The sequence below is a fragment of the Longimycelium tulufanense genome (genome assembly GCF_014645795.1).
GTDB lineage: Bacteria > Actinomycetota > Actinomycetes > Mycobacteriales > Pseudonocardiaceae > Longimycelium > Longimycelium tulufanense.
In genome coordinates, this window is record NZ_BMMK01000022.1 from 33,262 (window position 1) to 90,087 (window position 56,826).

Here is a 56,826-nt window from a genome sequence, read left to right on the forward strand (position 1 = left end):
ACCGCAGGAGGCGGGTTCAATGTTCTCGTTTCGCTTATCGCTGGATGAACTCGAATTTCGAGGCAAGCTCGAGTGTTGGGTCCCTCACCGGAGCCGTTGGGTCTTCAAGAACAGTTGGATCACACCGCTGGCGAACCCTGCACTCGACTTCGCTGTGGTCGCTGACTCCACCCGCGTCTGCGCCATCGCCCGCGAACGGGTTTTAGATCGAGCACCGCTTGATCCAAGGTTCCTGATCTTCACCCACCCCGCTGTACTCGACGCACTCTTGGCCGAGCTGGAGACGTGGCCAGGCGACTACACCGTCATCGAGATGCAAGACCAAAGCGCGCGAGTTCGTGCCGGCCGCTTCGGTACTGCCCCGCTCTACCTGGCACCGGCCGGGAAAATCCTTGAAGGTTCATGGAACCTTCCCGATCTCAGGCACCTTCTCAGCGCTGATCGGCTTCGCGACCGTGTAACCGTCCGGGCTCTCACCCGCCAACATCGCTACTCGACGGATACGCTCTTTCGCGACGTCTACCGCCTCACCGAGCGGGCGACAGCGTCAGCAACTCCTGAACGATTCTCCATCGAGTACCCGAAGCCTGCTGCCCATGTCATGCAGCCCCGCAAGCTGAGACAGGGCGTCGACCCGATCAAAGAGTTCGACCATCTCCTCACAGAGAAGGTAAGCCGGTATCGATGCGAACCGACCGAGATTGGTGTCGAACTGTCCGGCGGAGTTGACTCCGCCAACGTGGCGTTGTCCGTGGCAAGGCTCTTCCCACAGCAGGTGCGAAGCTACGGGCTGATCATGCCTGGTGATGTGGGTGAGCAGCAGCGGAGCCGCCGAGACCGGTTCGTTCAGACAATTGGAACGCTGGACACAACCGTTACGGCGAGCCATCACCCGCCCTTCTCGCCGGCTGGAGTGCGGGCGCGTGGCATCCCCCATGATCCTGCTGGCGCCTACTATCGGGAAGCGTTCGACGTTCTCCGCGAAGCGGCCTCAGCCCATCACGTTCGTCTCCTCTTCACCGGGCACGGTGGCGACGAACTCATGGCACTTTCACCAGACGTGCCAGCGGCGCTAGCGGCAACGCAGGCTGACGTGCCGTGGCTCACCCAGCAGGCCAAGGAAGCGCTGGAAGAAGTCGACGTCAACCTGGCCCCGGTGCCACCAGTCCCGCTCCCAGCCCTGATGGCATTCATCGTCCGCAACCCGCCATACCTGCAGGCCGGAATCTGGCCGGTGGCCCCCCTCGCCGACCCCACCACCAGCAGATTCGCCGAACAGCTCCCCGTCGTGTGGCGGCGCAACAAGGCACTGTTGAGGGAACGCCTCCGACGGGCAGGGAGCACCGAGAGCGACGTGGCCCCGTCCCGGCCGGAGCACTTCCACGACCTCCTTCAACTCGGTCTCCGTCGCTGCGGGCTACCACTACTTCGGACCATGCTTGATGATTCCGTTCTCGTCGACTGCGGTTACGTCGACCCGGATGCTCTTACCTCGGCGTTCCGACAGGCGCAGGGAGCCAAGGAGGTTCCGTCGCTGCTCTGCGACACACTCGTCCTCGAAACCGGGCTACGCAGCCTCTTGGAGGGCCATCAGTGACAGGCTTGGCATCGTCCAACATCGCCTACCGCGATCCTGAGCTGTACGACCGAATGCGCACGGACGACCACGCGGTGGTCGATCGATGCGTGGAGCTCATCGACCAGCATGGTCCGCCCGGAGCCCGCACCCTTGTGGACTTCGGCTGCGGCACGGGGCGCGACCTCGACCAGGTGAGCCGCCGCTTCGACGGGACAGGTGTGGATCTGAACCCCGCGATGGTCAACCACGCCCACGAACGCCGCCCCCACCTCGACGTGCGGCTCGGCGACATGCGGAACTTCCGCCTCGGCCACACCGTCGACGTGCTGCTCTGTCTGGGGAACTCAATGGCGTACCTGCACAGCCTGAACGACCTGCAGGCCGCCGTGAGCACCTTCGCCGCGCACGCCCACCCAGGGACACTGCTGGTCATCGAAACGCTGATCAGTGCGGTGCCCGCAAGCCCACCACGCACGTCCGATGTCGAGCACGGCGGCATCCGGGCGGAGGTCACCGTCAGTACAGAGTGGAACCTCCGCAAACAGATCTCGACGACGCATCGGACCTGGAGGTTCACCGACGGCCGTTGCGAGAGCGACCACCTTTGCCGCCGGGTGATCTTCCCTCGGGAGATGGACCTCCTCCTCGGCGGAAGGGGCTTCGAGATCCTCTCGATGTCGAACCCGCGTGATGACCAGGAGCTTCGCGGGCCGGGAGCGCTCGTCGCAGCGCGCTACACCGCACTCACTACGTCCACGTGAACCTCCGGACATGGCATCGACTGATCGTTGATACAAGACGAGGGCAGTCAACAGAACTGCCCCCACGCCGCCACCCGCCGCTGTCTACGCCGCCGGCGCCCGCTGCGGCTGCCCCTCGTGCGCCAGCGGGGGCTGGTACGCCGAGAGCCCGGCCTGCCGGTTCTGGCGTGCCCACTGCGGGGCCTGCTCCGGCGCCCGCACCTTCATCGAGTTCACCGACCACGGCCGTCGCGCCCGGGAGTGCCTGCTGTGCCGGGATGCCTGGCACGAGGCGGTGCGTTTCTTCCGCGACGCGCTGCGTGACCCGACCGTGGTCGCCCGCCGACTGCGGGAGGAGGCGGCGCGTCGTCGGCGTGAACACGACGGCTTCACCGGTGCCGCAGCCGGCGTGACCGTCGACGAGGATCACCGGTGACCGTCGGGCGCACCGCGCCGCATCACCGGGTCGCGCTCTCCCTGGTGGCTCAGGCCGTGGTGCTAGACGGTCGCCTCTCAAGCACCGCCCACCGTGGACCCACCCGTGTCACCGTCCGCGTCCGTGGCGGGAACGGGGCGTGGGCCCGAGCGGTGCGGCGGAGACGGCGTGCCCGCCTCGCCCTGGTGGCGTGACGTTCCGGCGGTGTTCTCCGGGGGCGTCGGACTCGGGCCGCCCGTCCCGGCCGGCCCCCTCGGGGGCGTCGCCGTGGCCGTGCGCGGAGGCGGAGCACTGCCGCGCTGGCCGGTCGGCGGCACGGGAGTGAGGGCCTCGCCCGGAGCCTGGCGGCCGACGGCGATCAGCCGCCGCGCCTCCCGCTGGCTGACCTCCAGCAGGTCGGCCACCTGCTCCACCGTGCGACCTGCCTCGTGAATAGCCAGGGCGGCGCGGGCCCGGGCGACCCGCGCCCCGCTGACCTTCTGCTCGGCGGCCTCCCGCAGCCGACTCACCTTGGTCTCGTGCTCGCGGACTTTCTCCTGCAGCCGCTGTTCGACGGCCTCGATCTGCTCCCCGGCCGCGATGAACGCGCCGAGTGCCTGTTCGACGCGCTGCTCCCGCTGGCGCTGTTCGGCCAGTTGCCGGGCGTTGCGCTCCCGCGCCCGCTCCAGCTGCCGGACCACCTTGGGAGCCCGGCGCCTCCGCCGACCCGTGTGCGAGGTTGTCGTCGGCGTGGCCGCACCGTCCTGGTCCTGACCGATCCCCATCGCATGATCCCCCATGACGCCACGCTAACCCGGGCAGCACCACAAGGGGGTCGCTTTCGCGGGCGGAAACCCCGCCGCGGCACACCACGACACCCGAGACCTCTCGGTGCCCTGGGGCGTTGCCCCGACACGCGGCAGGAGGAGGGGCCGCGGAGATGGCAAAGGCGTGCCCCGCCGAAGCCGGACACGCCCGGTGTGCCATGCGCAGCAAGCCCCGAAGGGCTCACCACCCTCACGGGCGGCTCCGCCAAGAACTGCGCGACACGCGCGCCAGGGATCTGCAGGCACCAAGCAAGCCGGAACCCGACGCAGGGGCCAGTGTAACGGCGATCGACTCCGTGGGACAGTCACCCCGCGATGCCGCGCGCCCCGGGTGGCCGGGCTAGCCCGCCAGGGCGCCGGGACCGGCCGGTAACGGCGAACACGACCGGACAGCGCGGCGTGACGACCGCACAGTGCGAACCCCCTCATGCCCCCAGGGTCTTCTGCCGCGGCCGCCCCGCACCAGGCACTGCCCACACTCTTCCCCGCACGCTCCGAAGATTCACTCCCTTGGTCTCACCGTCGCGGCACAATTATCGACGCACAGGGAGGAGAAAGGGTGGCAATCACCTTATTCGACAATTGCGCGGACGGGGAATGTCACCTCTGTGCGGGGTGAAAAAGGCGTGGTGTCCAGCAGGTGCCCAATCTGACGCCCGGGACTCCAAAGGGGGGCGGCGCATTGTGTCCGGGCCGCCCCTCCAGATCCAAGGAACCTGGCCCCAATCCGCCCAGGTGAACTGCGGCCGGCGGTTCCCGCCCGACGCTTTCTGTTCCGCGCCCCGCAGTCCACCCGGCCGGAACAGGCCAGAACCCTTGGATCTGGAGCCTCTGCGGCCCTTGCAGGGGTCATTAAGGGGCAGGGGGCGAGCCCCTGCCCCCAGTCGGCGCGCCGCCCCCCTTCTCCGCCCCTCAGCGGAGGGTCACCGCAACCTGACGGGAGGGTGACGAAATGACCCAAACAATCGACTAGTAAATTCGGGTGACAGCCCCTCTGGAAGTTGTGTAAATTCCGGCCGACAGGCTATGATAAGAGCATCAGAAACACCGGGAACGCCAAGCCCGGGATCTGCAAAACCAACAGTGGAGACTTTTCTTATGTCGCATTCTGTGGCGATTTCTGACGAGATCACCGAACTGGCTGCCCTGGTCAAGGCTGGGGACCTGGCCGCCGCCCGCCGCCGCGCCCGTACCCTGCTGGACACCGTCAACCCCGAGACGCTGGCCATCCTGGCCCGCTGCGTGGCCACCCTGGAGCGTTACCCCTTCCCGTCCGCCCTGCCCCGCCTGCGCCAAGCATGGCGCGACCACCCCAACCACCGCGACCTGATCGCCGCGTGCGTGCCCGACACCGACCCCGGTGTCTACCGCCCCGACATCCAGCCCGCCCGCCCGAACCGCTACGGCCGCCACAACTACCGCGCCCCGCGCGACCACCGCACCTGGACCGACCCCACTCGCCGCCGCGCCCGCCGGATCCAGCGCGAGGAACCCCGCACCGCCACCGAGTATTTCGACTCCCGGGCGGGCGTGGACGACGCCCCGGCACGCGCCGAGCGCCCCATCGGTTACGCCCTGGACTACGACAAGGCCGCTGTCCCGGACGTGCGCGGGCTGCCGTGCGTGGCCTGTTGGCTGGAACGCTCCCGTGCCGACGTGCACGCCCGTCGCGCCCGTGCCGGCCACGGTGACGACGGACTGTGCCACGACTGTCGGGAGCGTGGCCGCCCCGGCATCCCCGAACTGCCACCCGGTCACACCCTGGCCGACGCGGTCGCCGCCCGGTGCGCCCACATCGCCGCCCACACCGGCAACGCCGCCCACGCGATCCTGCGCCGGGAATGGCAGCGCGCCGGCCACCGGGCCCACCGCGACCTCATCGCCGCATGGGTGCAGGCCCACCCCCTGCCTGCCACCACCCAGGACGACACCCCGACCGAGCCCGCCCCGTCGGCCGCCCCCGCCGGGTGCGTGACCTGTGGCGACCTCCGGCAGGTACGCGACGGCCTGTGTGTGGACTGCCGCAAGCTAGACGACGGCCCCACCGATGACGCCGCCGCACCACCACGCGCTGCGTAGCGGCCACCCCGCCACCAAGGCCCCCGGTTCATTCTGAACTGGGGGCCCTTTTTCGTGCCCGCCACCGATTCCCCACGCTTTGCCCGACTGCCCGGCAGTCCCTGACAGCCGATCCCCGGCGCCCCCGCCGCCCGCCGCGCTGACGAGTCGACCGGAGCGGGACAGGACCAGGGCAAAGGCTTACCAGGAGTGGACGGGTGGCGTGCCGTGGTGCTGGTACCACCGCCGTCCGCAGTAGACGACCCAGCCCACGCGCCGCAGATCCTCCAGGCGACGCCGGGCGACACGGGGCGGAATCCCCGCCCGGTGCGCGATCTCCTCAGTGGTCAGGCCATCTATCCAGGGGCCCGGTCGTAGGCCGGTGCCTACCCCGGCGATCCACCGCACCAACCGCCCCAGCATGGGCTGCCCCTTCCCGCTTTTCGCATCCTCCCGAACCCCCGCTGACCTCGCCATACCGGTCGAGCCTCCCACGCTCCCCCGCCAAAGCGCATCACACCTCTGGCACTATCAGTGTGCGGACGGTCGTGCGCGGCCAGGCTGGGGGTGATGGCCGGTGATGACGCTGCATGTGTTGCACGCCGGTGACGGCTACACCTACCTCACCCGGCAAGTGGCGTCCGGCGATGTGAAGCGCAACGCCAAGGACCCGTTGATTGCCTACTACCACTCCACCGGTGCCCCACCGGGGCAGTGGGTAGGCTCGGGGTGCGCTGATCTGGACGTCTCCGGCGAGGTGTCCGAGGCACAGATGCAGGCCCTGTTTGGTGAAGGGTTGCACCCCGATGCGGACAACATGATCGCCGCGGCGGTGGCTGCGGGCACCGATATCGCTGACGCGATCAACGCGGTCCGGCTTGGGCGCCGCTTCGTCATCTACGACAAGCACATTCCGCTGGTGCGACAGCTGGCCGACGCTTACACACGATTCGCCCAGGCGCATCAGCGGCGCCCGACGATCGAGGAACGACGCACGATCAAGGAGCAAACGGCTTACAGCCTGCTCATGACCGTGGACCCGCAGCGAAACTGGACCAAGAGTGAGATCCGCGCCTACATCACCAACGTGTTGGGCAGGGCCCGCCAGCCCGTCGCGGGTTTCGACTGTGTGTTCACACCGGTGAAGTCGGTCAGCGTGCTGTGGGCACTCGGCGGACACCAAGTCCGCCAAGCCGTGGAGGCCGCACACGAGGCAGCCTGGCGTGATGCCCTGGCCTACGGTGAGAAGGAAGGCGCCTTCACCCGCGTCGGCGCCGGCGGGGTGGCCCAGGTGGAGACGTCCGGCTTCGTGGCAACGGCGTTTACGCACCGGGATAGCCGCGCCGGTGATCCGAACTTGCACACGCACGTGGCCATTTCGAATCGGGTGCTGGCCGCGGACGGGAAGTGGCGCACGTTGGACTCCCGCCAGATGCATCGCATCGCGGTGAGCATGAGCGAGCGGTACAACGCGCGCCTGGAAGACATCGTGACCCGACAGCTTGGGGCGCGGTGGACCGAGCGGAGCAAGGGGCCGTCGAAGCAGCCCGTCCGGGAAATCGCGGGCATCCCCGAGGAACTGATTCTGGGCTTCTCGCAGCGGCGCACGCAAATCGAAGCCGGGTATGAGCAGTTGGTCACCGAGTATGTGCGCCGACACGGCTACACCCCGCCGCGCACGGTGCAGCTCAAGCTTGCCCAGCAAGCATGTGTGGAGGAACGCCCCGCCAAGGGAAGGCACTACACCCTCGCCGAGCAGGTTGACCGGTGGCTTTCACGGGCGGGCGAGTTGCTGCCCGGGGTCGAGATCGGTGCGATGATCCGGGCGGTCTTAGGGCGGGCGCCGAGCGGCCCAAGCGCCAACCAGGTCAACGTCCACCAGGTCGCCGCGAAGGTCGTCGACGCGGTGTCGGAGCACCGGTCCACGTGGGCGGTCTACCACGTGCGCGCCGAGGCGGAGCGACAAGTACGCGGCGTACAGGTGGCCTCATCGGACGAGCGGGACCAGCTGGTCGAGGCGATCGTGACCCGAGCGTTGCAGGCGGAGTCGATCCGCCTCGACGTCGACCTCGAGGACGTTCCCACCCTGTTGCAGCGGTCCACAGGTGAATCGCTCTATCGGCGTCGTGGCGCCGACCGCTACACCTCACACGCGCTGCTGGACGCCGAACAGCGGCTGCTCACCGACTCCCAGCGCCGACGCGGCCCTGCGGTCCCGGCGGCCAGCATCGACGCCGCGATCGCTCGACTGGAGCGCCAGGAGCGGAAAGCCACGAAGACCCTCAACCCCGGTCAGCGGCACCTCGTGCACCACTTCGTCGGTTCCGGTCGCGCCCTCGCGGTCGGGATCGGACCACCCGGCACCGGTAAGAGCACCGCCATGCGGGCGGTGCGTGCCGCGTGGGAATCCACCGGCGGCCGGGTGATCGGACTGGCCCCCTCCGCTGCGGCCGCCTCCGTGCTCGGTGACGAGCTGGGTGTGCCCGCCGACACCCTGCACAGCCTTGGTGTGGCATGGCGGTCCGGGCACGACGTCGATGTGCAGGCCGGCGACATGCTGCTGGTGGATGAGGCGGGCATGGCCGGTACCCGCATGCTCGACCAGGTGCGCGCTCTTGCCGAAGAACGCGGTGCGGTGATGCGGCTGGTCGGTGACCATCGGCAGCTCACCGCGGTGGAGGCCGGTGGTGCCCTGCGGCTGATTCATCACGAGACCGGCGGGGTTGAGCTGACCGAGGTGCGCCGGTTCACCGACCCCACCGAAGCAGAGACGCTGTTGAAATTCCGGGTCGGGGACCCGACGGCGGTGCGGTGGTACGCCGCTCACGGCCGGCTGCGAGGCGGTGTCCGTGCGGCGCTGCTGGACCAGCTCTACACCGACTGGCATGCCGACCAGACAGCCGGCCGGATTTCCATCATGGTGAGTGACACCAACGACACGGTGCGCGAGCTGTCGACCCGGGCGCAGTTCGCCCGACGGGCCGAAGGTCTGGCCGAGAGCCGCGGTGTGACGCTGCATGACGGCACGACGGCGGGTGTGGGTGACCGCATCGTCACGCGTCTTAATCGGCGCCGGCTGCCGGTGCTCGGCGCGCGTGACTACGTCAAGAACGGCGATTTGTGGGAGGTGGAAAAGCGGTACCGTGACGGGCGGCTGCGGGTCCGCCACGTTCGTCACGGCGGCCGCGTCACGCTCCCGGCGGACTACGTCGCGGACTGGGTGGAACTCGGCTACGCCGCCACGATTTACCGCTCCCAGGGCCTCACCGTGGAGATCAGCCGCGCCCACCTGTCCCCCCACACCACCCGCGAGAGCGCCGTGGTCGCGCTGTCCCGTGGCACCGACGCCAACTACGGCTACCTCGAGACCGACCAGCTGTTCGGCCTGGACGAGCCCGAGACGTTGCCCGGTGACCTGTTCTACCGCTACCGCAACCACACCGCCGAGGAACAGGCCCTGGCCACGATCCTGCATCGCGACGGAAGGGAGCGCAGCGCGACCGAGGAGTTGCGCGACGCCCTTGACGCCCCGTTCCGCCTCGACACCGCGGTGGCGCAGTACGAGCACGCGTTGCAGGTGTACCGGGGTGAGCAGGATGCGGCCGCCGCGGCGAGGTGGGTGCGCGACGGGATACCCCAATGGGCCAACGACATCCTTGCTGACAAGGCGTGGCCGGCCCTGGCCGCGGTGCTGCATCAAGCCGACGGGGTCGGGGTGGACCCGCGGGACCTGCTGGCACAGCAGGCGGCGCGGGGGGAACTGGCCACTGCCCACAGCGTGGCGCAGGTGATGCATTGGCGCATCACCGAGCTGGTCGAGCTTCCGGTCGCGCCGGGCGGCGACCGACCCGAGGGGCTGCCCGGGTGGGTGCCGACCGCGCCCGAGTCCGGTGACCCGGTGCCCGATGCCAAGCATGCTGAGCTGCGGGACTGGTTGCGCACCAAGGCGGAGGTCCTCGCCCATCGCGTACGCGCGCTGGCTGATCGGGTCGCCGAGGAATTGCCTGCCTGGGCAGCGTCGCTCGGGACCGTGCCCGAGGACCCGGTGCAGCGCACCACCTGGTTACGATGTGCCGGCCAGATTGCGGCCTACCGGGAACGCTGGGGCATCCCTGAGAGCGACCCCACGCTGTTGGGCCCCACCGAGGTGCGCGGCCCGCAGGCCCCCGCCCGCCAGTGGGTGGAGCGTTTCCTCACCGCGGCCGGCCTCACGTTCCACGATCCGACCATTCAGCGGGCTCGCGGTCTCCAGGACCGGCTCGCGGCGTTGTCGCAGCGCGCCGCCCCGGCCTCCGGGCCCGAGCGCCCCGGGAATGGCACGGAAAACCAGCCGGAAACCGTCCACGATGTCGTGGAGGGGCCCTATAACGAGGAGCGCAACATCGGTCATGACCTAGGGCCGGAGCCATAGGAGGAAAGCGCAGCGATGAGCGAGCAACCCTGGTGGTTACCGAGTCAGGAGGGGGTCGATCCCGCCATAGGCGAGGACGACTTTGACTTCCACCGCGACGTGTTGGGGGACGCTCTCGTGGTGGGCGGCGTCGCCTACAACCCCATCGATTGGAAGCTCGAAGACGGCGACGTGGTGCGCCGCTCACCCGAGGAACGGGCGGTTCTTCTCGAGGTCGACGCGCGGGAACTCGCTGAGGAGGACTCTCACCGGCAGTACGCGTTCGAGATCGAGCATGAGGGGCCCGACGCGGATGCCCCGTTCTGAGCCGCTTCCCGCCGTGCTGGTGGGTCTCGTCGCTGTGCTGTGCGCTGGGTGCGACGACCCCACCGGCGGCACGGAGTTGGTCGCACCGACCACCACACAGCCCCGCTTCTCCCGCTCCCTGGATGTCCCGGCTCCTCACACAACGCCAGTGCGTCCGACGCCGCAGGCCCCGGTGACCGAGCCGGTGGAGACCGCGCGACGCTGGCTCCTGGCCTACCGCACCCGTGACTGGACCGATCCCGGTCCTGCGGTCTGGATCGACCGGACCCGTCCCTACGTAACCGGGGCCTTCGCCGCCGAGAACGAACAGGCTCGAGGGGGCACCCGGGGCGCGCACTGGGAGGAGTTTGTCCGCCGCCGCTGCCGCACCAGGGTGGAGAAAGCCACGGGTGTCATCCCTCCCGAAGCACCCCGTGGGGACACCGGGGTCTACGTCCAGGTGTCCGGCATCATCACCACCACCTGTACCGCGGGCGAACCCCACCCCGACGAACCCACCTCTGCCACGGTGTCCGTCCTCCGCGGACCTGACGGCCGATGGCGTGTCAACCAGCGCATCCACTAAAGCACCGGAGTGGGGCTGCCGGTGATGTCAGACGCCGGGCCGTAGGGCCCCGATGAACTCGGTGGCGTAATTGCTGTCGGGTGCCCAGACATTGTCCCGCACGTGCACGACGCCTCCGGAGCGGGGAGCTTCGACGATCCGGTTGTCTCCCAGATAGATGCCGACGTGGTGCACGTTGCCGGGAGTACCCAGCATGACCAGGTCGCCGGGCTGGATGTCTGCGATGGTGGTAATCGCCGGCTGCAGCGCGTCCCACATGGCCTGCGTGGTGCGGGGCAGGGTCACCCCGATCTGGGCGTAGGCGTAGCCTGCCAGGCCGCTGCAGTCGAAGCCGACTTTGGTGTAGTCACCGTGCGCGTCGGCGACACCACGGTCCCGGATGCCCCGGGTGGGGCCGTGGGCGTTGCCGCCGCCCCAGGCATACGGCACGCCCAGCTGGGACAACGCCGCATTGATGACCGTCTCGGCCTTCGGGTTAGCCGGAAGCGAGACCCGCTGGGCACCACGGCTGCCCGTGCAGGTCACCCCGTCCACGGCGCCGACGATCTGGAACGCCCGTTGCTCATGGCGGGCATAGGCGTCGGGAAACGCCGAGACTTGCACGGCCTGCGCGGCGTGGGCCACCGACATGCCTTCCCAGTTCGGGACATCGAGCAGACCGCGGGGTGCCGAGGGTTTGTCGGAACCGCCGAAGAAGGCGGCCGCAGCGAAACGGGGGTTCATCAAGTCCTGGACACTGCCCCACCCGGCCAGGGGGCGTTGTTGGAACAGGCCCACCGAGTCGTGGTCACGGCCGACCTTGTCGTGTGGGTAAGTCAGGGATTGGCGGATCATCGCGACCTTGTCGGCGGGCACGTTCGACCCGTCGTTGGCATAGTTGTGCAGCCCGGATTCCTGCAGCGCCGCGGCGATCGCGACGACGAGGCCCTTCACGGGCACGCCCTTGCTTTTGCCGACCTGCACGATCGTGGCGGCATAGCCCAGCTGCGTCGGGGTGAGCCCCGGGACCCCGTTCGGCACGTCACCGGGTGTGCAGGCCACCCCCGCTATGCCCGCGGCGGTGGCGTGTTCCTCGGTGACGACGGCGAGGACGGCCAGCAGCAGGATGGCGCCCATGAGGGCGAGTGGACCCAGAAGCGCCAGCATCAGTTTGGCCCGCATCAGCACTCCAGGTCCCACTCCGGGGCCAGGTGGGGATCGTGCCGGTGGGCGTGCTCGTAGCCGGCCGCATATCCCCGCTGGGTCCCCTCGTACTCGGCGGCCGCGATGCGTCCGGCCGCGAGCGCCTCCACGTCCAGAGTTGAGGCCGCCGGGGGCGGTGCGGGGGTGGAGGCCAGCCGGACGGATAGCCGGCTGCTGCGGCGACGTAGTTCGTCCAGTCGCACCGTGGTCCAGGTCATGACTGCTCCTGGCCGGTGTCAACGTGGACGTGGACGAGCTGTTGTGCGGCGTGGACCGCGAGCGCGAACGTGGTGGCCCCGGCCTGCTGGGAGGCCCAGTGCTGGAACGTCTTGTCTACCTCCTCGGCGGTGTGGCTCTCGCCCACCGCACACCGCGGGGTGCCCCAGTTCGGGTCCCGCAGGCGCTCCCGAAACCGGTGGACCTGCTCGGAGAACGCCACGGGCGCCGTAGGAGGAGCCTGCGGGTCCAGCCAGGCCCGGACCCAGGCAACGCGAAACGCCTTGAGTTCCTCCACAAGGAGCGGATGCACAGGCCAGCAGGCCGGGATCAGTCCGGCCAACCGGTAGGTGCGCACGAACCAGGCGACCCACGCGGCCAGCCGCGTCCAGCGCTGCGCGATTGCGGCGTGTGCCTGGGCCAGGCTCTCGGCGTCGCTGGCCTGGTATTCCTCGAACCGGTACAGGCGTGGGTGCTCCTGTGTCGCCTGGGTACGCTGGAGTGCTTTCTCGACTTTCTCCAGTCGGCCGGCCAGCGCTTCCAGCGCTGTCGTGCACTGATTCAGCGTGTCCAGCGCGGCATCCACGCGCTCGTCAAGCGACGCCGGTTCGCTCGGTGATGCCGAGCTCATTGCCACGGTCTCCTCCCCCAGATCTCGTTTATCGCACCTGTCTGCTCTCGCTGAGCGCGGTGAAGAACTCCCGTTCCGACGCTGCGGACTGGCCGGCATCCCCACGCTGGTAGTAGGGCGTCATCTTGGTCAGGACCGGGCGCAGTCCCCCTGCGGCCACGACCAGGGCGTGCTGCGGGCGCAGGGCCCGCACTTCCGCTGGTGTCAGCGCTGGCCGGGTGCGGATGCTGCGCTGTTCGGTCATGCCCCCCGCACCACGGGTCAAGGAGAGGACCTCTTCGTCGTAGTCACCGGCGTAGGAGGCGATTTCCCGAAGCTCCTCACCGGAGATGCCCGGCAGCACGACGTTGACGCTGGCCGCACCCCACATGCTCTTCGCGTGGTGCAGTCCCCACCGGGTGATGGCTTGGGCAAGGTCCTGCACCACCACAGTGGTGGTAATGCCCAGTCCGCCGCCCTCGGAGAGCAACCCGGGCAGTCCCTGGTAGGTGGTGGTGTTGGCGGCCTCGTCGGCGAGGATCCGCAGCGGCGGATCCAACCGGGTGTTCAGCTGACGCTGGCTGTGCGCCTGCGCGGCCAAGACCACGTCCTCCATCAGTGCGGCAAGCAGATCGGCGACACCGAGTGCCTCGTCTTTGCGGGTGAGCATGTAGACGGTGTCGTGGCCGACCAGCAGCGAGGCCGGATCGAAGTGCTCGCCGAGGCGGGGCAGGCAGGCCCGCAGCACCGCAGGATGGTTGAACATGCTCATCGCGGCTTCCACACCCATGTACACCCCGGACCGTTGCCGCTCGGGCGCCTCGGCCACACGGCGTTGCGCATCCGCCCACGCCTCGGAGTTGGGGGATCGTCGTGAGCGTGTCAGGACCTCGATCGGGGCGTGGTCGGTCGGCTCATAGGTCCAGCGCAGGACCGTGCGGATGTCCTGGCCCTCGACGGCGGCGGCGTGCAACAGGTTGCGCAACACCGTTTGCGCTTGCCGTTTCCAGGTGTCGCCGTTGCTGACCGCACTCATGTCCACACTGGACATCAGTGTTTGGGCGCGGCGGATCGCCACGACCGGATCCGTGCAGGCCCGCACGGGGTCCCAGCGCAGCGGCGGCAGCCCCGGCGCGAGGTCCAAGGGGTCGAACAGCAGCACCCGGCCTCGTTCGGCACGTGCCTTCCACGTCGCGGCGATCACGTCCGGCCTGCTGGAGGGGGCCAGCAACGGGCCGTCATGGTCAAGGGCTTCCGGGATGACCACACAGCTGGTTTTGCCCGACTCTGAGGGCCCCAGCACGTAACGGGACTGCCGGATCGAGGAGTAGCACTGGACCCCGGTGTGCACGTCCCGTCCCAGGTAGGTGCCGATCTGCTCCGGCGCGGGGCGCGGCGTGACCGTCACCAGCTGGGGGCGTAGCCGTGCGGCCTGCCGCACCAGCGCGGTCGCCCCGAGCCGCTGCTCCACCTCCTGTCGGGTCGCGAAGCCAGGCCGCGGCCGGCGCCGCGCGACCCCGATGCCCACCACGACGGCCAGCACGGCCACCACACCCATAAGGAGCCCGTAGACCAACCAATAGGCCACCGGCCCCGGCCGCGTGTCGGCCAGGCCCGGCCAGCCTCGCATCGGGTCGTCGGCATGGGCATAGACCCCGATGACCGGGGCCGAGAGGTTGATCCCGATCCCGCTCCACGACGGCCAGCCGAACCCGGTCACCCAGGCCGCCAGTTGCCCCGCCACCGCCGTCACCACGCCGATCACCAACAGGGCACCCAGCAGAACACCTGCCGCCATCTCCCCGCGCAGGCCCGCGCGCACCACCCGCTGATGGCGCCGGTCCAGGGTCTTCACGCACTCACCCCCAACGCGTCGTCGAGCAGGGCCTCCCACTCCTCATCGGGAATGTCGTCGACACCGCGCTGCGCCCGCATCCGCGAGTCGGTCTGCACCAGCGGCTCCTCCAGGGAGGACAGAATGTGCTGCACCACGAACGTGCGGCCACCCAACCGCCACATTCCCGAACCCTTGCGGAGGAACTTCAACAGCTGGGCTTGGACATCGGTGAGCCCCATCAGGTCCTTCGTCACCGGTAGTGCGGCGTCGGTTTGCCGGTAGGCGATCGAGAACCCGGTGTCTTCCAACAGGCCCCGGGCCAGCCGTGCGGCCTCGCTGCCGGCATTCCCGACCGCGTCCAGATCGGTCAGGCGGTGAAACGCGATCTGATTGCAGACCCCGTACATCCGCGACAATTTCCACTGCTCCTGATAGCGCCGCAGCAAGGGGACATGGCGCATGCCCAGCCAGGCTTCGTCGTAGCCGATGAGCCGCACCGCGGCCCCCGGACGCATGAGCTCGGCTTCCATGGCGCTCTGGGCGCACACCATCGCCATGACGGTGACGGCTTGGTCGGCGCGGACCGCGTGCAGGTTCACCACGGTGCCCGGCGCGTGGAAATCCAAATATCGGGTGGTGGACTCCTGAGCGTCGAACATGCCGGCCAGAGCCCCGTGGACGAGGTTGTGCAGCACCAGCCGCGCATCGCGGGACTCATCGAGCAGCTGGTCGGCGTTGATACCCATCCGGGACAGGTCCTCACCCCAGGCGTCCACACGGGTCATGTGGGCCAGCACGCCCGGTAGGGAGGCCGGGGCCAGGTCCTGGCGGGCCAAGCCCGGCAGCTGTCCGGTGCAGGTGTCCAGCGCCAGTTCCAGGCTGGTGCGCTCGGTCATGGTCAGCCGGCGGCCGAGCCGGACCTCCACCAGTCCCTCCAGCAGCGACATCCGCCGTGCCTTGGTGCTGGCCCGCCACTCGGCGTCGCTTTGGTCGGGGTGCTGTGCGATAGGAGCCAGCGGGTTGAGTCGGACCCCCAGGCCGGGGCCCAGCCGCAGCGGCTCCACCCCCAACTGGCGGGCGATGTGGGTGTACTCGTCCTTGATGTCGACCCAGGACCAGGGGATCCCAACCGCATTGAAGCGAATCATCTGGGTTTTCATCAGCGACGACTTGCCGGAGCCAATCTCGCCGATGATCAGGCCGTTGGGGCTGGTGATCGTGCCCGCCCGATACAGCTCCCAGGGGTCGAATAGGAACGAGGCGCGGCTGAACAAGTCCACGCCAATGTAGATTCCGGGGACTCCGAGCCCGGGATCCATGATCCAGGGGTACCAGGTCTTGAGGACACCGCTGCTGGCCGTGTGGGCCGGCAGCCGCATAAGACGGCTTAACCGCCCGGTTGCCTTTCCGAACGCACCCTTGCGATCCCGGCGCGGCCCCTGTTCCTCCCGCCACTGCCGCACCTGTTGGGCCCGTTCAAAACGCCGCCGCGCTTGCTCAGCGCGAGCCTCGTCACGGCGGGCGGCCCGTGCGCGCACTTGGTCGCGCCAGGTGCGGCGATCAGTAGCCGGGGCAGGCTGTGTCACCGGGTGCCCGCCCGGCGGCGTGGGCACCGGGCGCAACGATGCCCGATGGGGGTGCGACGGTGGCGGCGGGGTCACGAGCCGGTCACCCCCCGCATCGGGGCCAAGCCCCGCGCCAGCGGCAGGGCCCCGGCGAAAAACCCCTGATCCTGCTCGCCGAAGAGCACCATGGACGAACAGCGCACCCGGGTCAGCCGGCGGCGTACCGCCGCGACACTGCGACGCAGGGCGTGGGCATCCGGTGCGGTGACGGTGACGAACATCGAGTACCGGAAGTAGCCCGCACCCTCGGCGAGCTCGTCGTCCAGCTGTTGCGCGGCAGCCAATTCTTTCTGGGTGCGCGCGTCCACCAGCAGACCGTGCGACTGGCGCATGTGGATGTTGCCCGCCGCCGCCAAGGCTTGATTACTCACGCTGCGCTCGGCCCGATGCGGGGGCAAGGGCTGCACCACCAGACTGATCGACCGGCGCACATCCGACTGCTGCAGCAGCGGCGCCAACCAGTTGCTCTTCACCGGTCGCCGGGGAAGCTCATGCACCCACAGCGTGGAGGACACGGCCGAGTCGTGTCGGAACAACGTCCACTGCCGTTCGGTGGCCGACGGCCCCGCCACCCGCAGGTCAAGTTCATGCTGGGCGCTGGATTGCATGTCATACAGCGGCAAGCTGTCGGGGTCGAACTGACTATGCAGGACCGCGGCGTACTGGCCGGGGGTGAGCCACCCTCGGACCGGAATCCGTGCCTCGCTGATCTGCCGCTCCAGCTCGAGCAGGCGTTCCATGACCACCACACCGATCGCAGTGTCATCCCCACCGGAGGCCTTGATCTCCGCCGCGAGTGCCTGCAGGTCGAACGCGACGACCAAGAACACTTCGTGGCGTTGCGCGCTGGGAGCGGCGCGGGAGACTAGCTCATACAGCGCCCGGGCGGGCAGTTCCTCACGCTGGACTGCCCGGTCCAGGTAGTAGGCCTGCGCCGTGTTGGTGGCATCCGGCATCGACCGGAACAGCAACTGCCAGCGGGTGATGGCCGCGTCCTGGTCGCAGGTGGACTCCATCACCGCTTCCCACTCATTCAGGCGGGATTCTTGCTCCGCAGTCTCCTCCAACACCACCGGGGTGCCCTCGGTCAGCAGCGCGGCCGTGACCACCTTCGTCCCCTCGTCCACGACCAAGCCGATCCGCTGCTGCCCGTCGGTGGCCACCGCCGCGATCATGCGCAGGCTGGCCAAATCGCCGGGCAGATCCATCCGGTGCGCCAAGCTTGAGGGACCGAACACCGCACCCCGATACACCGCCGTGCCGCGCAGCCGGTCCACAACCACCCCGACCACCGGGCCCAGCCACTCGGTGAGGTAACGGCCGCCCACGCGGACGAATGCCACGAAAATCAGGCCGCCACCGGCCACCAGCAGGAACACGAACAACGCAAGCGATCCGGACTGCACCCCCAGCCACGGCAACGCGATCGCGGCCACGATGACGAGCATCTGCGTAATGCTCAGCTTGCCGACCACGCCGGAGGTCCGGCGTGGGGGAAACCTGTAGTGACGCTCCATCACGGACACTCCCGTCGTTTCCCGTCGGTCACGGAGGAGGCGGAATGGTGGGGGGCGAGCCACCGCCGCCGGCGGGTCCCCCACTCGTACCGCTGGTCGGGCCACTCCCACTCGGGGCGCCGCCACCCCGTTTGGGGGTCGGCGGATTGGGGCTGGAGGCGACCACGCGGCCCCGGTTGGCCGGTGGACGCGGAGCCCCGGCCGCCGTCCCGGATCCGCTGCTCTGCCCGGGCGGACCGGCCGGCGGCTGGTTCGCTCCACTCGGCGTGCCACCCTGCGCGGAGGAGGGCTTGGTGGGCGAGTTCCCGGTCGTGCCGAAGGAGCCGCCGGTCTGGTTCTCCGGCTGGGTCGGCGTCGGCGTCCCCGATCCCCCACCGCTGTCGCCGTCGTCACGCCCGAATCCGCGGCGCGCAACGTCCGCAGCGTTACTCATCATCGTGCCGACCGCACCGGCGACGGCGCTGCCGACACCCCCCAGCGCGGCCCCGGCCGCGCTGGCGGCCCCACTGGTGCGTGCGGCCGCCGCGGTGCTCGCAGGGCCGCCGGAGGCGCCCCCGCCGCCGATGCGGTCCGACACGAAGTCAACCAACTCCCACAACAGCCACGGGCTCAACACGAACATCACCCCGAGCACCAAGCCCTGCACGACGTCGACGATTTGCCGCATCGCAGACTCCCCGGCATCCAGGGGCATCAGCAGCGCGACCGACAACATCAGCGTGGCGACCATGAAGAACTTCGCCCAGCACAGCGCCGTCAGCCGCCCCGCCCAGCGCGCCAGCCAATGCGCGCTGGCGGCATGGACCTGCCCGGCGGCGGCGAACGACCCAAACAGGGCCCATACCAACACCAGCGGACCAATCGCGATCAAGAACACGATGGCGAAAATCAGGAAGAGCGCCATCAACGCGCCGACAATGACCGCGACCAACGGGTTGGCCTTGGCCAGGCTTGTCGTCCAGTCCGCCTGGGAGGCCAAATCTCCGGCTACCGCGGCGAGCTGGCGCGTGCATTCATCGGCCAGTGACATCATGAGGATCGCCCCCACCCCAGCCAGGGTCACTCCCACGACGGCCTTCAGGCCACCGACGAGCGTGTACTGCAGCCGTCCCGCCTTCCAAGAAGACGCCACCGACACGATCCAGCCCAGAAACGCCAGCGCGAGAGCAACCCCGGCCACCAGGTTGTAGACCTTGGCGAACCCCTTGCCCTCGATGTTCGCCGACGAATACTTCACCACGATTTCGAGGAACGTGGACCAGAGTTTCGTGACGTTTTCCACCACGAACGCCACGACCTGTTCCATGCCATGCTTGGTCACCCAGGTCGCCAGATCAAGCGCGATCTCGCTCGGGCTCTTCACACGGGTCCTGGTGTCCGCCTGTCCACTGCTGGGGTTCTCTTGAATCGCCTTCCTGCGAAGCTCGTTAACCTGGCGGACGTACTCGTCACTGAAATCGTTCCACACCTGGCAGCGGGCCTTACTGGGGCCATCGGAGGCGCCCGCGCACGACAGATAGAAGCCGTTACACGGGGCGCGCTCGGCGCCCACACCACTGTCGTTGCAGGTATACGAGGTCCGATGCTCGCTGTCGTTGCCCCAGGGGAAACCGAACGGCTTGCCCTGGGCATCAGCCCCGGCCCACTGCTTGACGTCATCCACGCAGTAGCCGGCGGGCACCGTGAGCCGTGACGGCAACTCGCGATAGCCCTGCAGGATCGCGGCCTTCAGTGCTGTGTTGGGTCCACCCAACTCGGGCTGAAAAAACTCCAGCAGCGCCGGGGTATCCCGCATCACGTACGTGACATAGAGCGACCAGTTCCCACCCCGGTCACGGCACGTCGGTTCGGTCATCCACGGCGAGGTCAACCACTGCGCCGTCCCTGGAACATACTGTCGCAGCGTCTCCGGAACTTGGCTCAGATCCTTCGGCTCAGCCATCACCCAACCCGGTTGGGAGAGCCCCACAAACCCGATGAGCACCAGCAGAATCCACAGCCGCTGCCACAGCGGACGCCGGGATAATGAGGGTTGTGCACACCCCGGGTGCTCACGGCTCCGGAACATACGCCCACGCTCCCCCCACAATCTCGTCGTACCGGAACACAAACTCCCCGTCGGCCGTGTCGAATCGTTCCCCCTGCCGCGCCGGCCACGGGCCTTCCCGGTACTGCTGGTCCACCACCTTCCAACTGCTCGACCGCCACTCCAGGGTCACCGTGGTCCGTCCCCACCCCGCCCGCCCCGCCGGCGTGGGCACCACCCGGGAACTCGACGCCAGCACACCCCACACCTGCACCACGGCCCGTTGACCGTCATAGGACTGCACCACGATCGACAACGGCGCAAAACTGGAACGTTGCTGTCTCAGCGCCTCCGACGGCGCCGTCGGAGGCTGCAGGGTGCGCCGCACCTCCTCGCTGGCATTCGCCCCGAGAAGAACCTCGGCGGCCCCGCCCGCGTCCAACGTCCCCACACTCACCCGTGTCGCCGCAATCTGGTAGTTCACGGCCGCCGTGGCCGACCCCGCCACCGAATGACGCACCGCCACCGGCACCCCGCGATGCAACGGGACCTCCCCGTGCCCCTCGCCCTGCGCAGTCGCCGGGCTGGTGGCTCGGCCGAGAACAAACGCACCAATCCCGAGCCCTAGCACAACGAGAACCAGCACAGCCCAGGCCACCACACGTGGGCCGCGAGTAGGACCCGCAGGGGTATAGCCGACCGTCTTGCTCCGCATCATCGTCCCGCCTCACCTACACCGTGGTCAGCCACGTCCAAATCCCACCGATACTGGTCAAAGCAATCGCACCGATCACGGCTCGGGTGATGTAGGTCTTCGCCCGCTGGGTGAGGTGAATACCCTCGAAGATGTGCCCGGCGGCCCACAGAATGATCCCACCGACCAGGACCAGGAACAGAATTCCGAGTCCGAAGAACAGGAGCACACGGGCAGCGACATAGAGCACCCCCGACTTGGGGACGCCGCTGTCGTCCGGGCCGATGTTGGAGAAGTCTGGTGGCTCGGCCACAAACGGTGCCTGCGCGACGAACTCAACGACTGTGTGCCACATCGGAGACCCCCTCCTGCCTTTGACGCACTGCGCTGAGGAGACGCGCGAGCGCTGCGACCGTGCCCTTGGACAACCGGTCGAGCCGAATGTCGTGGCCGTGTGCCAACCGGGCATCGAACGGCACCGGCACCACCGTGGGCACCACGGTGCTCACGAGCCGCTGTGCGGCCGCGATCTGGCCACGGTCGGCAGGTGTGGTGGACACGAGCGCCAACACCGGCGGAACCGTGAGATACGAGCGCATCCAGGCCAACGCCGCACACACGGTCTCCGCACCCGGGACATCAGCACGACCGACCACCAGCACCACCGGCCATCCCGCACCGGGATCCGTGAGACGCTGCATGACCCACGGCGTCAGGCAACCGGCATCCACGACCAAGCCCCCACACATCATCTGCACCAAGCGACGCATCTCCCGCAGCGGACTCGCGTCCCCGGAATCGAGCACCACGGCGGCACCCGCCGAACTGGCTGGAGCCCGCCGCAGCACACACAGCGGAGACTCCCCCTGACGCAACAGCGCGACCGCCAGCTGACCCGACAACCCGCCCCGCTGCCCCAGCACCCGGCGACTTACCGTCCCCCACGGGGTTCCGCACTGGTCCACCAGCACCGTGGTCCCAACCGGAGAACCGGCCGCGAACGTTTCCGCCAACAGCCCCGCGACCGTGCTCGTTCCCACACCCCCACCCGCGCTGGCTACCACCACCGTCACCGGGGCACGCTGAGTGCCCAGCCACCGCCACATCGGCAGGACCCTCTTCACCGGCCAGCCCTTGGGCAGCGGCTTCGGCGGCCCGGCCACGACACCGAGATCCCGAGCAACGGCAGCACCCGGCGCACGCCCCGGACTGCCCCGTGCCACCACCGCACCCAACAACACCGGCTGCTCCTCGTCCCCCCTCATCCCGGACACGTCGCTCACGCTCAACACCCCCTTCCCCAACCCACCAGGCTCACAATCACGCGCACACACACCATCTGGCCGAGCCCCGACCGACCGCGGAGAACTAGCTCGTCTTCCTACTGATCACCTCAGCTACGGTGCGCGCGATCGCGCACGCCTCGATCTTGGGGAACCGTCCGTTGAGGATGGAGACGGCGGCCACGCCCTTGGCCAGTTGGAGATAGACCACGCATCGGGCGCCGTTGGGGGTGGGTTCCCGTGGGACCCGCAGGGCGTGTTTGCCGGCGATCTGGGTCGGCTGGGAGCCCTCCACCTCGGCCGGATCGGTGCTGTATTCGTCGCCCCACACCACGTGCGCAATGAAGTATGTCGAGGGACCGCTAATCTGGGGCTTGTCCCCTAATGTGGCCTCGATGGCGCCGCTGTTGTCCCAGCGGCAGTCCACTTTGAACAGATCCTTGGGACCGGGTGCCTTCCGGGTCGGTTTCCGGTCCTCCTCCGGACGTACCGTTTCGGGGAATGCCGCCCAGCCCACCTCACACGGGTCGAACGGGGCACCCACCTCACTCGCCTTGGGGGGTGGGTTGAGATCACCGAGTCGCAGGGGCGCCGGGCTGGCCGGGCCCGACTCGGATGCGCTACCGCTGCTCGGTGCGGGCAGGGCCGTGCCGCTGGTGGACGAGCAGGCCGCGACCGCGAGACCCGCGGCCGCCACGGCAATCCAGCGCACGAGATCCGGGGCAGACCGGGGCATGGCGCACCTCCTGTGCCGGTCGTGGGCGGTCATCGGACACCTGCCGTGGCCAGTACGGCCTCGACGGCCTTCTGGGCCTGCTCGCAGCCGGGCGCCCGCACCTCCACCACCTGCACGCTGACCGGGGTGTCCTCCCGGGACTCATCCACCCGCACGCGCGGGTCGTCGGCATAGCGGATCCGGGCCAGGCAGAAGGAGCCGAAGGGCCCCTTGCCCTCGCCCAGAGTTCCGGGGCGGCCGGCGATGGTGGTCGGTCGGCCCAACCCGACCTGCGCGCGTGCGGTGCGGGCCTGTTCGACCGGGTCGTCGTTTAGTGCCAGCCGCACGCTGATCGACGGGGTGTCCAAGGGGGCCGGGGGTGGCTTGCGCAGCGTGCAGGAGTAGGGCTCGAGGGGGGTCATCTTGACGGATCCCGGCAGCAGCCCAGCAAGCTCTGGGGCGGCCGCGCACGGATCCACACCCGCCAGCGGCAGCGCGGGCGTGGTGCGGTGCTGGTCGCGGCGCGGGGGCTGCCGCCAGGCATCGGCCACCGCGGTGAGGTAGTCGCGGGTGACCTGGCAGGGCGGCGTCGGTGGGGCCTCGCTGCGGGTGGACCAGCTTACGGTCAGGCTGATCGCGTGGCGGGCCTGGTTCCCGCTCGTGTCGGGGACCGCCTGCGGGGCCAGCTCGTGCAGCAGGGCCTGCGGCAGCGGACGGGAGACGGTGCAACTGTGGGCGTTGTCCTCCTGCACCGACACCTGCAGTCCGCCGACGGTCTCGGTCCCCGATCCGGCGCTCCAGCGCGCGGCCACGTTGATGCGGGCATCCCATCCCGGGTCGAACTCACGGTTGCGCAGCCGCAGCCGACAGACGTCGAACTCTCCGGCCGGCATCAGCTCATCCGGCGTCATCCCCATGATCTGCTGCAGGTCCTGCGGGGAGTGCAGGGCACACGGGTCCAGGGCCCGCAACGCCACAAACGCGGCCGCCTGCCTTCGGTCATAGTCCGAACCGAACCACCGGTCCGCGGGATGGGTCGCCGGCGCTGTGCTCCTGGCCTCCGGCGTGGGCTCGGTCGTGCTGCAGGCAGTCGCCAGCAGCAGCGCGCTGAGTCCCGCCGCGGTCGTACGCAGATGCTGTCTCACCATGTGTCCTCCCCCATCACCGGCAATGAACGTCAGCGGGGCGGCAGCTTCGGCCACGCGACGCCGGCCAGCTGTGTGCCGATCTCGCAGAGCCGCTCGGGTTTGTCGTTGCTGTAGACCGAGATCCGCGCCAGCTCCCAGGTGTCGTCGGTGATGCGACGATGCTCGGTGGTGACCCAACAGGAGGCCGCCAACTTCTCGTTGGCCGGAAACGACTCCATGCGCGTCAGGCGCCCGCCCACGGTGGCCTCCTGGTCCCCGCCCGCACCCGGACCGGGGAAAAACGTCAGGAACACCGACGGGTCCTTACCGTTTCCCGAGCCCCACAGGCACTGGTGCCGCGTGGGCAACGACCGCTTCTTCGTCGTGTCGATCCCCGGCAGCGCCTGCAGATCCGACTCGCTCAACAGTGGGCACGGATCCACCGGAATCAGGGAGTTGTCGGGGAACCGCAGCTGCGCCAGGCGGGCGCTCTCGGTGCCCTGCAGTGTGGTCAGTGCGTGATCGAACACCGTCTCGGTCAGCTGGCACAGCGTGTCCTGGCCCGGGGTGGCCGTCCGCGAGACCGGCTCGGTGTGCACCTGCAGCGCCAGCTTGTCGGCCTCCCACACCGCCACGGCTTCACAGCGCTGGGGGGTACCTTTCTGGACGACGCGGGCCTTCCCCCGCTGCTGCCACTCCTGGATCGGCGCACCCTCCAACGTAACCACCGGATACACATCGACCATGACCCGGATCGAGCCCGGATCAGCGGCGTTGAGCGTGACCCAGCACTGCGTGAACTGGGTCCCCAACCGCACATCGAGGCTGCCATGCTCGGCCAGCTTCTCCTGCGGCACCAGCGCACACGGGTCGAACGTGCGCAGATTGCCCACCACACTGTGCTCGGCCTCGGCCCGCTGCCCGCCCGGTGGCTCGGGCGATCCCTCCGGTAGTGGTGTGCCGGGCGTCGTACGACCACATCCGGCCACCACCAACACGGCCACCACGGCGACAAGCCCCCAGACCCCGCCAAACCCCCTCATGGTTCCCCCTTCACTGAGGCGATGGGCCGGTTGCACACCCCCGCCAGCCACACGCTCGTGCGCGCGATCTATGCCTTCTCTCCGAACTCGGTCTCCCCGGTCGCACCGACATCACCGCCGAGCACCAGGGCGGCCAGCACCTCCACGGCCGGGGACACCTCCAGCACCCGCAACGCCCGCCCCGGGCAACCCGCCACTGCTGGTTCCGTGGTCTCGGCGACCACCTGGCCCCGCACCCGCACCGGATACGCCGCCACCGGCGACGCCCAGGCCTGGTAGCGCACGAGCTCGGCCGCCCGCGGGCCCACGGCGCGGAACTGCTGCCCGCGCGGGGTGTGCACGACGAGGCAGCCCGGGGACGTGGTGACCCGACCCGGCACCTCCACCACTGGGCCGTCCCGATCCGGCGGCGGCACCGCCACCCCGCCCACCGCCCGTTCCACCCCGACCTCGACCGGAACCCGGTCGGGCTCCGGTGGTGGGCGCAGCACGACCACCGTCGCCACCGCCACCACGCCGGCCACCACCGGGGGCCACGCCCACCGCACCCACGTTCCCTTCACCATTTCCTCCTCCTGTGACGACTCCCCGCCCTGGTGCCGGCCTTTCCGCGCCGCAGCCCGCGACACAATCACCAGGCCAGGCCACCCGGACGGTGGTAGAAGGCGTCCACCCACTCCGCGTAGAGCCGCTCCCGCACGAGGGCGACCGAGCGGCCGGTGCCCAAATCCAGCACCGCAGTCACCTCCAGAGACAACTCCTCACCAGCCAGATCAGTCGCACTGATCTCGCAGGGCTGTCCCTGCACGTGCCGACGCATCCCCCACGGCCGCAACACCCGACCCAACGGCTCCTCCGTCCGCGATAACTGCGCGGCCGCCGCATACGGCAGGCGATGCAGCAACACAACCGCCTCAGTGGAGGCCACCGGCCGACCCGCAGCATCACGCACCACGCTCCACCGATACTGGGCCACCTCACTGGCGGCATCGGCACGCAGCAGCATCGCCTGCTGCGCGGTGAGCGCCACCCGGTTCCGGCGGTCCCGCAGCTCCAGCGCGACATCCCGCCCACCCAGCAGCGCGACCGTCCCCATCAGCGAGTCAGCGGCCCGCAGCCGGGCGGCCAGATCCTCCTCACGCCGCTCCACCACCAAAGCCCGCCGCTCCTCCTCACTCAGCTCGAGACAGGTGTCCGGCACCGCCATCGCAGTTGCTCCCCCTCATGCCATCGACTTAGTCCTGCTGCTGTGGCGGGTTCTCCCGCCGCGGTTCGTGGTAGGGATTGAGGTCCTCGGGGAGGCCGGGAATGTGGTGCCGATAGCGCTCCTGCAGTTCCTCGGAGGCCACCGGCCGGCCCTGCTGGTCGAGGGTGCGGGCGTACTCCTCGGCCTGATCCACCTGTGCCTGCAGCTCCGGTGGTAGCGGACGAGCCTGCGCATTGGTCTCCTGCACGAACTTGCGGACCTCGTCCCAGTTCACACCCATCGTTACCGCCCTAGATCGAGAAGGTGGATACGGATCTTGTCGCCGGCATCGGTCCTGGCCAGGACCTGGAACCGGCTGCCCGGCGGGAACACCACCTCATCTTGTTGGTTACTCAAGAAGGAAATGTCCTTTCCGTGCTGCGAGGTGATCACCAACTCCACGTTGGTGTCGGGCATGGCTCGGAGTTTGTCGGCGGAGGCGAAACCCGGGTCATGGACGATGGTTCCGGGTTGGTAGTGCTCGACGAACCGGATCAGACTCTGGGTGTCGTCGAAATGCAGGCCGCGGAACACGGTGCCCTGATAGTCGGGCACGTGGTTCAGCCCGGAGGTCAGCACCCGGATCTCGGTGTCCCAGGCCGCCAGCGCTTCGGGGTCGGCCGAGCGCAGCGCATCGTTGAGCGGCCGGTGCAGATCCCGCTGGTACAGCAGCATCGCGTCCAGCTCGGCGTCGCGTACCCCGCGCAGCCAGGGCATCTCCTCGGTGTGGAGCTGGCGCAGGCTACGGATGGTGTCGCGGTCGCCGGGGTGCTGGTCCCAGTAGTCGTGCTGGTCCTGGCCCCGCGCCTCGAAGTCCGGGTTGGCGTAATCCGGTCGTTCCCGCAGGTGCGGAGGTTCGGGGGTGCCCGACACCGGAGGGGGAGGGACTTCTCCGGTGCCGGGCGGGGTGGTGCTCGGGTGCCCGGGGGGCGTGGACACCGCGTGCACCGGGCCCGGCGCCGCCGTCGCGGTCGGGCTGGACTGGGGCACCGACGTGTCCGCAGGCCCGAGGGTGTCGAGCTGACGTTCCACGTCGGCCAGGCCGCCGCCGGCCTGGCCGATCCCGTCGGCCGCGCGCTGATCCGCGCCCGCCATCCCCGCACCCGGGCCTGGATCCGGCGACGTGGTGGGCTGGCCACCGGCCGGTGTCGCGCTGTCGGGTGTACCGCCGGGACCGAATGGCCCGTGCTCCCGCACAAACGAGTCATCGGGCTCAAACCAGTTACCGCTCTCAGCGGTGTGGTCGCCGGCGACGTGCGGCGTGGTGGGCGGATGCGGCCCGCCGGGCGCGTGTTCCCCGGCGCGGCCTGCCTTACTGGCGGCCTGGCCCGCCTCCTCGACCGCCTCCCGCCCGGTGCTGCGCGCCAGCTTGCCGGCGGCCGAGCGGGCTACCGACGCCACCCCCAGCGTGGCCGCGTCCACTCCGGCCCCGGCTGCGGCCCCCACACCACCGGTCACCGCGCCGAGTGCCACGTCCGGGGCCAGCCGGCCCAGCCACCGGCCCGGGCTGTCGAGCAGGGTGTCGACGTCGACGATGTGCTTGAGGGTCGCCACCGGGTGCGTGACCGCGGCCGCCAGCCCTGACCCGAGGGTGCCGAGGTTGGTCAGATAGTCCTGGGGGTGGGCCAGGTTGTACACGTCGAGGGGGTTGAGTGTCCGGCTGAGCTTGATGATCCCGCCGATTCCCTCAGCCGCGCCGCCGAGAAAGTCGGTGACCTGGACGACCTGCCGCTGCTGCAGGTCGTCGATCTCCGCGACGGTGCGAGACAACCAGCCTGGCTTTTCCGGCAGCCGGTCGGTGGCGGCCCGGATCGCGGCTGCCGCCGTCTCCGCCGCCTCCCGCTTACGCGCCCGGGCATCGGCCAACAGCTGCCGTGCCTCTTCCATCTTCGCGGCACCACCGTCGATGAACTCCCCCGGCTGTGGTGGCAGCTCGGTCGGAAGACCGGCGTTCAGGGAGGCCACTGCCGCGCTGTAGCGTTCGGCCTTCTGGTTGTACTCGGTGCGCGCCGCTTCGGATTCCCGCTGGCCCGTCTCGTAGAGAGCCACCGCGTCAGTGGCGCGACGTTGCGCAGCCTCCAGAGCCCACTTGTACTCGCCCAACGCGTCCGCCACGTGCCGGAACGCCCCGGCCAACACATCCCACTGGCGGGGCCGATCCCGGAAATACTCGCGAAACGCGTCAGCAGCTTCGCCCTGCCAGCCGTCGCTCGAGATGCGAGACAGAGCCTGCGCGGTCCGTTCCATATGATCGGTCAACTGGGAGAGCTCGCCGGTCTGCGTCCAGACCCGGCCCGGATCCCCCGGGACGAGTTCCCGAACGTCACGTGTCTCGCCGAGCTCGAACTGCCGGAGGCTCCCCGCCAGCGGCGCTCCCAGGCCGGGCATCCCGCCCCACGGGTTCATCGGGTTCACGGTGAGCCCCCCGCGGGGTTGTCCAACGTCAGACCGAGCTTGCCGAACAGGGACGACATGCCGTCTTCCACCTGCTGATACAGCGTGCGGGTGTCACGCAGGCCGTTTTCGACCAGCCGCAGCTCCCGGACCTCCCCGCGCAGACTCCACCGAGCCCGATCCAGGAACGTCGCGGCAGCGTCGGCCAGACCCTCATGGCCCGTCTCAGCCGGTGACAGCGCCAGATCCAGCACACCCACGGCGCTGTCTTCGGCCCCGTGCATGCTGTGCTCCCGCAACTCCGCCAGGATCCCCTTCACGCCCTCCTCAAGCTGACGGAGTGCCGGCAGATCCACCCTGAGATCAGCCACGCGTCCCCTCCCCCTGCTGCAGTGCCGCTTCCACCTCATAGGTGCGCTGTGCCCAGGCATCGGCCTCCCACGCCAACTGGGCCGCCAACGCCGCCGCCCGCGGATCCACCCCCGGCATCCCCCACAGCGCACGGGCCTGCCGCCGACAGACCCGTGCCACCGCGCGCAGGGCCTCCCGCTGCTGGTCCCACACCGCCACGTGAGAGGCGAACACCCGCGCCGCCTCGGCCTGGCCGTGGTCGGGCGCCATCCGCCGCATGTCCGTCACCACGCCCCCTCACTACTGTCGAGTGGAAACGAATCCCCGGTGTGGAGCACCGCCTCTGGGGCCACAATCCCTTCCAGCCGCGGGAAAAACACAAAATGCGGGCTGCCCAGATCCAGCACCGCGCCCGCCAGCTCCGGGGCCTCGACCAGGTAGCGGCCCAGCACGTCCACGCCCCGCACCTGCCACACCGCGTCCAGCTGCCGCTCCGCGCCGGCCAGCCGCTCGACCGTCGAGTACGCCACCAGCCACGCCACGCCCCCCGTTTCGCGTCGCCCTGGCGCGAGTTGACCGTCGTCGGTGTCCCGGACCATCGGCAGGTACAACGTCGCCACCCGGATCGCGGCGAGCATCGCCTCAGCCAGACGCTCCCGCTCCGCAGGCGCCACCGCCTCGGTCTGGGCAGCCCGCCACTGCCGCACCGCGGCCACCACCGCCGGCTCCTGCCCGGCCGACACTGCTGCGCTCACCGCGTCGCTCCCCTCACGCTCGTCACCCCATGCGCGGCTCCCGCCACGTCCTGTGTGGAGGCACGGCCACGCTGCGCCCGCTGCCCAGCCACCACCGCCCCCGCGATCACGGCCATGCCCACCCACTGCAGACCGGACAGCCGCTCCCCCGCGGCCCAGCCCAACAGGGCCGCGGCCAGCGGCGCCGTCAACGCCAGCACCGACACCCCCGCCGCCGACGGCAACTTGTGCAAGCCGGTGAACAGCAACGAAAACGCCAGCGCCGTGGCGCCCAGGCTCACCCACGCCACCGCCAGCACCCCCGCGGCATCCAGGCCCGGCGGTGTCCCCTCGACGAGGAAGGCGGCGAGCACCAGCAGCGCGGCGCCGCCGAAGAGTTGCCACCCCGTCGCCGTCACCGGTGACACACCTGGCGGTAGACCCCAGCGCTTGGTGAGCGTGAAGCCGGTGGCGGCCGCGCAGGCCGCCCCGGCCGCGGTCGCCAACCCGACCCAGTCCAGGCCACCCGCCGCGCCCTCGACCAGCAGCGCGACACCGACAACCCCGATCCCGGCGGCCACCACCTGGGACAGCCGGACCCGCTCAGCCAGCAGCGCGACCGCCAGTACCGGCACCAGCATCGACTGGCAGGCGATCACGATCGCCACAATCCCGCCCGGGAGCCGGTGTGCCGCGAGCGTCTGGAGTGCGAAGAACGCCGCAAAGTTCAGTCCACCCAGGATCAGTGACCGCCGCCACCACGGCCCGGCCGGCAGTACCGGCCGCCACACCAACAGAGCGACCGCGGCCGGCACCACCCGATACACCGACGTCCACACAGGACTCGCCGGCAAGTGGTGCGTAGCGGTGTAGAAGGTGCCGAACAGGGCAGGACCCGCCGCGGAACAGGCGACCCACGGCCACACCCGATCCCGCGTCATCTCCCCGCCTCCCCGTCCCGACCCGGAGCCGGCGCAGCAGAGGGAGGCGGTGCCCACCAGGGCGGCACGCGGTGCAGGTGCGCGCTGGCGGCCACCGCCGCCATCAGCCGTTGCCAGCAGGCCACGGTGCCGCAGGGCGCGTCCGCGAGCGTGGATGCGCGTGGAGTCCTCGCCATTCCTGTCCTCCCGGAGCCGGTGGGGTGTGTGGTGTGCGGCGGTGGAGAGCCGTGGGTGGGTCACCGACACGGCCACACCCGCACCTCCGGGCGAGTCCCGCCGGCGGTCACCACGCCGACCCCGCATCCGATCCCGGCTCGGTCCAGGCCCGCGCCCGGCGGAGACGGTCCTGTTCCTCCGCGGCTGCTTGATCGAGCAGAGTCCGGGCCCGATCCACCTGGGAGGCGGCGATAATCAGCCGGGTCACCATCTGCTCATGGACCGCGGCGATCGTCGTGGGTATCCCCTCGGACCAACCCTCCGGCGGGCCCTGCCGCAACTCCGCCGCGATCTCCTCCAGACCCTGCTGCACCCGATCCAGACGGGCGTGGGTCTGGCGTCGAGCGCGTTCCACAGACGCCCACCCCATGCCTGGGAGATCCGGCCGCGCGCTCACGCCGACACCTCCGACCCGGCCGATCCGTCGGTGTCGGCAGGGACCGGCGCAGCTGCGGCGATCACGGGCTCCACGACCGGCAACCGCGCCCCGTACGGGGCCACCAACGTGATCCCCACCTCGGGGCCATACTGCTCATGGACCAGGTGCGCCAGCTCCCGCCCCGAGCACCAGGAGCGCTCCGGCAACTCCCCGTACTCCGCGCCCGGCATCTCCACCATCTGGTGCTCGTGCAGATAGGCATCCACCCACCGCCGGCCCTTGCGCTCCACCACCACCGGCTGGTAGCCGGCCTTCGGATCGGTGGCGAAGTAGACGCGCGGCGCATCACGGAACAGCCGCACCAACTGGCGGTGCAATCCCGCTTCTTCCTGCCGCGCGGCCTCCTCCAGCTCGGCTGTGGACGTGGATCGCCGGTCTGAACCGGCAGCCGGCTTCAAAATCCCCACGCTGTCCTCCCCCTCAACGTCGCGACGCCGTGCGCCGCTGATCACGCCGCCGATACAGCTCCTGCAACTGCGGCTGCGTCAGACCGGCCCAGATCCCCGTCCGAGGCCGAAGACGCAAGACCTCCTCCAGACACTGCGCACGGACCGGACACCGACCACAGATCTCACGCGCCGTGCGGGCTGACCTGCCCGGTCCCGGGAAAAACACGTGCTCGGGCACCCCGGCGCACGCGATGTACGCCCACCACTCCTCACCACCGACGGCGGGCCGGTGTTGGGTGGCGGCGCTCATGCCGCCCACCGCACCGGCGCCGGCTGCGCAGCACGCCGTGGCCTTCGGCCGCGGTGCAGGAGGATCTGGTGCGGCCATCCCGGGTCGAGGACGATCCCGACCGTGGATGGGATCCGGCGCAGCAGCAGCGCCCCGGTCATCGCCACGAGCTGGTGCGTGCCGCGCACCAGGCGGGCCGTGCTGTAGGCGACGACCCAGCGGCGCCGACGGGCGGTGTAGATCAACGGACGGTGATCGGTGCTGCTGACGATGACCAGCACCGCGCGGCGGCGAAACTGGTCAATGGCTGCAGCCATGTGGATCCCCCTCCCCGACGAAGGGTGGAGAGCGCCCAGCCGGACCCCCTGTGAGTCCCTTTGCGCCGGCTGGGCGCTCCCCGTTTCCCCGGTCGCGCACCTGGTGTGCACATTTCCCCGATAGCCGAGCTTCAACTAGAGATAACTTGATCAGTGACCCTTAGTTGACGCTGTGGCGAGCGTGAGCGTACGGCTACACAGCACATGGGATCAACCACAGATTCCGCGTGTCGGGATCCGCAGTTAACGCCCAGTGGGGGCGATCACAAGACCCGCTACCCCCGGCGCCGGCCGACAGGCGACACTAGGGCGGACGGGGGAACCACCCGTGGAGCAAGAACCACCCGTGGAGCAGGGAGGCATGGTGCCGGTAAGCGCAGAGCGGCCGCCGGAGGCCGCGGAGCTGGACTTTGCGTCCATCCTGGACGATCTGTGCCGCACCGCTACACCCGGCGACGACCGTCCCTGGAGCACCGGCGACCTCGCCCGCGCCTGCCAGGAGCAGGGGCAGGACATCACCTCCGCCTACATCCACCAGTTGCGCACCGGCGCCCGCGACAACCCGACGATCGCCCACGTGCATGCCCTGGCTGCGGCCCTCAACGTTCATCCCGCGGCCCTGGTCGGTGGCACGCGTCGGCCCGTGCGGGAGGGAGAACGTGCGGGATGGCGGCCGGAGGCCGTCGACCACCTCGTCCAGATCCTCCACTCCCCTGACAGCGAGCCGTGGACGGCACAGAAGATCGCCGAGACCATCGCGGCACGGCAGCGGTGGGGGAAGATTTCGACCAAGCACGTCCGCCACCTCATCCGGGGCCACGACAACCCGTATCTGCGGACGGTTTTGGCCCTGGCCGACTGCTTCCATGTCCCCCCGGCGTACTTCTTCGATGAGGAGTACGCCGCCCGAATGGATGCCGACACCGCCAACATCAAGGCGCTCTTCGCCACCGGCATCCGCTCCCTGGCGACCCGAATATCCCGCTCAGCAGCCCATAAACCCGCGACATATCAGGCTGCCGTGAACGCCATCCTCAAGGCCCGGGAACACGGCCAAACGGGTGACAAGACGTAATCTCTACCCCTAAAGGGTCACCCCCAGTCGGACGATGGATGACAGTGCGTGGTCCGATGGTCCGATGTCATCCGGGGAGGGGGAGACAGTGGCCGAGTCACCAAGACGGGAGACGATCAGCGAGGTCATCGACGCGCTCGACCTCGCGCCGAACAGCACCTACGCGGCCGCCTTCGACAAGGTCGGCAAGCTTTTCGACCGCTACCTGGGCCAGCCCACCACGGTGGTCTGCGCACCACTAGTGGGCTACTCCGGCATCACTGCCGTCCTGTCGGACGACACGGCCGTGGTCGTCGTCGCCGACTCCCCCAGTTGGTACCACCGGCTGCACATTCTGTGTCACGAGTTCGCGCACGTGCTGCTCGGCCACACCCCGGTCGAACTCGACGCCGAGGACGTCGTGTCGCACGTCGCGCCACACCTGACGCCGGGCATGGTCCAGATTCTGGCCGGCCGGAGCGCCTGCGAGGGTGACGAAGACACAGAACGCGACGCCGAGCAGCTGGCCGACGACCTGGTCACCGCCATCACCGAGCATCGCCAGAAAACCCGCCGCAACAATGCCCCGGTGCCGTGCGGGCTCACCCGACTCGTGGACTCGTTTGAACGCCCCCGTGGGGCAAGCGCGTGAAGCTGACACTCTTCAACGCCAGCTACCTGGCCACCGCTCCCGTCTGGGCCGCCATCTTGGCGTTCAAAATGCGTGACCTGCGACGGAAAGGATGGACCACCCCAGCGTTGTGGGCCCTGTGCCTGTCGGTGCTGGCCGCCACCTTGAGCTCGATCTCCGCTGCCCCGGCCAACAACACGCTGCTCCACCAGCTCACCGGCATCGTCCACTTCGCGGTGCCCTGGTGCTACTCCTGGGCCACCCTCTATGCCGGCTCCACCCTGGCCACCGTGCTGCTCTGGCGCTACCCGCCCGCCCGGGCCTGGCGGTCGGTGCGCTGGATCATCCTCGGCTACAGCACCACCATCGTCACGCTCATCGCGTTGTTCGTGGCCTCCTACGACACCACGCGTGCCGATGAACGCCTCACCGACTGGGACATTCATTACGCCACCACGCACCCGACCGTCAGCGCGTTCATGCTCGCCTACATCACGGCCATGACGGTCGGCACCACCGCCCAGGCATACCAGTGCTGGTCCGCCAGCCGTGCCGTCCGCGCCACAGGCCGCGTCTGGACCGCACGCACACTGCGCTGGTTCGCCATCGTCCCTCTGTGGCCGCTGGCCAGCGTCCTCGTCAAGTTCGTCGTGCTGATCACCCTTTGGTGTGGCACCACCCACCTCGCTCCGATCGGTGCCGCCGCCCCGGCGATCTCCGTCCTCGGATCCATCCCGATGGCCATCGCGATCCTCCTGCCCTCATGGGGACCCCGCCTGGCCCGACTCCGCGACTCCATCGTCGCCTGGCGCCGCTACCACCAGCTCCGTCCGCTGCTGAACGTCGTCCGCCAGACCCATCCGACCTCGGCCCTTCCCGACCGCCGCCAGGATGTCCACCGCCGGCTGCACCGGGCCGTGGTGGAACTCAACGACTGGCAACTCGCCCTCGCACCCCACCGTGATTCCCGCGTCGGCCGCCGTGCGGAACGTCTCGCCTGCGAGGCCGGCCTCACCGGCGCGGCGCTCACCGCCACGATCACCGCCGCCCAGCTCAAAGCCGCCGCCCACTACCAGCACCACGACCACCCCGTGGGCGAGGACATCCCCGCCGACGAGGATCAGGTCCGCGACGGCGACCCCGCCGAAGAACAGGCTGCCTGGGCCCGCGTCGCCCGCGCCTACCACTCCCGCATCGTGGACCGCGCCGTCGCGTCCGTGCTCACCGAGACGGCCGCGCCCCTGACTGCGGGGCACGGCGACGCCGCCGGATGACCGACTGCGGCCAGGTGAGGGCTATCGATCCAGCCCCGCGAGCTGACGTTCCCGGGTCGTCAACGGCGGGCCTTGCAGCGGCGGGGCTGCAGGTCCCCGCAGCACGTCCCACAACAGCCGCGGGGACAGCAACTGGGAGAACGCCCCCTCCAGAGTGAACGCACCGAACAACGCCTCGGCCACCGTCGGCCTGCTGGTGGCGACCACACTCATGCGCTCAACGCCGCGCCGTCGCAACCGCGCCAGCGCCGTAGTCCGCCGGTCCCCCGCCACGCCGGGATACAGGACGTCCTCACCGGTCGCCATCGCCCACGCCCCGTCGGCCACCCGGCACAGCATCCGCTGCAATGTTCGCGTGGTGCCCACCTCTCGCGTACCGGCAGACAACTGCCGCCGCAACGCCAGCGCGCTCTGCGCCGCCACCGACATCCCGTGCCCATACACGGGGTTGAACGCCGCCAGCGCATCACCCGCCACCAGCAGGCCCTCCGGCCACACCGGCAGTTCCTCGTAGCGGCGGCGGCGATTCACGGTGGAGTCCGACCGACGGACCGGTGTCAGCGCCGTCCGGCCCGCCAGCACGTCCGCCAGCACCGGATCCCGCAGGCGCTGGGCAAACGGCACGAATTCCTCGAGTGTCTGTGGGGGCTGCTCCGTGGCGCTGCCCCACACCGTGACCAACCACCGACCCCCCTCGATCGGCATCAGGACGCCGCCCGCCCGCCCGCACCGCTGCTCCCTCGGATGAGACTGGATACTGATCAAGGGGAACCCACTGCCCACCGGAGCCGAGAACAGACACGTCGCATACCGCAAACCAGAGCGCACGACGTCCTCCCGGACACGAGGCAGGCCCAGCAGCTCCTGCAGCCAGCGCGACGTCTGCGACCCCCGACCCGTGGCGTCGATCACCAGATCCGCCACCAGCTCACGGGCCTCGCCGGTGTCCACATCACGCACCGTCACCCCAGTGACCCGGCGCGCACTGCCGGACAACCCCGCCACGACGGTGCCCTCCAACACCTGAACCGTGCCCGACGCCAGCACGTGATTCCGCACCACCCAGTCCAGCAAATCCCGCGAACACGACACAAAAAAATGGGTGCCGTCATAGCGCCGCACCCAGCCGCCAGTACCCAGCAGGATCACATCACGAGGCACCACAAAACGCTGCGCGCCCTCGGCCTGCAGCCGGTCCAGCACGCCCGGCAGCAGGCTCTCTAGCGCCCGCGCCCCACCACTGACGAGGTTGTGCGCGTGCCGGGCTTGCGGCACTCCTTTCCGCGGCTCAGGCCCTACAGGGAACCGATCCCGCTCCACCAGCAGAACCTCGTCGAAGGCAGCCCCGGACACAGCCGAGGCCACCAACATCCCCGACAGGCCGCCACCCAACACCACCGCACGCCGTGGCCTCACCGACACCGCCCCCATCACTCGTGGTCTGAACCCCCGAAACCTACGTCCCCCGATGGAGTGGCGATGATCCCGGTCATTACCCCACGACATCGGCGCCGGCCCACCACCATCTTCGGCGACGATGAGTCGGTCCAGCGCATGGCGCGGTGACGGACATGCGGCGGATGGCGCCCGACCTACCGGAACTCGTCCGCGTGGTCGCGTGCCCACTGGGCGAAGGTGCGCGCGGGCCGGCCGGTCATCAACTCGACCGTGTTGATCACGGGCATCGGCACCCCATCGTTCTCGGCCAGGTACCTGATCAGCTGGTCAACCAGGCCACCTCCCCACCTGGCCAGGGTCTCCCGGTACTCGGCCGGGGTCAGCTCCACGAACTCCACCGGGCGCCCGATCGCCGCGCTGATCGCCTCGACCTGCTGCCGCTGGGTCACTGACTCCGGCCCGGTCATCAGATAGGCACGCCCCACGTGCCCCTCCTCGGTCAGCGCCCGCACGGCGACCGCGGCGATGTCCGCCTCGTGGATGGCATCGGTGTGCGCCTCCGGATACGCCGCCCGGACCACACCCTCGCGACGGATGGACTGCGCCCACTGCAACGTGTTCGTCGCGAAGGTGGCCGGGCGGAGGAAGGTCCACGACAGCTCGGAGTCGAGCAGGGCCTGTTCGGCTGCCTTGTGCATGACCGCCAGCGGGTTGGCCGCCGGGTTGGCCGCGGTGACCGGGCTGGCCGAGAGCAACACGACGTGCCCGACGCCCGCATCCTGAGCCGCCGTCACGAGACTGTCGATCCCCGCCGGATCGGCGTAGCAGAAGACCTTGGAGACCCCGGCCAGAGCCGGCGCCAGGGTGTCCACGCGGGTGAGGTCGGCCCCCACCACCTCCACGGAGTCCGGGGCCGTGACGGCGGTCGGGTTCCGGCTGGCCAACCGCACCTTCTCCCCCACCTCGAGCAGCTGCCCGACCACGCCGCGCGCGACATGGCCACGCCCTCCGGTTACCAGGATCGTCACGACACTGTCCCCCTCGACTGGCGCACGAACATTCCTGCGACCGCGACGGTAACGCCCGCTCACCGTTGCCGTGTTCTGCCAATTTCCACCCTGCGGCGAGGACGTGAGGCAGCACACCGTGTCGCAGGTGACAGCTACCCGGGCTGGTCTTTCTCAGCTTCGCGTTCCAACACTTCGATCATGTCCTCGATTAACACCGTGGCTGCGGAAAGCTCGCCCGGTAGGCGGTTTGTGGCCAACGTCGCCAGGGATCGACCAAGCCCACCCAGGACTGCTCCGACTTCTTCCCGGGTTGGTGGCAGGATTTCGACGATGATTTTGCGGCGGTCGATGCCGCGGCCACGGCGAACCCAGCCGGCGCGGACGAGGTGGTCAATGACTCCGGTAACGGAGCCGGTGGTCAGGGCGGCCAGTTCGCCGAGTTAACCTGCGGTCAGCGGTTGGCGTGCGCGCAGGATCAGGGTCAGGCGGTGGTAGTCGCTGACGAAGAGCCCGAGCCGTTGTGCCGCTGCGGCGTGGTATGCCGCGAGGGCCTTGCCGAACCGCCGTGTCAAGTCGCTCAGGTAGTGAGCTGTAGTGAGGGCATCGTGGGTGACATTCGTGGACACTGTCGGCCTTCGGTCCGTTTCTGAGGGCACCGCTCGCCCGGGATGGGAATGGTGCGGTCGAGCGGGTGACCACCGTGGGGATCTGCGGGGTGTTTATGCCGAGGCGGCCTCGGTGGCCGGGCCGAGGACACCGTGCTCGCGGAGGCGGCGCAGGGTGGCACGGGCGCGTTGTGGCGTCATGCGTTTGGCGGCGGCGGTCTCGGGGGATTCGTGGGCGGCGCCGTACTGCCACCAGGAGTGGCCGGTGACCTGGTCGGTGACCAGGAACCGGTCTTTGACGGCGGGGCCGCGGACGATGAGGCTGGTGGTGTGGGGCTGGGCGGTGATCGCGTGGATCATCGTGTGCTGGAGGGTGTAGGTGTCGCCGGTCGTTTCGGTGCGGACCATGCGGGGTGTGAGCTGGGCCGGGTCGATGGTCTCGCGGTCGCCGAGCAGTTCGTCGCTGCCGTAGAGGGTGTGGGTGTAGCTGCCGGCCAGGATGCGGGAGGTGTAGGTCCAGCGGTGGTTGTGCGGCCGGTCGAAGTACCCGGGGGCGAAGACGTGCAGCCGGAGCCTCCAACCGGACGTGTCGTCGTGCAGGACGAGCTTGTCGAGGATGTCGTAGTGCTCGTGCAGCCCGGACAGATGGTCGTCCTCGATGGCGTGGACGACGAGGTCGTGCAGGGTGTCGCGGCGCGCGTCGAGCACGGCGAGGAGAGGGGTGCTGGCGTGGGTGATGGCGGCCAGGTCGGTCCAGTCGAGCGTGCGCAACATGGTCGCGGCCTCGGCGAGGTCAGTGTCGAATAACACAGGGTCCTCCGTTGGGTGTGGGGGTGGGCTGGATGGCGGTGACGGGTGAGCCGGCGCAGTGGGCGCTGCCGAGCGTGCAGCCGGCGTGCAGGGCCTCGGGGAGGGTGGCGCCGGCCAGCAGGGTCTGGGCGTAGCCGGCGGAGAAGGCGGCCCCGGCGCCGTGGGTGTGCACCACCGTGACGGTGGGCGCGGGCGTGCGCAGCAGGCCACGGGTGGTGTGGGCGAGGGCGCCGAACCGGCCCAGCGTCACGATCGCCGCGTCGGGACCAAGCCGGTGGAACAGGTCGGCGGCCAGCCGGGGCGCCTGGCCGACCTGGTTGGCGACCAAGCCGACGCGGCAACCCCAGGCGGGCCGTGGCCAGCGCGGTGAGCGGCCCATCAGCCGCCACGGACGCGTGCTCGGCGTCGTGCACCAGTGCCCCGGCGTTGGCGGGCGGATACGCCTGCACGGCCAGGACCCGGGCCTCAGCGAGGTAGCTCACGCACACCAGATCGAGCCCGGCGGGTCTACTGCCAGCATCGTTCGGCATACGGTTCTCCCTTGCCGACGTGGGCCAGGGCCTGGGCCGCGTACGGGATCATCGCCTCGGGCAGGGCATCGAGCGCGAACCACTGCCAGCCGGCGCACTTGTCCGGCTCGCGGTTGGTCACCTCACCGGTCCACCGAGATGCCTGGAAGAACAGGGCCAGCCGGCCTTCGTTGGTGCGGTGGTGCATGACGTGAACGAAGCGCACATCACCCTCGGCGAGGGTCACCCCGATTTCCTCGGCGGCTTCCCGGACCACGGCGGCGGTCGCGGACTCGCCCTCCTCCGTGTGGCCACTCGGCAGGTGCCAGCAGCCGTCGGCGTAGCCGGTGTTGCGCCGCAGTCCCAGCAGGATGTCGGTGTCGCGGCGCAGAATCAGGTGGACGTCGATGCACGCCTTGTAGCGAGCCACAGGCTTTCTCCTCATCGTGGGTCGTGACCGAGTGGATCACGGACGGTGCTGGTCCCGGTGGCGGGGGACCGCGATCGACTTCCACAGCCGGCACACCGGGACGATGTCCTCCTCGGTGGCGCAGGAGGCGGAGCCCATGACCACCTCCTCGGCCGGGCAGCCGCCCAGGCAGGCATCCGGCGCCTTACAGCTGCCGCAACTGGGCCGCGTCAACGGTCGGGTGAACAGGTCGAACTCGCTGCGGCCGGTGTTGAGCCGGACGTGCCCGTCGTCGGCGACCTGCACCAGGTTGAGGTCGGTGTCGAACAGATAGCTACAGACGTAGCCGCGGCCGTCCGGGAAGATGCTCATGCGGTCGAGGGTGCGGCCGATGCAGCCCCGGTAGCCGGCGGCGGCGAACTCCGCGATCCGTTCCCGGCGGGCGTAGGTGGGCTGGTAGGACACCCGCGTCCGGTAGCGCGGGGCGATCTGCTCCAGATGTTCGTAAAACTCGATCCACTCCCGCGGCGGCATCGCCGCGCTCGCCGCCGCGGCGCCGTGCCCGATGGTGGAGAAGACGTGGAACTTCACCAGCGACACGTGCATCTGGTCGGCCAGGTCCAGCAGCCGCAGACAGTCCCGGGCGTTGATCGTGTTGACCGTGCAGATGATCCGGGTATCGAAGCCCCGCTCGGCCAGCTCGGCGATGTTGAGCATGGTCTCGGCGAAGCAGCCCGTTCCGCGCACCCGGTCGTGGGTGTCCGGTGAGCCGCCGTCCACGGAGACCTGCACATAGGCGAACTCGCTCGGGGCGAGTGTGCGGAGTTTGCGGATCGCCGGGTTCAGGCCGTTGGTGGTGGTGATGACGTGCTCGTAGCCCAGCGCGTTGGCGTACCGGATTGCGTCGACGAAGCGCGGGTGCAGCGTGGGTTCCCCGCCCAGCAGCGTGACCTTGGCACTGCCCATCTGCCGCCACGTCCTCAAGGTGCGGGTGAGGGTCTCCCACGACATCTTCCGCGCCTCCTCCAGCCGCTCGCCCATGTAGCAGTGCGCGCAGCGCAGTTGGCAGGCGGTGGTGAGGTAGACGTAGAGATTCCGGAACCGGCCGTAGGGCAGCCGGTCGATCCGGTGCGGGTCGGGCTCGTGGGCGCGGGCCGGCATCGTGGCAAACCCGTAGGCATCCGGCGGCGCGGCGGGTCTGCCGATCGTGGGTGTGGGTAACGGAACGGGCGACACAACCATCCTCCTTGAGAACTCACAGATGTGCGGGCGAGATCACCGGGCCGCCCGGAGTGGAAACCGACAGGGACTTCGCTGCCGTGAGTACCCGGTCCCGGCACGCCTCCGGGCCGTCTTCCACCGTGATCACCTGGTGCGGCACCCCGAGCCGGTGCGCCATGGACCGGATCAGCGGCGCCCGCACCCGATACCGGTGCAGCCGGTCTTGAAACCGGTCGGTGGCGTCCGAGTGGCGGCGCACCAGGGGATGCCGGCAGCGTGCGCACCGCTCGGGATCCTGCGGATGGCGCGGGGCCGGTCGGCGGGGATCGGGCTCGCACACCGCGCAGACCCGCCGCCCCTGGGCCCGCTGCTCACACGTCCGATCACTCGCGTCGAGTGCCAGCACCCCCACGGGCAGGCCCGCGGCCAGGGCGCACAGCATGTGCAGCTGGCGCGCTGAGCCGGGAAAGCCTTCCAGCACCACCAAGCCACTCGGGCGACGCCCTCGCAGGAACGCGGCGAGCAGCACCTCCACCGTGAGATCCGGCAGCCACCCCAAGGGATCGGTGGTGCGGAACAAGTGCGTGGCCCCGGGGTGGGCGCGCTGGTAGGCGGCAGCCGCCTCCCGCAGCCGCCACACCCGCGCACCGAGCCGCCGGGTCAGCACACCGGTCGCGGTGGACTTCCCCACGCCCGGCGGCCCCACCACCGCCACCAACCGCAGCGGCGTGGCGGCCGTCCCCTCGCGTGTGGAGCTACTCATGCGTGGCCTCCCTCGCCCGGCTCCTGATCGCGCTACGCCCCGTAGGCCGGCAGGCTGACCTCGATCACCGGGACGTCGAGCCGTGCGCGCAGCCGGTCCCCGCACGAGATGCACTCGCGCCACAGACGCGCGGGATGCTCCAGCGGATAGCGCCGGGCCGGCAGCTGCGGGCCGCACACCAGCGCCACCGGCTCCCCATCCGGCCGCACCGGACCGAGGTAAACGTGACGGGCCGGCACATCGCCGACCACGGCCGGCTGCCAGGTGTACGTCCTCCACTCCAGACCGTCACCCACGACGTACCCCTCGGACGTCGCGGTGCGGACCAGCCGAGGCCACCCCCATAGCCCACAACACCGGCACGTACACCGCCATCGCGATCGGCATGACCGCGTCCCGCTCCGATCGATACTCGGTGCGCATGTCCCTCGCCCCCGGTCGTCGAGGCGGTGGCGCCGAGGAGGTCGGGGAAACACCCGGCGCCACCGCCGCCCAGGCCGGTCCGGTGCTCGAACGCCCTCGGGGCAGGCGGAGAACCAAGCCGGCGATCTCGGTGGTGCGGGTCACAGGGTTCTCGGGGTGGGTGGGGGTGGGTCAGGGGGTGGGCGGAAACGCCCACTCGCCCGATCGAGTCATTCCTGCCGGTCCGGCTAGCGTCGACCGGCATGAGGTCGGAACAACTCGGTGCGGCGCTACGCCGAGAGCGGGACAGAGCCGGGTACTCCCAAAAAGACCTGGCACGACTGCTGGGCTGCCACCGGTCCACGATCTCCCACATCGAGTCCGGCGACCACGGCGCCGCCGAAGACTTCTGGATCCAGGCTGATCAGGTGTGCCGCTCCGGGGGTGTCCTGCTGGCCGCCTACCAGCGGCTGGTCAGCATCAGCGGCGACGTCTCCCCGGTCACCGGACGCCCTGAGCCACTGGATTCGGCCTGGGTTGAGGGCCTGCACCACCGCATCCGAACCCTGGTCGAGCTGGACACCAGTCTCGGCGGAGACCACACCGCGCCCCTCGCCGTGCACGCGGTCAACATCGCCACACAGCAGGTTGCCACCTGCCCGCCCCGGCCCGGCCTGGAACGCGACGTCCACGCCGCCCTCGGGGAACTGGCCGAGGTTGCCGGCTGGTTGTGCTACGACGCCCACCGTCACAAGGACGTACATCGACTGAACAAGCAGGCCCGGCATCACTTGTCCCTCGCCGGAGACACCAGCCTCGATCTGCTGGTGCTCCAGAACATCGCGATGCACGCCACCCACCTGCGCCGAGGCGAACAGGCCCTCGCCATCACCAACCGGGTACTGCAGACTCGGAACTTGTCCCCGCGGCTGCACTGCCTGTGGCGACTGCGAGAGGCACGGGCACGTGCCGTCGCTGGCGATGTGGACGGGGCCTGGAAAGCCTGGCACCAGGTACAGGCCCTCCACGACGACGGGACACGCGAGTCCGACCCGGCGTGGGCATGGTGGATCAGCGACCGCGAGTTGGCGGGCCACCACGGGATGATCGCCGCCGACTGCGGAGACTGGGACACCGCCATCACCGTCACCCAACACTCCCTCGAGATCACCCCACCCGCGGAGCGTGTTCGCCACTACATTCACCGCGCCCACCTGTTCCGGATGCAGGTCAACGCCCAAGCATGGCGGGACGCGGAAGACACGCTGCAACAAGTGATCCCGCTGGGCGCCGAAGTAGGATCCTCCCGCGGGTTAGCTACGGTGCGGCGAGCACTCGATACCGCGCACGCCAGCGGCGACCCCAAAGCCCGCGACCTCGCCACCACCGTGGTGTAGAAGCTTCCGACACCCGGGTCTACTCGTGCTCCACGTCGATCCCATACGACTCCCGCAGCTGGGCGCCATCGCTCAGCGCGGCTGCCGGGCCGTCATCGGCGGGCCCACCAAGCGCATCGTCACGTCAGTTCGGCCTGGTAGTTCAGCCCGACACCGTGCGTCCAGGATGGTGGCAAGGTTCAGGTCCGTGGCCGTCGGCGGCCCTCCGTGGTCGCTGACCGGCACCAGCCCAGCACTCCTCGGCTTCGGCTTCGGCTTCGGCTTCGGCTTCGGAGGGGAGGATGTCAGCCAGAAGCTCGTCGGCAGCCTCGGCGTCACCGCTGTTGCCCGGGGTCGACGGTGCAGATGTTCCGCTCTGGGGCAACCCTGCGGGCGATTCGGACGACGCCGTCGACGTCCTCGAGGTCTTGGCCGGTAACAGTGGCAAGCCCCGCTGATGGACGCCACCGAAACTCGGGTTCGTCGGCCCACGGGCAGGCGCGCGGACCGCCACCAGTTCATTTCCGGCAAGTCCCGCACCAACGCCATGAAAGCCCTGGTCATCACCGACGCCCACGGACGGTTGCTGTTCTGCGGGACGCTGATGTCGGGGCAGCACCCCCGACATCACCCAAGCCCGGCAGGCTGGCCGGGTCGACTGGCTCGAGCACACCTGCGGGGTGGAGATCCTCACCGACGCCGGACCAAGGACTCGGAGCACAGACCGCCGGCCAGGTCGTCACGCCCACCGTGAGGTACCACAAGAAACGACGGGAACGCATGCCCGGCATCACGAAGGCTTCGTGCCACGCAACGGAAATCCCACGTTGCCCGGCGAATCCGCGCCGAGCATGCCATCGCTCACCTGAAGAACTGGCGAGCCCTGACCCACCACCACAGCCGACGCGACACCCTGCCGGCGTCACCATCCGCGCCGTCGCCGGCCGACTCTCCGACCACCAACACACCCACCACCCACGGCAGCCGATCGCGGCCTCACCGCATGCCGAGCCATGTGAACCCACAACCAGGCGTCAGGCCATCACGTCCATTCACCAACCACGCATGAGGACGTAGCGTCCCTTCTGTTCGCGGGTGAGCTTGATCGTGGCACCGTCGGTGACGTCGATGAACGCACGGACTTGGTCGTAGACGGCGGTCGCGGCCTGGCGCCCCCACTCCGGCGTCTCGTCCCACGGTGCGACGTAGGACGGCTTGGGATCGCCGGGGAAGTGGGTGGTGACGCCGGTGGTCCAGGCGTCCCGAACAATGCGAGCCCGCTCGTCGATGCTGGTCACAGGGTGTTTCTCCTGGTAGTCAGTCGACATGGGCGCGGGTCGCGAAGTCGCGCAGCCCCGGCAACATGGGTCCGGAGGACCGGAGGTCGCGGACGAGCCGATGTGCCCAGGGGCGGAGCCGAACCTCCTGGGGGGCTTCGTGTTCGGCCGCCAGGAGAGCGCGGAACGCGGGCTCCCGTTTATCCCAGGCGGCGTAGGTGAGCGCGACGTCCTGGTAGTAGCGGACACGACGCTCGGTCACACCGATTCCACTGGGGAGCACGGTGCGTGCAGTGTTGATGGCCGTGCCGTAGTCCCCGAGCTGGCGGTGGACGCTGATTTCATACAGCCGGAGGTAGCGTGCGTCCACGGTCGACGGGGTCGTCGTTGCCCCGCCGAGTTGACGGGCCGGCTGGCGTTGCAGTGTGGCGGACGCTTCGGTGTGCAGGTCGAGTGCGGCCGAACGGCGTCCGGCAACCGCAGCGGTGTAGGCGCCGGTTTCCAGCAGCATGGCGTAGGCGCTGGTCTGTGCCCGGTTCTTGAGGCCAGTGTCCGATTCCAACCTGACCGCAGTGTTGATGACGAGCTGTTCGGCCTGCCGGTCCTGGCCGTAACGGCGCAGCGCGACCGCCCCCATTTGGGCGGCCTCGGCTTCCATTAGTAGGTCGCCTGATGCGCGGGCGGCGGCCATGGCGTCCTCAGCGAGACCGAGGGCGAAGCCGTCTGCTCGGTCAGCATCGAGACGCAGCGCCAGCCAGGAAGCGTGCCGATACGCGGCAGAGGTGAGGGCGTCCACGGTGCAGTGCTGATCTGAACTGACAGCGGCGCGAGTGGCATGGGCGGTGCGGATCAGGTGCGGCAACGCTCGGCCGAGCTCGCGGTACCGACACGCCAGATAGTCCGCCTGCGCTGCCTCCACCATGGCCCGGAGAGCCGGCACCGACGCGGGAGGAGCAGCAGCTTGAGCACGTCCCACGCCAAGTAGGGCGCCACCAGTGACACCAACCAACCCTGCCAGCAGCTCACGTCGCAGCACGCGATCACCGTCGCTTCCGTCGGCACTCCACGATGCCAGCTCAGTATCCCTCTGGCTCCGGGTCAAGGCTTGACGGTCGTGCTCATGACGATAGACGGCGAGTAGTTTCCCGCCTGCCCCACACACCTGGTCCGCAAGGGCCCAGAAGTGTTCTGCTGCGCCGTGGTCGCCCTGCTCAACATGGACGACGGACGTACGGGAGTAGTTGATTTGTCTGGCCAGCTCCGTCTGGCTGATGCCGGCGCTTTCTCGAGCTCGGCGAAGCGCCGCGCCCAGCCGGAAATACCGGGAGCTGCCTGACTTCATGTCCAGGCACGGTAGCCGTTCCAGTCGCGTCACACGATCGGTCGTGTGGGCGTTCCTTCCACATCTCTTACCCACACCTGCCCACGCTGAGTTGCCTCGGACCCGCACCACCCGCGAGGAACGCTGCGTCTGGTTCTCCCCAACGTTTCACCCCGGGCGCAGACTCCACGCTCCCCCGCGCGTCACCCCGTCTGCTCGCACTCACCGCCGGGCGGGGATGGCGCGCCCCCACTCTTCGACTGCCGGGACAAACTCATGACTACCGTGTTGATCCTCATCGTTGTTGTCGCGCTCGGGCTCGGCCTACTTGCGTGGTGGGAAACCAGCGACGATTTGGACGAGTCGCCCCAGCCCGTCGTCCACACCATCTCCAGCCCGACTCCGTCCGTCGATGTGGAGGCCACCGACCTGATCCCCAAGGTCGGCCCGGTCCGCCCCTATGTCGGGAGCCAGTGGTGACCGGCAACGACCTGGTGCCCTGCTGTTGGACCCCGCACGACGGCGAACGTCACGCCTACCGCGGCGACCCCCGCGGCCACGGCGTGACTGTGATGTCGTTGTGCTGCCGGGTGATCGTGATCCGCCACTACCCGCCCACCGCTAAGGAACGGCATTGGCCCGAGTGCCGTGACTGTGCCCATCGTGCCCGTGACCTGGTCGCAGAACACGAGATGCGCGGGCTGATCAGATCGATCGACGTCGAGTTGCCCGCCTTCGGGCTTGATGGTGGTCACCTGGCCGGCGGCTGTCGACCGGCTTCACCACGGTGACCATCGGATGGAAACCCGGTAAAGGAAGGAGATTCTGGTGTACGCAACCGACACCGGTAACGACGTTCTCGCTCTTGATCTGCGCGTCATCGCCGACAGGCCCGGTGACTCCGGAGTGCCGTGCGACACCAACGACGGCTGCGATCCCACCTGCGCATCGTCCTGCGTCAGCAGTTGACCCTCTGCGCTGGGCCGGGGGCTGGGACATACCCCGGCCCCCGGGTCTGCCTCGATTCCCGTCACGGTTGGAGGAGAAGGATGTGCGCGCAGAACACGCGGCTGTACCGGAGCCTCGGGGTGGGGCTGCTGCGCGCCACCGCCGCGCCGTTGACCGACGTGCCCGAGGCGTCACCTGAACTGACTGACACCGCCTCGTGTCGCATCTGGTTGGGAGAGGTGTGGTGCCGGCCCGGTTTCACTGAGGCCATCGAGCAGGCCAGCCCTTCCCTCGCTAGCCGCGTGGAGGCCATCCTCGACGGCAGCGGGACGGACAGCAAGCAGATTCGCCGCGCCACCATCGCCGTCTTGCGTTATCTGCTGCGGGCGGTCAGCCGGCCCACCCCGTTCGGCCTGTTTGCCGGCGTGGCCCCGGCCGTGGTCGGGAGCACTGCCGGGGTGTGGTGGGGTGACGGCCACCGGGTTGGTGCGCGGCCGGACACCGAGTGGCTGGCCGAGGTCATCGCCGGCCTGGAGGCGGTGCCCGATCTGCTGGAACGCCTGGACGTGGTATGGAGCGATCTGGTTGTGCGCCGGGGTGACCGCCTGGAGGTGCCGCAGGGACCGAACCGGGCCAGCATCCGCAACACCAGCGCGGTCGCAGCGGTCGCCGACATCGCAGCGGCGCCCATCCCCTTCGGCGATCTGGCCGACAAGCTCACCCAGGTTGTGCCTGGCATCAACGTGTCGCGGGTCCGGGGAATGCTCACCGAACTGGTGCGGCAGGGCTACCTCATCACCGCCCTGCACGCCCCGTTCACGGTCACCGATCCCCTCACCCACGTGCTGAACCGGCTCCGGGTGGCCGGGGCGGAGAACCTTCCTTCGGTCGTGCCCCTGCTGCGCGACCTGGAAGCGGTGCGGGCCGAGCTCCACCGCCACAACCACCCCGCGACCGGTCATGTCGAGCGGCGGCAGGCGCGCACGGCGGTGACGCGGCGACTTTCCTCGGCCGGGCGTATTCCGCTCGCAATTCACCTGCTGCTCGATTGCCACGTGCAGGTCCCCTACCGGGTGGCACGCGAGATGGAACAGGCCGCGAGCGTGCTGCTGCGCCTGACCCGACACCCGCACGGCGACCCCGCGTGGCGGGACTACCACGCCGCCTTCCTCGACCGGTATGGGGTCGGCGCGCTGGTGCCGCTGGTCGAGGTCGCCAACCCGGATGCAGGGCTCGGCTTCCCGGCTGGGTATCCCGGCAGCCTCTTTCACCTACCACCGGGCGGGCTAATGAAGCGGGACGAGCGGCTGCTCGCGTTGGCTTGGCAGACCGTTATCGACGGTAGCCGAGAAGTCGTCCTCTCCGAGGAGCAGGTCCGTGGTCTGGCCGCCGAGGGGTTCGACGAGCAGCGCATCCCACCGCACGTCGAGCTGTCCGCTCGCATCCACGCCCCAAGCACGGCGGCGGCGGAGCGCGGGGACTTCGTGCTCACGGTCGCGCCCGGTCGTGCCGCCGGCACCCTGACCGGGCGCTTCGCCCCGCTGCTGCCTACCTCGGCTCTGGCGGAGGCATATCGGGCGCTGCCGACCGCGACCGAGGGGGCATTGTCGGTGCAGTTGTCGTTTCCGCCCGCGTATCCGCACGCCGAGAACGTTGCCCGCGTTCCCGCCTATCTCGATCACGTGCTTCCGGTGGGCGAACACCGGGGCCTGGACGACCAGGAGAAGGTGATCAGTGTCGGGGATCTGGCCGTCACCGCCACCCGCGACCGCCTGCACGCGGTCAGCCTCTCGCGTCGGCGGGTGGTGGAGCCGCAGGTGTTCCACGCGCTCGCCTTGGACAAGCAGCCCCCGCCCCTGGCGCGGTTCCTGGCGCACCTGCCCCGCGCCTCCGTGGCGGCGTGGCACGAGTTCGACTGGGGACCGGGAGCGCAACGATTGCCGTTCCTACCTCGGGTGCGCTATCAGCGCAGCATCCTGTCCCCGGCGCGGTGGCGGCTCACCACCAGTGACCTTCCCTCGGGCGCTGACGGTCAGGATGCGTGGCGGCGGGCTCTGGATTCCTGGCGGCACCGCTGGGGCTGCCCCACGCTGGTGGAACTCCGGGACGCCGACCGCACGCTCCGCCTAGACCTCGACGAGCCCGCGCACCTCGCCATCCTGCGCGCCCATCTGGCCCGGCACGAACACGTCCTACTCACCGAAGCAGCCCCGGCCGGCGAGTTCGGCTGGGGCCACGGCCACGCCCACCAGGTGGTGTTCCCCCTTGCCACCGTCCGCGGGCCCGCGCCCAACCCGTTGCGCGGCTCGCTGCCCGTACTGGGCAACGCACACGGGCAGCTCCCGGGATCGGCGGGGACGGAGTGGTTCCACGCGAAGTTGTTCACCCATCCCGAGCGGATGGACGAGATCCTCACCGCCCATCTCCCGGAGCTCCTCGAAAGCCTGGGTAATCCGTCCTGGTGGTTCGTGCGCTACCGCAGCCCCCACGAGGCTAATCATCTCCGGTTACGCCTCCACGTCCCGCACCGTGATCACTACGCTGCCTGTGCGGTGAATGTGGGGGACTGGGCACAGTGGATGCGAGAGAAGGGCATTCTCGCGCGCCTGGTGATCGACACCTACGTCCCGGAGACGGGCCGCTACGGGGCTATGCGCGCCGCCGAGCAGGCGTTCGCCGCCGACTCCCGTGCCGTGGCGACCGGCCTGCGGCATCTGTCCTCCGTTGACTCGACCGCGTTGGTGGCGGCGGGCATGGTGCACGTCGCCCAAGGCTTCTTCGGGGAGGTCGACGGGATGTGCTGGTTGCTGGCCCGGCCCGCTTCCAATGCCCCACCCGTGGACCGGACGGTCACCGAGCAGGCGATCCGGCTCGCCGTAGGCGGCGGACGGCGGGAGTTGCCCGGGAGGGGTGAAGACGTCGACGGCACCTGGCAGGCCCGCACCGCCGCTCTGGCTACCTACCGCGCCCAGCTCCCTGCGGGCGCGGACCTCGACACCATCGTGGAGTCCCTGCTGCACCTGCACCACAACCGGGCCCACGGCATCGACCCCGACCACGAACGCACCTGCCGGCGGTTAGCCCGACAGGCCGCGCTGACCTGGCGTGCCCGGCAGGCGGGAGGCGACTGGTGAACAGCCCCGTCCTCACTCCCCCGGCCGATCCTTCTCCAGGGTGGGGCCAGTCGTTGGGCACTGGCGCGGCCGGCATCGTCTTACTTGCCAACGAGCAGGCCCACGCCGGCATCGCCGGGTGGGACACAGTTCACCAGTGGGCCAAAGTCATGACCCGCGAACCCGTCACCACCCATCCCGACGCCTGCGGCTTGTTCCGCGGCGCGCCGGCCGTCGCGTTTGTCCTTCACACCACCGGCCGCATCGGCTACGCCGCCGAGTTGGAGATCCTCGACCGCCATATCGCCACGCTCGTCCAGCAGCGCCTGGAGCGTGCCCACGCCCGTATCGACCACGGCCGATTGCCGTCCCTGCGGGAGTATGACCTGATCAGCGGGTTGACCGGGCTCGGCGTCTCCCTGTTGCACCGGCACGGCGAACACGAGCTGCTATGCGACGTCCTAGCCTACCTGGTACGCCTGACCGAACCCGTCACGGTCGACGGCCAGACACTCCCAGGCTGGTGGGCCGACCATGGCCCTGACGATCAGCCGAACGTGGACTGGCCGGGTGGGCACGGCAACCTTGGCCTCGCGCACGGCGTCGCCGGCCCGCTCGCCCTGCTGGCGACCGCCCACCGTCGCGGTATCACCGTCCCCGGCCAGGTTGAGGCGATCGACCGGATCTGCACGTCGCTGGAGGAGTGGCGGTGCGGCCCCAGTTCCCGACCGTGGTGGCCGGGCATGATCTCCCGGCGCGAGTGGCAGGACCGGACCGTCCGTCAGCCTGGGCCGCAGCGGCCGTCCTGGTGCTACGGCACCCCCGGCATCACCCGCGCCCAACAGCTTGCCGCCCGCGCGCTCGGTGACATCGAGCGCCAACGGCGCGCCGAGAACACCCTCGCCGCGTGCCTCACCGATGAGCAGCAGCTCGCCCAGCTCGGCGACGCCTCCCTCTGCCACGGCTGGGCCGGTGCCATCCACACCGCATGGCGCGCAGCCACGGACGCGGGACCGGGCAGCAGGCTCGCCGCGCTGCTGCCGAACCTGCGTAGCCGTTTGGGGGCGTACTTGAACCGGCACGGACTCCCCGGTGGCAGCGGCCTGCTCGACGGTGCTTCCGGTGTCGCCCTGGTGCGCCACCATCTCGCCGTCGACACACCACCCGCCTCCGGATGGGATGTCTGCCTCCTCGTCGCCGGCTGACCAGACCCCCAACCGCACGAAGGGAAACGATGAACAGCACCGTGATGGACTCACCTGACGCGCTGCGCGCCCACCTCGTTGACCAGCTCGTCGCCGAGGGCCGCCTGAGCCCCGGCCGTGTGGAGCAGGCGATGCGTACTGTTCCACGGCACGCCTTTCTCCCGGCCGCGACCATGGAGAAGGCGTACGCCAACCGGGCAGTCACGATCAAGCCTGGCCCGGTAGGGGGGCGCCCGTTGAGCTGTGCGTCCCAGCCCTCGGTCGTGGCGATGATGCTGGAACAGCTCGACCCCCAGCCCGACGATCACGTCCTGGAGGTCGGGGCCGGCACTGGCTACAACGCCGCGCTGCTTGCCGAACTGGTCGATGATCAGGGCACGGTGACCACCCTCGACATCGACCCGGACGTCACCGCCCACGCACAGGCAGCGCTGGCAGCCGCCGGTTACGACCGGGTCCGTGTGGTCACCCGGGATGGTGCTCTCGGCGCGAGCGAACACGCTCCCTTCCAGCGACTCGTGGTCACGGTGGGGCCGTGGGACATCCCGCCGGCCTGGTTCGAGCAGCTCGCCCCAGGGGGCCGGATGGTGGTACCGCTGCGGTGGCGCGGCCAGTCACGCAGCATCGCCTTCACCCGCGAGCACAACCGGCTGCGGTCGACGTCGGTGACGCTGTGCGGCTTCATCTCCATGATCGGTGACGACGGCGAACGCCACGGCACCATCGACGCGGACGGGCACGTGTCCCTGTACTGGGACGCCGACCAAACCATCGACCCGGTCACGCTCTCCGGCATCCTCACCCGCCCGAAGACCGAGACGTGGTCGGGCGTGTCCCTCGGCGCGGGCGAACCCCTCGACGGCATCTGGCTCCGCCTCACCGCCAACGAACCCGGAACCTGCCGCATCACCGCCGAACGCGAAGCCGTCGACGCCGGCCTGTGCACACCCGCCATCCCCGCCCGCAGCCCCGCACTCGTCGACGGAGCAAGCCTGGCCTACCTCACCCTCCGCCACCGCGACGACGCCGAAACCCGCTGGGAACTCGGCGCCACCGGCCACGGCACCGACGGCGCCATGCTCGCCGAACGCCTCTGCACACAGATCCGCAGCTGGAACCTCGACCGCACCGCCCAACCGACCATCACCGCATACCCAGCAGGGACCCCAGACCACGACCTGGCCCCCGGAACGGTCACCGACAAACACCAGATCCGGCTGACAGTTTGCTATGGCTGAGTGAAGTCAGTTGCGATGGTGAGGGCCACTTTGGGGCTGTCCCTTTGCCATACAGGGCGCCGGTGGTTCGGCCTTCCGCATGGAGACGCACGGAACCAGCAGGCGCCCGAGATGGCTCCGGTTGGGGACCACTCGGGCGCCTGGGCGCGAGGTCAGGCAGCCTTCGCGTAGACGATGATGTTGTCGCGGTAGCTGCGTGCGGACGTGTCGAACGCGCCACCGCAGGTGATCAGCCGGAGCTCCGGGCCGGCGGTGTTGCCGTAGACGTCGTCCTCCGGGAACCGGTCCTTGTCAACTTGCTGGGTACGGGTGACAACGAACCTCGACTGGCTGCCGTCGCGGTTGTCCACCAGCACCTCGTCGCCCTTCTTCAGCTCCTTCAGGCGGAAGAAGATGCCGGGCTTGGCGTTGCCGTCGACGTGGCCGACGATGATCGCCGGGCCGGTGTTGCCCGGGATCGGGCTCTCCTTGTACCACGCGGCCTGCATCGGCTGCTCGACCGAGGGGATCTCCATCGAGCCGTCCCGCGTGAGCCCCACCGAGACCAGCGATGACTCCGCGCCGATCTTCGGGATGCGGATCGTGGCGGGCGGGGAGGTCTTCTCGGCGACGGTACTGCCGCTGGCCGCGGGTGCCGGTGCCGTCGCGTCGTGCCCCGAGCCGCAGCCGCCGATCACGAGGAGAGCCGACACGAGCAGGGTGGCCGCGAGACCGCGGCCACCCCAGAGGCGGTACTGACGCATTCGTCAGCCTCGCGTGGTCCCGCCAGCGCCGGTCTCGATCCGACCCTTGGGCCTGATCTTGACCTGCGCGTTGCCGCCGCGCTGCGTGCTCACGTTCCGCTTGGCTGCCTGGGTCCGCGCCTTGGCCTGCGCCTCCTTCGCGCTCGCCGCATCCTGGGCGGGCTTCGGCGCGGTGGTGCCGGGGTCACCCGGCAGCACCTCGAAGGTGTAGGAAAGCTTCTCGTCGCCACACTGGGCGGAGACGGTGTGCTTGCCGGCCGGGGCGGAGTCCTTCACGGACGCGTTCACGGCCCAGGACGCCGCGTGCGGGTAGTAGCCGCCGGAAATCCGCTCCAAAGAGCCGAGGTCCAGCGCGTCCGAGCTGATGTTGGTCGGCCGGCCGTTGTGACCGGCGCGGTCGTCACAGCTGATGTAGACGAAGTACGGCTTGAGCCCCAGGAAGGTGATGCCCTTCTTGGCGGTGGGTGTATCCACCGTGGGCTTGGTGTAGTCGACCAGGCCGATGTGGGGCTTCACCCAGTCGCTCGGCCGGGTCGGCTTCGCCGTGGTCGAGGTCGCTGGCTTCGACGACTCCGCCTTCGTCGTCGTGGTGGCCGTCGGCTTCTCGTCCTGGGTGGGCGAGGGCACGGTGGTGGTCGACACCGGAGCCGTCGTCGGGGCCGAGGTGGTCGACGTCGTGGTCTCGGCCGGGCTGGACGAGGGCTCAGCGATTGCGGTCGGCGCGACGACGGCGGCCACGGTGGTGGCGGCCAGCGCGGCCCCCACCACCGGACCCACAGGTCTTCTCACTGGTGATCTCCATTGGTTTCCATACGCGCTTTCCCCTGGTCAGCGCGACATTGGCATGGCCCCGCTGACGCGGAGGCTCCCTCAGCATGCCCAAGTCGAAGCGGGGAACGGTAACCATAAGCAGGTGACGATCACAACATCGGATGGCCGGGGGTTCGCGTCCCTTATGGGCGCGGACCGACGATCGTGGGGAGCCATGCTCTAGACGTGGATCTCTTGACGAGCGCGCCCGGCTCGATCAACAAGTCCAGCACCGTGGGCGTGTTTCTCCACCAACAGCAAGCTCTGGACGGAATGTTGGAACATGAGAGGCGGAGGTACGGGGGGCCTGGTGGGAGCAGCGGCGCACGATCCTCCGGTGGCCTGGTATTGACAGACAGAGGTCGCTGTCAGCCCGCCCGGTCGGTCGCGCGTTGATCGGCGCTAACGGAGGTTGTGGTACCGCCGCCAGTCTCAGACCCGGATTGGCCTGCTGACCACAGGATGGTGTGGCGCGGTACTGATGAGCAGTGACCCGCCACATCCTCGTTTGATAACGAGCGGGCTTCGGGTCGCGACCGGTAGCGTGGCACCCCGATCGAGGGGGTGCTATGCGCATCGTGCAGCGCTATCGGCCCGGACTTGTTGCTGTGGCGGTCGTTGCGATCACCATCGTGGCGGCACTCGCTATCACCAAGGTTGGCGGTGAGGGGTCAGCGGGAGTGTCCCCGGACACCACCTCACCGCCAGCTGAGTGGACGATCTACGCAGCTTCGATCCAACAGGTCCTGCCAGGACCAGACCCCAACTCAGTCGTCATCCAGGTGGATTTACCGGCAGGTGCTCCGGGGTGTGCCCTTGATCCACGCGTCATCCAACTCCAAGAACTCGACAACACCATCTACGCCAACGTCGTCTTCTCGTCCCATGCCGCCGACACCGCCGGTGCCTGCCCCACCGGGGGCACTACAAGGATGGGACCAGGGTGATCGTCGGCTGGGACGTGACCCTGGTCCTTGTTGTTTTGTTCCTGCTGGTCACCACCTTGTTGACGCCGCAGCGGTGCCACGGCGGTGCGGGCGGCGTGGCGGGCCGCTGTGATGGTCTGCCCGGTGAGGGTGATACGGCAGGTGGCCTGGTTGGTGTGTTTGTTGTAGTGGATTTCCAGTCGTAGCGCCTCAAACAGGGCGCGGGCAAGATCGTCGGAGAGCTCGTCGATCTGGATCTTCGCGACTGGTAGCGCGTCGATCAGGTCGGGGTTGGGTGCGTGCAGGATGCGTTCCTCGACCTCGGCGAGTTGGGACTCGAACTGTTGTTTCTGCGCGCGTAGCTCGGCGCGGCGCTCGTTGATGTCGCGGATGAGGTCCCGGTCGGGGTCATCGACGAGTTCGAGGTTGCGCACGGTTCTTTTGATCTTGGCTTCGGTGTCGGCAATGCTGCGGCGCAGTGCCGCTACTCGCTGCTCGCGTTCCTGGTGGGCGGCGGCATCAAGGATGCGGATACTGGCGTCGAGCAGGTGTCGTCGATAAGCGCCGAAGACGTGATGGGCGAAGAAGGCGTTGAGCTTGTCCACGAGGGCGTCTTCACGAACGAAGATACTCACCGGGTGTTCCTTGGGGACATAGTCCCTCTTGGGGGCGCATACGTAGTAGGCGTGCTGGTGGCGGGTTTTGCCGAACATGCGGCGTCCGCACAAGTCGCAGAACAGGTAGGTGCGCAGCCGGTAGACGCGCTTGGTCTGCGGGTGGTTGACGTTGGCACCTGCGGCGCTGCGGGAGCCGAAGCGATGACCGCTGACCTGTTGGACTTGGATGTAGGTGTCGAGGCTGACCAGTGCCTCGTGGACGGGCTCGGGCGACCAGATCCACTCGGAGACGGGGTTGAGCGTGTTGCCGCCGGTCTTGCGGGCGTGCCGGTTCCACACCATGTGCCCGGTGTGTTTGGGGTTGCTGAGGATGTCGCGGACGTTGGAGTAGGTCCAACGGCCGATCGCCCGGCTCGGGTCGACCGGTGTGGGCGGCGGGTTGCTGGCAGGGTCGAGGTTGAGCCGGTCAGCGATAGCTTGGTAGCCCAAGCGTTCCTCAAGCCGCCACGTGAAAATCTTCTTCACCACGGGGGCTTGGAGGGGGTCAGGCTCGAGGAACGTCTTCTTCTGGCCCTTGGCGCGTTTGGCCGGGACAGGGTGCGGGACGCGTTTGGCACGGTAGCCGTAGCAGGGCTTACCGACGTTGTAGCCCTCCTCGGTGTGCACGGCGAACCCGTCCCAGGACTTCTCCAGCATCTCCACGACGTAGAACTCGGAGATGCCCTGTTTGACCCGGCGGGTGAGCAACTGCGTGGCGATCTTGGCCTTGCGACCGTTCTGTGCGAGTTGGAACGGTTCGTCCGCGGCCAGCAGCCGCACCCCGGCGCGTTCGAGGCGGTTCTCGATGTCGGTGGCGATATAAGTGCGGCGGGCGATGCGGTCGATGGACTCACAGATCACGTAGTCGAAACGCCGATCCGGGCGTTCGGCCTCGGCCAGCAAGTCCTGAATGCCTCCATCGCGCGGGATGGGGATCTGGAACTGCTCGTGCGCGCTACCGCGCCCGCGGGCGGCGAGGTCCTTGCGGCCGGACTCAATGTCATAGAAGTGCGCCACAATCAGCGCGTTGTCGGG

59 protein-coding genes and 1 pseudogene (1 of these 60 only partly in view) are annotated in these 56,826 nt (G+C 69.3%); 17 read left to right on the top strand and 43 right to left on the bottom strand.

Annotated elements, in window-relative coordinates; genetic code table 11:
• Together IEY55_RS20840 and IEY55_RS20845 are read left to right on the top strand one after the other, a co-directional pair.
• Positions 1–1,597: asparagine synthase-related protein (locus IEY55_RS20840; RefSeq protein ID WP_229686594.1), on the top strand; the 1,597-nt coding region annotated here is incomplete at its 5' end.
• Positions 1,594–2,340 (top strand): class I SAM-dependent methyltransferase, encoded by a 747-nt coding sequence (locus IEY55_RS20845; RefSeq protein WP_189060201.1) that lies wholly within the window; start codon positions 1,594–1,596, stop codon positions 2,338–2,340. The genes IEY55_RS20840 and IEY55_RS20845, both read left to right, overlap by 4 nt.
• Positions 2,341–2,424: 84 nt before the next feature.
• On the opposite strand, the gene IEY55_RS32595 is transcribed toward IEY55_RS20845, so the two are convergent.
• Positions 2,425–2,547, bottom strand: a complete 123-nt coding sequence (locus tag IEY55_RS32595; protein ID WP_268239339.1) for a hypothetical protein — start codon at positions 2,545–2,547, stop codon at positions 2,425–2,427.
• A 67-nt stretch (positions 2,548–2,614) separates the two neighbouring features.
• Here IEY55_RS32595 and IEY55_RS20850 point away from each other — a divergent pair, with 67 nt between their 5' ends.
• Complete coding sequence (locus IEY55_RS20850) at positions 2,615–2,755, top strand: hypothetical protein (protein WP_189060202.1); 141 nt, start codon at positions 2,615–2,617, stop codon at positions 2,753–2,755.
• A gap of 77 nt (positions 2,756–2,832) precedes the next feature.
• On the opposite strand, the gene IEY55_RS20855 is transcribed toward IEY55_RS20850, so the two are convergent.
• Positions 2,833–3,534: a hypothetical protein gene (locus tag IEY55_RS20855; protein ID WP_189060203.1), complete on the bottom strand. Its 702-nt coding sequence runs from the start codon at positions 3,532–3,534 to the stop codon at positions 2,833–2,835.
• 1,125 nt (positions 3,535–4,659) lie between these two features.
• Between IEY55_RS20855 and IEY55_RS20860 the strand changes: the two genes are divergently transcribed.
• A complete protein-coding gene (locus IEY55_RS20860) occupies positions 4,660–5,640 on the top strand; it encodes a hypothetical protein (protein WP_189060204.1) in 981 nt (326 codons plus the stop codon).
• Positions 5,641–5,820: 180 nt separating this feature from the next.
• Here IEY55_RS20860 and IEY55_RS20865 read toward each other — a convergent pair whose 3' ends face one another.
• Positions 5,821–6,042, bottom strand: coding sequence for a helix-turn-helix domain-containing protein (locus tag IEY55_RS20865; RefSeq protein ID WP_189060205.1), 222 nt, complete (start codon positions 6,040–6,042; stop codon positions 5,821–5,823).
• A gap of 157 nt (positions 6,043–6,199) precedes the next feature.
• Between IEY55_RS20865 and mobF the strand changes: the two genes are divergently transcribed.
• From mobF to IEY55_RS20880, 3 genes are read left to right on the top strand one after another with little or no spacing between them, the layout of a single operon-like run.
• A complete protein-coding gene (gene mobF / locus IEY55_RS20870) occupies positions 6,200–10,030 on the top strand; it encodes a MobF family relaxase (RefSeq protein WP_189060206.1) in 3,831 nt (1,276 codons plus the stop codon).
• Between the two features lie 15 nt (positions 10,031–10,045).
• Complete coding sequence (locus IEY55_RS20875) at positions 10,046–10,336, top strand: hypothetical protein (protein WP_189060207.1); 291 nt, start codon at positions 10,046–10,048, stop codon at positions 10,334–10,336.
• A complete protein-coding gene (locus IEY55_RS20880) occupies positions 10,323–10,901 on the top strand; it encodes a hypothetical protein (RefSeq protein WP_189060208.1) in 579 nt (192 codons plus the stop codon). The genes IEY55_RS20875 and IEY55_RS20880 overlap by 14 nt, the downstream gene beginning before the upstream one ends.
• Positions 10,902–10,928: 27 nt before the next feature.
• On the opposite strand, the gene IEY55_RS20885 is transcribed toward IEY55_RS20880, so the two are convergent.
• The 25 genes from IEY55_RS20885 to IEY55_RS21005 form a co-directional block, all read right to left on the bottom strand.
• Entirely contained in the window at positions 10,929–12,062 is a 1,134-nt protein-coding gene (locus IEY55_RS20885; protein ID WP_189060209.1) for a C40 family peptidase, read from the bottom strand.
• On the bottom strand, positions 12,062–12,301 hold the full coding sequence (locus tag IEY55_RS20890; RefSeq protein ID WP_189060210.1) for a hypothetical protein: 240 nt from the start codon (positions 12,299–12,301) through the stop codon (positions 12,062–12,064). Before IEY55_RS20890 ends, IEY55_RS20885 begins: the two co-directional genes overlap by 1 nt.
• The gene (locus tag IEY55_RS20895) at positions 12,298–12,930 is read right to left on the bottom strand and encodes a hypothetical protein (RefSeq protein WP_189060211.1); all 633 of its coding nucleotides are present in this window, start codon (positions 12,928–12,930) and stop codon (positions 12,298–12,300) included. Before IEY55_RS20895 ends, IEY55_RS20890 begins: the two co-directional genes overlap by 4 nt.
• Before the next feature lie 28 nt (positions 12,931–12,958).
• The gene (locus IEY55_RS20900; protein ID WP_189060212.1) at positions 12,959–14,764 is read right to left on the bottom strand and encodes a type IV secretory system conjugative DNA transfer family protein; all 1,806 of its coding nucleotides are present in this window, start codon (positions 14,762–14,764) and stop codon (positions 12,959–12,961) included.
• Positions 14,761–16,125, bottom strand: a complete 1,365-nt coding sequence (locus IEY55_RS20905) for a putative type IV secretion/conjugal transfer ATPase (protein WP_189060213.1) — start codon at positions 16,123–16,125, stop codon at positions 14,761–14,763. Before IEY55_RS20905 ends, IEY55_RS20900 begins: the two co-directional genes overlap by 4 nt.
• Positions 16,126–16,403: 278 nt before the next feature.
• Complete coding sequence (locus IEY55_RS20910) at positions 16,404–17,888, bottom strand: SCO6880 family protein (RefSeq protein WP_189060214.1); 1,485 nt, start codon at positions 17,886–17,888, stop codon at positions 16,404–16,406.
• Positions 17,889–17,916: 28 nt separating this feature from the next.
• Positions 17,917–19,743 carry a proline-rich domain-containing protein gene (locus tag IEY55_RS20915; protein ID WP_189060215.1) on the bottom strand — a complete coding sequence of 609 codons (1,827 nt, stop codon included), beginning with the start codon at positions 19,741–19,743 and terminating at the stop codon, positions 17,917–17,919.
• Between the two features lie 196 nt (positions 19,744–19,939).
• Complete coding sequence (locus IEY55_RS20920) at positions 19,940–20,560, bottom strand: DUF8175 domain-containg protein (RefSeq protein WP_189060216.1); 621 nt, start codon at positions 20,558–20,560, stop codon at positions 19,940–19,942.
• A gap of 85 nt (positions 20,561–20,645) precedes the next feature.
• The gene (locus IEY55_RS20925) at positions 20,646–20,963 is read right to left on the bottom strand and encodes a hypothetical protein (RefSeq protein WP_189060217.1); all 318 of its coding nucleotides are present in this window, start codon (positions 20,961–20,963) and stop codon (positions 20,646–20,648) included.
• Positions 20,944–21,891: a hypothetical protein gene (locus IEY55_RS20930; RefSeq protein ID WP_189060218.1), complete on the bottom strand. Its 948-nt coding sequence runs from the start codon at positions 21,889–21,891 to the stop codon at positions 20,944–20,946. Before IEY55_RS20930 ends, IEY55_RS20925 begins: the two co-directional genes overlap by 20 nt.
• 85 nt (positions 21,892–21,976) lie before the next feature.
• Positions 21,977–22,627, bottom strand: coding sequence for a DUF3558 family protein (locus IEY55_RS20935; RefSeq protein ID WP_189060219.1), 651 nt, complete (start codon positions 22,625–22,627; stop codon positions 21,977–21,979).
• Between the two features lie 29 nt (positions 22,628–22,656).
• Positions 22,657–23,754 carry a hypothetical protein gene (locus tag IEY55_RS20940; protein WP_189060220.1) on the bottom strand — a complete coding sequence of 366 codons (1,098 nt, stop codon included), beginning with the start codon at positions 23,752–23,754 and terminating at the stop codon, positions 22,657–22,659.
• Between the two features lie 29 nt (positions 23,755–23,783).
• The gene (locus tag IEY55_RS20945) at positions 23,784–24,776 is read right to left on the bottom strand and encodes a DUF3558 domain-containing protein (protein ID WP_189060221.1); all 993 of its coding nucleotides are present in this window, start codon (positions 24,774–24,776) and stop codon (positions 23,784–23,786) included.
• A 68-nt stretch (positions 24,777–24,844) separates the two neighbouring features.
• Entirely contained in the window at positions 24,845–25,342 is a 498-nt protein-coding gene (locus IEY55_RS20950) for a hypothetical protein (RefSeq protein WP_229686603.1), read from the bottom strand.
• A 65-nt stretch (positions 25,343–25,407) separates the two neighbouring features.
• Complete coding sequence (locus IEY55_RS20955; protein WP_189060223.1) at positions 25,408–25,983, bottom strand: hypothetical protein; 576 nt, start codon at positions 25,981–25,983, stop codon at positions 25,408–25,410.
• Positions 25,984–26,011: 28 nt separating this feature from the next.
• Positions 26,012–26,263, bottom strand: a complete 252-nt coding sequence (locus IEY55_RS20960) for a hypothetical protein (protein WP_189060224.1) — start codon at positions 26,261–26,263, stop codon at positions 26,012–26,014.
• A gap of 2 nt (positions 26,264–26,265) precedes the next feature.
• On the bottom strand, positions 26,266–28,428 hold the full coding sequence (locus tag IEY55_RS20965) for a putative T7SS-secreted protein (protein WP_189060225.1): 2,163 nt from the start codon (positions 28,426–28,428) through the stop codon (positions 26,266–26,268).
• Between the two features lie 5 nt (positions 28,429–28,433).
• Positions 28,434–28,787 carry a hypothetical protein gene (locus tag IEY55_RS20970; protein ID WP_189060226.1) on the bottom strand — a complete coding sequence of 118 codons (354 nt, stop codon included), beginning with the start codon at positions 28,785–28,787 and terminating at the stop codon, positions 28,434–28,436.
• Complete coding sequence (locus IEY55_RS20975) at positions 28,780–29,046, bottom strand: hypothetical protein (protein ID WP_189060227.1); 267 nt, start codon at positions 29,044–29,046, stop codon at positions 28,780–28,782. The genes IEY55_RS20970 and IEY55_RS20975 overlap by 8 nt, the downstream gene beginning before the upstream one ends.
• A gap of 5 nt (positions 29,047–29,051) precedes the next feature.
• Positions 29,052–29,522, bottom strand: coding sequence for an SseB family protein (locus IEY55_RS20980; RefSeq protein WP_189060228.1), 471 nt, complete (start codon positions 29,520–29,522; stop codon positions 29,052–29,054).
• Entirely contained in the window at positions 29,519–30,694 is a 1,176-nt protein-coding gene (locus IEY55_RS20985) for a DMT family transporter (RefSeq protein ID WP_189060229.1), read from the bottom strand. Before IEY55_RS20985 ends, IEY55_RS20980 begins: the two co-directional genes overlap by 4 nt.
• Before the next feature lie 31 nt (positions 30,695–30,725).
• Positions 30,726–31,055 (bottom strand): hypothetical protein, encoded by a 330-nt coding sequence (locus IEY55_RS20990; protein WP_189060230.1) that lies wholly within the window; start codon positions 31,053–31,055, stop codon positions 30,726–30,728.
• Positions 31,052–31,504, bottom strand: coding sequence for a hypothetical protein (locus IEY55_RS20995; RefSeq protein WP_189060231.1), 453 nt, complete (start codon positions 31,502–31,504; stop codon positions 31,052–31,054). The genes IEY55_RS20990 and IEY55_RS20995 overlap by 4 nt, the downstream gene beginning before the upstream one ends.
• A 13-nt stretch (positions 31,505–31,517) precedes the next feature.
• On the bottom strand, positions 31,518–31,874 hold the full coding sequence (locus IEY55_RS33050) for a WhiB family transcriptional regulator (RefSeq protein WP_373290041.1): 357 nt from the start codon (positions 31,872–31,874) through the stop codon (positions 31,518–31,520).
• Positions 31,793–32,092 (bottom strand): SseB family protein, encoded by a 300-nt coding sequence (locus IEY55_RS21005; RefSeq protein WP_189060233.1) that lies wholly within the window; start codon positions 32,090–32,092, stop codon positions 31,793–31,795. Before IEY55_RS21005 ends, IEY55_RS33050 begins: the two co-directional genes overlap by 82 nt.
• A 364-nt stretch (positions 32,093–32,456) precedes the next feature.
• Here IEY55_RS21005 and IEY55_RS21010 point away from each other — a divergent pair, with 364 nt between their 5' ends.
• From IEY55_RS21010 to IEY55_RS21020, 3 genes are all read left to right on the top strand, one after another.
• Positions 32,457–33,167, top strand: a complete 711-nt coding sequence (locus tag IEY55_RS21010) for a hypothetical protein (protein WP_189060234.1) — start codon at positions 32,457–32,459, stop codon at positions 33,165–33,167.
• Between the two features lie 64 nt (positions 33,168–33,231).
• Positions 33,232–33,798 carry a hypothetical protein gene (locus tag IEY55_RS21015; RefSeq protein WP_189060235.1) on the top strand — a complete coding sequence of 189 codons (567 nt, stop codon included), beginning with the start codon at positions 33,232–33,234 and terminating at the stop codon, positions 33,796–33,798.
• Positions 33,795–35,051 (top strand): MAB_1171c family putative transporter, encoded by a 1,257-nt coding sequence (locus IEY55_RS21020; RefSeq protein WP_189060236.1) that lies wholly within the window; start codon positions 33,795–33,797, stop codon positions 35,049–35,051. Before IEY55_RS21015 ends, IEY55_RS21020 begins: the two co-directional genes overlap by 4 nt.
• Before the next feature lie 21 nt (positions 35,052–35,072).
• On the opposite strand, the gene IEY55_RS21025 is transcribed toward IEY55_RS21020, so the two are convergent.
• The 9 genes from IEY55_RS21025 to IEY55_RS21060 form a co-directional block, all read right to left on the bottom strand.
• Positions 35,073–36,467 (bottom strand): NAD(P)/FAD-dependent oxidoreductase, encoded by a 1,395-nt coding sequence (locus IEY55_RS21025; protein ID WP_229686595.1) that lies wholly within the window; start codon positions 36,465–36,467, stop codon positions 35,073–35,075.
• A 176-nt stretch (positions 36,468–36,643) separates the two neighbouring features.
• Positions 36,644–37,477 (bottom strand): NAD(P)H-binding protein, encoded by an 834-nt coding sequence (locus IEY55_RS21030; RefSeq protein WP_189060237.1) that lies wholly within the window; start codon positions 37,475–37,477, stop codon positions 36,644–36,646.
• Between the two features lie 422 nt (positions 37,478–37,899).
• Positions 37,900–38,031 carry a hypothetical protein gene (locus IEY55_RS32600; protein ID WP_268239340.1) on the bottom strand — a complete coding sequence of 44 codons (132 nt, stop codon included), beginning with the start codon at positions 38,029–38,031 and terminating at the stop codon, positions 37,900–37,902.
• Between the two features lie 147 nt (positions 38,032–38,178).
• Positions 38,179–38,874: a hypothetical protein gene (locus IEY55_RS21035; RefSeq protein ID WP_229686596.1), complete on the bottom strand. Its 696-nt coding sequence runs from the start codon at positions 38,872–38,874 to the stop codon at positions 38,179–38,181.
• Positions 38,858–39,253 (bottom strand): PfkB family carbohydrate kinase, encoded by a 396-nt coding sequence (locus tag IEY55_RS21040; protein ID WP_189060238.1) that lies wholly within the window; start codon positions 39,251–39,253, stop codon positions 38,858–38,860. The genes IEY55_RS21035 and IEY55_RS21040 overlap by 17 nt, the downstream gene beginning before the upstream one ends.
• Positions 39,254–39,381: 128 nt before the next feature.
• Positions 39,382–39,813, bottom strand: a complete 432-nt coding sequence (locus IEY55_RS21045) for an NUDIX hydrolase (protein ID WP_189060239.1) — start codon at positions 39,811–39,813, stop codon at positions 39,382–39,384.
• Positions 39,814–39,849: 36 nt separating this feature from the next.
• Positions 39,850–41,028 (bottom strand): radical SAM/SPASM domain-containing protein, encoded by a 1,179-nt coding sequence (locus tag IEY55_RS21050; RefSeq protein WP_189060240.1) that lies wholly within the window; start codon positions 41,026–41,028, stop codon positions 39,850–39,852.
• A 19-nt stretch (positions 41,029–41,047) separates the two neighbouring features.
• Positions 41,048–41,776: an AAA family ATPase gene (locus IEY55_RS21055; protein WP_189060241.1), complete on the bottom strand. Its 729-nt coding sequence runs from the start codon at positions 41,774–41,776 to the stop codon at positions 41,048–41,050.
• A 32-nt stretch (positions 41,777–41,808) separates the two neighbouring features.
• Positions 41,809–42,072, bottom strand: a complete 264-nt coding sequence (locus IEY55_RS21060) for a hypothetical protein (RefSeq protein ID WP_189060242.1) — start codon at positions 42,070–42,072, stop codon at positions 41,809–41,811.
• A gap of 369 nt (positions 42,073–42,441) precedes the next feature.
• Between IEY55_RS21060 and IEY55_RS21065 the strand changes: the two genes are divergently transcribed.
• Positions 42,442–43,575 carry a helix-turn-helix transcriptional regulator gene (locus IEY55_RS21065; protein ID WP_189060243.1) on the top strand — a complete coding sequence of 378 codons (1,134 nt, stop codon included), beginning with the start codon at positions 42,442–42,444 and terminating at the stop codon, positions 43,573–43,575.
• Positions 43,576–44,606: 1,031 nt separating this feature from the next.
• Here the strand turns inward: IEY55_RS21065 and IEY55_RS21070 are convergent.
• From IEY55_RS21070 to IEY55_RS33055, 3 genes and pseudogenes are all read right to left on the bottom strand, one after another.
• A complete protein-coding gene (locus IEY55_RS21070) occupies positions 44,607–44,852 on the bottom strand; it encodes a hypothetical protein (RefSeq protein WP_189060244.1) in 246 nt (81 codons plus the stop codon).
• Positions 44,853–44,871: 19 nt separating this feature from the next.
• Entirely contained in the window at positions 44,872–45,867 is a 996-nt protein-coding gene (locus tag IEY55_RS21075) for a hypothetical protein (protein WP_229686597.1), read from the bottom strand.
• 111 nt (positions 45,868–45,978) lie between these two features.
• Positions 45,979–46,173 (bottom strand): annotated as a pseudogene (locus IEY55_RS33055) (helix-turn-helix domain-containing protein); the annotation flags it as partial.
• A gap of 255 nt (positions 46,174–46,428) precedes the next feature.
• Here IEY55_RS33055 and IEY55_RS21080 point away from each other — a divergent pair.
• From IEY55_RS21080 to fxlM, 6 genes are all read left to right on the top strand, one after another.
• The gene (locus tag IEY55_RS21080) at positions 46,429–46,632 is read left to right on the top strand and encodes a hypothetical protein (RefSeq protein ID WP_189060246.1); all 204 of its coding nucleotides are present in this window, start codon (positions 46,429–46,431) and stop codon (positions 46,630–46,632) included.
• The gene (locus IEY55_RS21085; RefSeq protein WP_189060247.1) at positions 46,629–46,943 is read left to right on the top strand and encodes a hypothetical protein; all 315 of its coding nucleotides are present in this window, start codon (positions 46,629–46,631) and stop codon (positions 46,941–46,943) included. The genes IEY55_RS21080 and IEY55_RS21085 overlap by 4 nt, the downstream gene beginning before the upstream one ends.
• A 37-nt stretch (positions 46,944–46,980) precedes the next feature.
• Complete coding sequence (locus IEY55_RS21090; RefSeq protein WP_189060248.1) at positions 46,981–47,121, top strand: FxLD family lanthipeptide; 141 nt, start codon at positions 46,981–46,983, stop codon at positions 47,119–47,121.
• Positions 47,122–47,201: 80 nt separating this feature from the next.
• Positions 47,202–50,234, top strand: coding sequence for a lantibiotic dehydratase (locus tag IEY55_RS21095; RefSeq protein WP_189060249.1), 3,033 nt, complete (start codon positions 47,202–47,204; stop codon positions 50,232–50,234).
• A 53-nt stretch (positions 50,235–50,287) separates the two neighbouring features.
• The gene (locus IEY55_RS21100) at positions 50,288–51,418 is read left to right on the top strand and encodes a lanthionine synthetase C family protein (protein WP_229686598.1); all 1,131 of its coding nucleotides are present in this window, start codon (positions 50,288–50,290) and stop codon (positions 51,416–51,418) included.
• Between the two features lie 29 nt (positions 51,419–51,447).
• Positions 51,448–52,656 (top strand): methyltransferase, FxLD system, encoded by a 1,209-nt coding sequence (gene fxlM / locus IEY55_RS21105; RefSeq protein ID WP_189060251.1) that lies wholly within the window; start codon positions 51,448–51,450, stop codon positions 52,654–52,656.
• 152 nt (positions 52,657–52,808) lie between these two features.
• Here the strand turns inward: fxlM and IEY55_RS21110 are convergent, their stop codons facing one another.
• From IEY55_RS21110 to IEY55_RS21120, 3 genes are all read right to left on the bottom strand, one after another.
• Complete coding sequence (locus tag IEY55_RS21110) at positions 52,809–53,399, bottom strand: class F sortase (protein ID WP_189060252.1); 591 nt, start codon at positions 53,397–53,399, stop codon at positions 52,809–52,811.
• Between the two features lie 3 nt (positions 53,400–53,402).
• On the bottom strand, positions 53,403–54,188 hold the full coding sequence (locus IEY55_RS21115; RefSeq protein ID WP_189060253.1) for a hypothetical protein: 786 nt from the start codon (positions 54,186–54,188) through the stop codon (positions 53,403–53,405).
• Between the two features lie 880 nt (positions 54,189–55,068).
• A protein-coding gene (locus IEY55_RS21120) for a recombinase family protein (protein WP_189060254.1) crosses the window boundary here: on the bottom strand, positions 55,069–56,826 show its 3' portion. It continues 105 nt past the right edge of the window; 1,758 of the gene's 1,863 nt are visible here — the last part of the coding sequence; its start codon lies beyond the right edge, outside the window — the gene reads right to left on this strand; the stop codon is at positions 55,069–55,071.

Excerpts from the sequence above, each read along its gene's own strand:
- IEY55_RS20855 (WP_189060203.1), bottom strand. The coding sequence starts at position 3,534 with ATGGGGGATCATGCGATGGGGATCGGTCAGGACCAGGACGGTGCGGCC.
- IEY55_RS20865 (WP_189060205.1), bottom strand. The coding sequence starts at position 6,042 with ATGCTGGGGCGGTTGGTGCGGTGGATCGCCGGGGTAGGCACCGGCCTA.
- IEY55_RS20975 (WP_189060227.1), bottom strand. The coding sequence starts at position 29,046 with ATGCGGCGGATGGCGCCCGACCACGGCCAGGCCGAGGCGGCGCGGGTG.
- IEY55_RS21055 (WP_189060241.1), bottom strand. The coding sequence starts at position 41,776 with ATGAGTAGCTCCACACGCGAGGGGACGGCCGCCACGCCGCTGCGGTTG.
- IEY55_RS20940 (WP_189060220.1), bottom strand. The coding sequence starts at position 23,754 with ATGGTGAGACAGCATCTGCGTACGACCGCGGCGGGACTCAGCGCGCTG.
- IEY55_RS21110 (WP_189060252.1), bottom strand. The coding sequence starts at position 53,399 with ATGCGTCAGTACCGCCTCTGGGGTGGCCGCGGTCTCGCGGCCACCCTG.
- IEY55_RS33050 (WP_373290041.1), bottom strand. The coding sequence starts at position 31,874 with ATGGCCGCACCAGATCCTCCTGCACCGCGGCCGAAGGCCACGGCGTGC.
- IEY55_RS20860 (WP_189060204.1), top strand. The coding sequence starts at position 4,660 with ATGTCGCATTCTGTGGCGATTTCTGACGAGATCACCGAACTGGCTGCC.
- IEY55_RS32595 (WP_268239339.1), bottom strand. The coding sequence starts at position 2,547 with ATGAAGGTGCGGGCGCCGGAGCAGGCCCCGCAGTGGGCACGCCAGAAC.
- IEY55_RS20950 (WP_229686603.1), bottom strand. The coding sequence starts at position 25,342 with ATGGTGAAGGGAACGTGGGTGCGGTGGGCGTGGCCCCCGGTGGTGGCC.
- IEY55_RS20965 (WP_189060225.1), bottom strand. The coding sequence starts at position 28,428 with ATGAACCCGTGGGGCGGGATGCCCGGCCTGGGAGCGCCGCTGGCGGGG.
- IEY55_RS21005 (WP_189060233.1), bottom strand. The coding sequence starts at position 32,092 with ATGGCTGCAGCCATTGACCAGTTTCGCCGCCGCGCGGTGCTGGTCATC.
- IEY55_RS21080 (WP_189060246.1), top strand. The coding sequence starts at position 46,429 with ATGACTACCGTGTTGATCCTCATCGTTGTTGTCGCGCTCGGGCTCGGC.
- IEY55_RS21065 (WP_189060243.1), top strand. The coding sequence starts at position 42,442 with ATGAGGTCGGAACAACTCGGTGCGGCGCTACGCCGAGAGCGGGACAGA.
- IEY55_RS21095 (WP_189060249.1), top strand. The coding sequence starts at position 47,202 with ATGTGCGCGCAGAACACGCGGCTGTACCGGAGCCTCGGGGTGGGGCTG.
- IEY55_RS20935 (WP_189060219.1), bottom strand. The coding sequence starts at position 22,627 with ATGCCCCGGTCTGCCCCGGATCTCGTGCGCTGGATTGCCGTGGCGGCC.
- IEY55_RS20905 (WP_189060213.1), bottom strand. The coding sequence starts at position 16,125 with ATGCGGCTGCCGGCCCACACGGCCAGCAGCGGTGTCCTCAAGACCTGG.
- IEY55_RS20925 (WP_189060217.1), bottom strand. The coding sequence starts at position 20,963 with ATGTGGCACACAGTCGTTGAGTTCGTCGCGCAGGCACCGTTTGTGGCC.
- fxlM (WP_189060251.1), top strand. The coding sequence starts at position 51,448 with ATGAACAGCACCGTGATGGACTCACCTGACGCGCTGCGCGCCCACCTC.
- IEY55_RS20955 (WP_189060223.1), bottom strand. The coding sequence starts at position 25,983 with ATGGCGGTGCCGGACACCTGTCTCGAGCTGAGTGAGGAGGAGCGGCGG.
- IEY55_RS20875 (WP_189060207.1), top strand. The coding sequence starts at position 10,046 with ATGAGCGAGCAACCCTGGTGGTTACCGAGTCAGGAGGGGGTCGATCCC.
- IEY55_RS20890 (WP_189060210.1), bottom strand. The coding sequence starts at position 12,301 with ATGACCTGGACCACGGTGCGACTGGACGAACTACGTCGCCGCAGCAGC.
- IEY55_RS20960 (WP_189060224.1), bottom strand. The coding sequence starts at position 26,263 with ATGGGTGTGAACTGGGACGAGGTCCGCAAGTTCGTGCAGGAGACCAAT.
- IEY55_RS20895 (WP_189060211.1), bottom strand. The coding sequence starts at position 12,930 with ATGAGCTCGGCATCACCGAGCGAACCGGCGTCGCTTGACGAGCGCGTG.
- mobF (WP_189060206.1), top strand. The coding sequence starts at position 6,200 with ATGACGCTGCATGTGTTGCACGCCGGTGACGGCTACACCTACCTCACC.
- IEY55_RS20885 (WP_189060209.1), bottom strand. The coding sequence starts at position 12,062 with ATGCGGGCCAAACTGATGCTGGCGCTTCTGGGTCCACTCGCCCTCATG.
- IEY55_RS20880 (WP_189060208.1), top strand. The coding sequence starts at position 10,323 with ATGCCCCGTTCTGAGCCGCTTCCCGCCGTGCTGGTGGGTCTCGTCGCT.
- IEY55_RS20910 (WP_189060214.1), bottom strand. The coding sequence starts at position 17,888 with ATGGAGCGTCACTACAGGTTTCCCCCACGCCGGACCTCCGGCGTGGTC.
- IEY55_RS21040 (WP_189060238.1), bottom strand. The coding sequence starts at position 39,253 with ATGGGCCGCTCACCGCGCTGGCCACGGCCCGCCTGGGGTTGCCGCGTC.
- IEY55_RS21015 (WP_189060235.1), top strand. The coding sequence starts at position 33,232 with ATGTCATCCGGGGAGGGGGAGACAGTGGCCGAGTCACCAAGACGGGAG.
- IEY55_RS20915 (WP_189060215.1), bottom strand. The coding sequence starts at position 19,743 with ATGACCGAACCGACGTGCCGTGACCGGGGTGGGAACTGGTCGCTCTAT.
- IEY55_RS20945 (WP_189060221.1), bottom strand. The coding sequence starts at position 24,776 with ATGAGGGGGTTTGGCGGGGTCTGGGGGCTTGTCGCCGTGGTGGCCGTG.